The 44,228-nt window shown below is 60.7% G+C and carries 48 protein-coding genes and 2 pseudogenes; 14 read left to right on the forward strand and 36 right to left on the reverse strand.

Going from position 1 to position 44,228, the window contains the following annotated elements; translation table 11 throughout:
• Window positions 1–249: integrase core domain-containing protein (locus I2I05_RS20670; RefSeq protein WP_196284170.1), on the forward strand; the 249-nt coding region annotated here is incomplete at its 5' end.
• Window positions 250–435: 186 nt separating this feature from the next.
• Here the strand turns inward: I2I05_RS20670 and I2I05_RS20675 are convergent.
• Entirely contained in the window at window positions 436–3,096 is a 2,661-nt protein-coding gene (locus I2I05_RS20675; RefSeq protein WP_196284171.1) for an SBBP repeat-containing protein, read from the reverse strand.
• A gap of 427 nt (window positions 3,097–3,523) precedes the next feature.
• Between I2I05_RS20675 and I2I05_RS20680 the strand changes: the two genes are divergently transcribed.
• Window positions 3,524–3,922: a hypothetical protein gene (locus tag I2I05_RS20680; protein WP_196284172.1), complete on the forward strand. Its 399-nt coding sequence runs from the start codon at window positions 3,524–3,526 to the stop codon at window positions 3,920–3,922.
• A gap of 174 nt (window positions 3,923–4,096) precedes the next feature.
• Here I2I05_RS20680 and I2I05_RS20685 read toward each other — a convergent pair whose 3' ends face one another.
• Window positions 4,097–5,191 (reverse strand): sensor histidine kinase, encoded by a 1,095-nt coding sequence (locus tag I2I05_RS20685; protein ID WP_196284173.1) that lies wholly within the window; start codon window positions 5,189–5,191, stop codon window positions 4,097–4,099.
• Window positions 5,192–5,305: 114 nt separating this feature from the next.
• Between I2I05_RS20685 and I2I05_RS20690 the strand changes: the two genes are divergently transcribed.
• The 4 genes from I2I05_RS20690 (at window position 5,306) to I2I05_RS20705 (ending at window position 9,280) form a co-directional block, all read left to right on the forward strand.
• On the forward strand, window positions 5,306–5,572 hold the full coding sequence (locus I2I05_RS20690; protein ID WP_196284174.1) for a DUF92 domain-containing protein: 267 nt from the start codon (window positions 5,306–5,308) through the stop codon (window positions 5,570–5,572).
• Window positions 5,573–5,966: 394 nt separating this feature from the next.
• Window positions 5,967–6,989 carry a restriction endonuclease gene (locus tag I2I05_RS20695; protein ID WP_196284175.1) on the forward strand — a complete coding sequence of 341 codons (1,023 nt, stop codon included), beginning with the start codon at window positions 5,967–5,969 and terminating at the stop codon, window positions 6,987–6,989.
• 48 nt (window positions 6,990–7,037) lie between these two features.
• Window positions 7,038–8,108 carry an NACHT domain-containing protein gene (locus I2I05_RS20700; protein ID WP_262895192.1) on the forward strand — a complete coding sequence of 357 codons (1,071 nt, stop codon included), beginning with the start codon at window positions 7,038–7,040 and terminating at the stop codon, window positions 8,106–8,108.
• 122 nt (window positions 8,109–8,230) lie between these two features.
• A complete protein-coding gene (locus tag I2I05_RS20705; protein WP_196284177.1) occupies window positions 8,231–9,280 on the forward strand; it encodes a hypothetical protein in 1,050 nt (349 codons plus the stop codon).
• Window positions 9,281–9,315: 35 nt separating this feature from the next.
• Here I2I05_RS20705 and I2I05_RS20710 read toward each other — a convergent pair whose 3' ends face one another.
• From I2I05_RS20710 to I2I05_RS20720, 3 genes are all read right to left on the reverse strand, one after another.
• Window positions 9,316–9,846, reverse strand: a complete 531-nt coding sequence (locus I2I05_RS20710) for a hypothetical protein (protein WP_196284178.1) — start codon at window positions 9,844–9,846, stop codon at window positions 9,316–9,318.
• Window positions 9,847–9,856: 10 nt separating this feature from the next.
• Entirely contained in the window at window positions 9,857–11,830 is a 1,974-nt protein-coding gene (locus tag I2I05_RS20715; RefSeq protein ID WP_196284179.1) for an ATP-binding protein, read from the reverse strand.
• Window positions 11,831–11,901: 71 nt separating this feature from the next.
• Window positions 11,902–12,864: a site-specific integrase gene (locus tag I2I05_RS20720; RefSeq protein WP_230688453.1), complete on the reverse strand. Its 963-nt coding sequence runs from the start codon at window positions 12,862–12,864 to the stop codon at window positions 11,902–11,904.
• A gap of 308 nt (window positions 12,865–13,172) precedes the next feature.
• Here I2I05_RS20720 and I2I05_RS20725 point away from each other — a divergent pair, with 308 nt between their 5' ends.
• The gene (locus tag I2I05_RS20725) at window positions 13,173–14,294 is read left to right on the forward strand and encodes a Fic family protein (protein WP_196284180.1); all 1,122 of its coding nucleotides are present in this window, start codon (window positions 13,173–13,175) and stop codon (window positions 14,292–14,294) included.
• A 287-nt stretch (window positions 14,295–14,581) separates the two neighbouring features.
• On the opposite strand, the gene I2I05_RS20730 is transcribed toward I2I05_RS20725, so the two are convergent.
• The 19 genes and pseudogenes from I2I05_RS20730 to I2I05_RS22220 all read right to left on the reverse strand — a co-directional run bounded on the left by I2I05_RS20730 (window position 14,582) and on the right by I2I05_RS22220 (window position 27,237).
• Window positions 14,582–16,177, reverse strand: coding sequence for an amidase (locus I2I05_RS20730; protein ID WP_196284181.1), 1,596 nt, complete (start codon window positions 16,175–16,177; stop codon window positions 14,582–14,584).
• A gap of 85 nt (window positions 16,178–16,262) precedes the next feature.
• Window positions 16,263–17,123, reverse strand: coding sequence for a conjugative transposon protein TraN (traN, locus tag I2I05_RS20735; protein ID WP_196284182.1), 861 nt, complete (start codon window positions 17,121–17,123; stop codon window positions 16,263–16,265).
• A gap of 14 nt (window positions 17,124–17,137) precedes the next feature.
• Window positions 17,138–18,334 carry a conjugative transposon protein TraM gene (gene traM, locus I2I05_RS20740; protein WP_196284183.1) on the reverse strand — a complete coding sequence of 399 codons (1,197 nt, stop codon included), beginning with the start codon at window positions 18,332–18,334 and terminating at the stop codon, window positions 17,138–17,140.
• 12 nt (window positions 18,335–18,346) lie between these two features.
• Entirely contained in the window at window positions 18,347–18,961 is a 615-nt protein-coding gene (traK, locus tag I2I05_RS20745; protein WP_196284184.1) for a conjugative transposon protein TraK, read from the reverse strand.
• A gap of 36 nt (window positions 18,962–18,997) precedes the next feature.
• Window positions 18,998–19,651, reverse strand: coding sequence for a hypothetical protein (locus tag I2I05_RS20750; RefSeq protein ID WP_196284185.1), 654 nt, complete (start codon window positions 19,649–19,651; stop codon window positions 18,998–19,000).
• A 63-nt stretch (window positions 19,652–19,714) separates the two neighbouring features.
• Window positions 19,715–20,110 (reverse strand): hypothetical protein, encoded by a 396-nt coding sequence (locus I2I05_RS20755; RefSeq protein WP_196284186.1) that lies wholly within the window; start codon window positions 20,108–20,110, stop codon window positions 19,715–19,717.
• A 42-nt stretch (window positions 20,111–20,152) separates the two neighbouring features.
• Window positions 20,153–20,599, reverse strand: a complete 447-nt coding sequence (locus tag I2I05_RS20760) for a hypothetical protein (protein ID WP_196284187.1) — start codon at window positions 20,597–20,599, stop codon at window positions 20,153–20,155.
• Window positions 20,600–20,639: 40 nt separating this feature from the next.
• Entirely contained in the window at window positions 20,640–21,125 is a 486-nt protein-coding gene (locus I2I05_RS20765) for a hypothetical protein (protein ID WP_196284188.1), read from the reverse strand.
• Window positions 21,107–21,286 (reverse strand): hypothetical protein, encoded by a 180-nt coding sequence (locus I2I05_RS20770; protein WP_196284189.1) that lies wholly within the window; start codon window positions 21,284–21,286, stop codon window positions 21,107–21,109. The genes I2I05_RS20765 and I2I05_RS20770 overlap by 19 nt, the downstream gene beginning before the upstream one ends.
• Window positions 21,287–21,315: 29 nt before the next feature.
• Window positions 21,316–21,963 (reverse strand): hypothetical protein, encoded by a 648-nt coding sequence (locus tag I2I05_RS20775; protein ID WP_196284190.1) that lies wholly within the window; start codon window positions 21,961–21,963, stop codon window positions 21,316–21,318.
• 30 nt (window positions 21,964–21,993) lie between these two features.
• A complete protein-coding gene (locus I2I05_RS22525) occupies window positions 21,994–22,746 on the reverse strand; it encodes a TraG family conjugative transposon ATPase (protein ID WP_317192389.1) in 753 nt (250 codons plus the stop codon).
• Window positions 22,725–23,429 (reverse strand): annotated as a pseudogene (locus I2I05_RS22530) (TraG family conjugative transposon ATPase). Before I2I05_RS22530 ends, I2I05_RS22525 begins: the two are co-directional and overlap by 22 nt.
• Entirely contained in the window at window positions 23,426–23,797 is a 372-nt protein-coding gene (locus I2I05_RS22535; protein ID WP_230688454.1) for a hypothetical protein, read from the reverse strand. Before I2I05_RS22535 ends, I2I05_RS22530 begins: the two are co-directional and overlap by 4 nt.
• Before the next feature lie 9 nt (window positions 23,798–23,806).
• Window positions 23,807–24,418, reverse strand: coding sequence for a DUF3875 domain-containing protein (locus I2I05_RS22540; RefSeq protein ID WP_230688455.1), 612 nt, complete (start codon window positions 24,416–24,418; stop codon window positions 23,807–23,809).
• 27 nt (window positions 24,419–24,445) lie between these two features.
• Window positions 24,446–24,778 (reverse strand): DUF4133 domain-containing protein, encoded by a 333-nt coding sequence (locus tag I2I05_RS20785; RefSeq protein WP_196284191.1) that lies wholly within the window; start codon window positions 24,776–24,778, stop codon window positions 24,446–24,448.
• 10 nt (window positions 24,779–24,788) lie between these two features.
• Window positions 24,789–25,103, reverse strand: coding sequence for a DUF4134 domain-containing protein (locus tag I2I05_RS20790; RefSeq protein ID WP_196284192.1), 315 nt, complete (start codon window positions 25,101–25,103; stop codon window positions 24,789–24,791).
• A 67-nt stretch (window positions 25,104–25,170) separates the two neighbouring features.
• Window positions 25,171–26,001 carry a hypothetical protein gene (locus I2I05_RS20795; RefSeq protein ID WP_196284193.1) on the reverse strand — a complete coding sequence of 277 codons (831 nt, stop codon included), beginning with the start codon at window positions 25,999–26,001 and terminating at the stop codon, window positions 25,171–25,173.
• Between the two features lie 359 nt (window positions 26,002–26,360).
• On the reverse strand, window positions 26,361–26,795 hold the full coding sequence (locus tag I2I05_RS20800; protein WP_196284194.1) for a hypothetical protein: 435 nt from the start codon (window positions 26,793–26,795) through the stop codon (window positions 26,361–26,363).
• A 313-nt stretch (window positions 26,796–27,108) separates the two neighbouring features.
• Entirely contained in the window at window positions 27,109–27,237 is a 129-nt protein-coding gene (locus tag I2I05_RS22220) for a hypothetical protein (protein ID WP_262895190.1), read from the reverse strand.
• Between I2I05_RS22220 and I2I05_RS22490 the strand changes: the two genes are divergently transcribed.
• From I2I05_RS22490 to I2I05_RS20810, 3 genes are all read left to right on the forward strand, one after another.
• On the forward strand, window positions 27,200–27,436 hold the full coding sequence (locus tag I2I05_RS22490) for a mechanosensitive ion channel domain-containing protein (protein ID WP_394368750.1): 237 nt from the start codon (window positions 27,200–27,202) through the stop codon (window positions 27,434–27,436). The genes I2I05_RS22220 and I2I05_RS22490 overlap by 38 nt on opposite strands.
• Entirely contained in the window at window positions 27,337–27,876 is a 540-nt protein-coding gene (locus I2I05_RS22225; protein WP_317192390.1) for a mechanosensitive ion channel family protein, read from the forward strand. The genes I2I05_RS22490 and I2I05_RS22225 overlap by 100 nt, the downstream gene beginning before the upstream one ends.
• 63 nt (window positions 27,877–27,939) lie before the next feature.
• Window positions 27,940–28,347, forward strand: coding sequence for a hypothetical protein (locus I2I05_RS20810; protein ID WP_196284195.1), 408 nt, complete (start codon window positions 27,940–27,942; stop codon window positions 28,345–28,347).
• A 34-nt stretch (window positions 28,348–28,381) separates the two neighbouring features.
• Here I2I05_RS20810 and I2I05_RS20815 read toward each other — a convergent pair whose 3' ends face one another.
• Window positions 28,382–29,707 carry a DUF2254 domain-containing protein gene (locus tag I2I05_RS20815; RefSeq protein WP_196284196.1) on the reverse strand — a complete coding sequence of 442 codons (1,326 nt, stop codon included), beginning with the start codon at window positions 29,705–29,707 and terminating at the stop codon, window positions 28,382–28,384.
• A gap of 11 nt (window positions 29,708–29,718) precedes the next feature.
• Entirely contained in the window at window positions 29,719–30,987 is a 1,269-nt protein-coding gene (locus tag I2I05_RS20820; protein WP_196284197.1) for a cation:proton antiporter, read from the reverse strand.
• A gap of 147 nt (window positions 30,988–31,134) precedes the next feature.
• On the opposite strand from I2I05_RS20820, the gene I2I05_RS20825 reads away from it, so the two are divergent.
• From I2I05_RS20825 to I2I05_RS20835, 3 genes are all read left to right on the forward strand, one after another.
• Entirely contained in the window at window positions 31,135–32,334 is a 1,200-nt protein-coding gene (locus tag I2I05_RS20825; protein WP_196284198.1) for a cation:proton antiporter domain-containing protein, read from the forward strand.
• A gap of 247 nt (window positions 32,335–32,581) precedes the next feature.
• Entirely contained in the window at window positions 32,582–32,875 is a 294-nt protein-coding gene (locus I2I05_RS20830) for a transposase (protein ID WP_196284199.1), read from the forward strand.
• 21 nt (window positions 32,876–32,896) lie between these two features.
• Entirely contained in the window at window positions 32,897–34,123 is a 1,227-nt protein-coding gene (locus I2I05_RS20835) for a transposase (RefSeq protein ID WP_196284200.1), read from the forward strand.
• A gap of 232 nt (window positions 34,124–34,355) precedes the next feature.
• Here the strand turns inward: I2I05_RS20835 and I2I05_RS22040 are convergent, their stop codons facing one another.
• From I2I05_RS22040 to I2I05_RS20870, 8 genes and pseudogenes are all read right to left on the reverse strand, one after another.
• Complete coding sequence (locus I2I05_RS22040) at window positions 34,356–36,644, reverse strand: sensor histidine kinase (RefSeq protein WP_196284201.1); 2,289 nt, start codon at window positions 36,642–36,644, stop codon at window positions 34,356–34,358.
• 283 nt (window positions 36,645–36,927) lie between these two features.
• Window positions 36,928–38,004: a chemotaxis protein CheB gene (locus tag I2I05_RS20845; protein ID WP_196284202.1), complete on the reverse strand. Its 1,077-nt coding sequence runs from the start codon at window positions 38,002–38,004 to the stop codon at window positions 36,928–36,930.
• Between the two features lie 269 nt (window positions 38,005–38,273).
• A complete protein-coding gene (locus tag I2I05_RS20850; RefSeq protein ID WP_196284203.1) occupies window positions 38,274–39,392 on the reverse strand; it encodes a Fic family protein in 1,119 nt (372 codons plus the stop codon).
• A gap of 55 nt (window positions 39,393–39,447) precedes the next feature.
• On the reverse strand, window positions 39,448–40,062 hold the full coding sequence (locus I2I05_RS20855) for a recombinase family protein (protein ID WP_196284204.1): 615 nt from the start codon (window positions 40,060–40,062) through the stop codon (window positions 39,448–39,450).
• A 153-nt stretch (window positions 40,063–40,215) separates the two neighbouring features.
• Entirely contained in the window at window positions 40,216–40,716 is a 501-nt protein-coding gene (locus tag I2I05_RS22045; RefSeq protein ID WP_230688456.1) for a hypothetical protein, read from the reverse strand.
• Window positions 40,717–40,812: 96 nt separating this feature from the next.
• Window positions 40,813–41,004: pseudogene (locus I2I05_RS22495) on the reverse strand (hypothetical protein); the annotation flags it as partial.
• A 120-nt stretch (window positions 41,005–41,124) separates the two neighbouring features.
• Entirely contained in the window at window positions 41,125–41,817 is a 693-nt protein-coding gene (locus I2I05_RS20865; protein ID WP_196284206.1) for a hypothetical protein, read from the reverse strand.
• 125 nt (window positions 41,818–41,942) lie between these two features.
• Window positions 41,943–42,407, reverse strand: coding sequence for a hypothetical protein (locus I2I05_RS20870; protein WP_196284207.1), 465 nt, complete (start codon window positions 42,405–42,407; stop codon window positions 41,943–41,945).
• Between the two features lie 131 nt (window positions 42,408–42,538).
• Here I2I05_RS20870 and I2I05_RS20875 point away from each other — a divergent pair, with 131 nt between their 5' ends.
• Window positions 42,539–42,922, forward strand: a complete 384-nt coding sequence (locus I2I05_RS20875; protein WP_196284208.1) for a hypothetical protein — start codon at window positions 42,539–42,541, stop codon at window positions 42,920–42,922.
• Between the two features lie 252 nt (window positions 42,923–43,174).
• Here the strand turns inward: I2I05_RS20875 and I2I05_RS20880 are convergent, their stop codons facing one another.
• Window positions 43,175–43,573, reverse strand: a complete 399-nt coding sequence (locus I2I05_RS20880) for an Imm50 family immunity protein (protein WP_196284209.1) — start codon at window positions 43,571–43,573, stop codon at window positions 43,175–43,177.
• Between the two features lie 106 nt (window positions 43,574–43,679).
• Window positions 43,680–44,030 carry a hypothetical protein gene (locus I2I05_RS20885; protein ID WP_196284210.1) on the reverse strand — a complete coding sequence of 117 codons (351 nt, stop codon included), beginning with the start codon at window positions 44,028–44,030 and terminating at the stop codon, window positions 43,680–43,682.
• Window positions 44,031–44,228: the final 198 nt, after the last annotated feature.

Genomic DNA, 44,228 nt, shown 5'->3' on the forward strand with positions numbered 1-44,228 from the left:
GGGGCGCGGCAAAGCATGAGCCGGCGGGGCAACTGCTACGATAATGCGCACGCTGAATCGTTTTGGAGCCGCTTCAAGGCCGAACTGCTCGACGGCGGTAGCTTCCCGGGATTAGCCGAAGCCAAGCTCGAAATCAGCCACCACATCGCCTATTACAACGCCGAACGACGACACTCCGCCCTCGGCTACTACTCGCCCAACCATTTTGAAACCCATATTCAAACAACGTCCCAACTCTGTCCGGCTTAGCTAGACCACCTCACTTCAAACAAAACTGAGCTGCCCTCGTGGCGGCCACCGCCACAAAGTATTGCCGAACCCGAGCCACACCCCAGAAAGCGAGCAAACCGCAATTGCCCTTCATTAAGGTGCGTTCGTTCATTTTAACGGTCGTTCCAACGGTCAGCCTCGTGAAAGCAAGGAAATACGACGCCCTTATTTCTGGATCGAAACGCGCAGCTGCTGCACCTGCGGACCGCTTTGCAGCCGCAGCAGGTAGATGCCCGCGCTGAGCACCTGCGCGTCCACGGGGACTTCGCGCAACTCGCCCGCGGGCAACAAGCCGGTGAAGAGCGCGCGCACCCGGCGCCCCTGCACGTCGAACAAATCGAGTTGCACCGGCTCCGTGCGGTTCGCTACGACCTGCACCCGGAACTGGCCGGTGCTGGGGTTCGGCGACGCCAGCAGCAAGGCGGGCCCCGCGGCAGCGGGGGCAGCGGAGCGCGTGGCAGCCCGTTGGGCCGGGGGGGAGGTGCTCACGTCGAGGGTGACCGTGCCGAGGGCGTAGAGAAGGGGCACGCAGGCTTCCAGCCCGCCGTACTCTACCACGTAACCGGCCGTGGTGCCCCCGCTGTTGCACGCATCCACGTCGTTCCAAAGGCCCGAGTTGCCGTAGAGCTGGCCGTAGTCTTCGCCGGGCCGCCACGGATTGGAATAGTCGTCGGGCTGGCCGGGCAGCCAGTGGGCATAGGCCGCGCCGCTGCCGGTGGTTCCGCCGCGCCCGACCCCCTGGCCCGCCTCCGGGCCCGTCTGCCAGCGCCACTCGCCTTCGGTCCCGGCATCGGACGCCCCAAACCAGTACGGGCCGTGCGCCCGGCCCACCAGGAAGTTTTTTTCGCCTTCCCCCGTGACGGTGGCCAGGTAGCCGGCCAGGCCCTGGTAGCGGCGGGCGGCCGCAGCAGCCTTGGCCGCGGCCCAGCACACGCCCGGGGCGGGAACAAACTCGTAATAATGCCCGGTGCCCGGGAAGGCCAGCACGGGGCCCGCCGCTTGCACCAGGTAGGTGAAGGTGGCCGGACCCACAAAGCCGGGCCAGGCGGTGTAGGTGAAGGTGCCGTCGGCGTTGCGCACCAGCGTGCCCGCGCTAGTCGGGCCCACGTGGGCCACCTGCAGCGGCCGCCCCAACGGGTCGGAATCATTGGCCAGCAGCTGGGCCGGAGCAAACGTGAGCGCGCCCGCGTCCACCCGGAGGCGGTCGGCCGCAGCCACGGGCTGGTGGGCCGTGGGGTTACAGGCCGGCGGCTCCGAAACCGCCGACTGGGAGTATTTGATGGTGGAAAAGTCGACGCCGCTGCTAAAGTCCGCGCCTTGGGAATCCCCGGTCACGTAGACATTGCCCGCCGGGTCCAGGGCCAGGGCGGCGGCGTTGTCGTTCCCGCTGCCAGCCGGCCCGTTGTAGCGGGCCGCCCAGAGCGGCTGGCCCGTGGGCGCGTACTTGACGGTCGCGTAGTCGGCGGCGGTGCCGGGGCCGCCGTCAGAACTTCCGGTCACGTACGCGTTGCCCGCCGCGTCGACCGCCAGGTCCTGGGCGACATCCGTGCCGTCGCCGGGCCCGTTGTAGCGGACCGTCCACAGCTCCTGCCCGTCGGCGGCGTACTTGGCCGTGATAAAGCCGCGGGGGGAGGCGGTCCCGAACGCGTACGAGCCGGTCACGAACACGTTGCCCGCGGCATCTACGGCCGTGGCGCGGGGGTAGGCTTCGCCGCGGGCCGTCCAAAGCGGCTGCCCGCTGGGGGCGTACTTGACCGTGACGTAGCCGGTCGACGCGTCGTCCCCCTCCACAAAGGAATACCCGCTCACGTAGGCGTTGCCCGCCGGGTCCACGGCCAGAACGCGGCCTTCGTCGTAGGCCTCGCCGGGCGAGTTGTAGCGGGCCACCCAGCGTTGCTGGCCCGTGGGCGCGTACTTGACCGTGGCAAACTCGCCGGAACTGGCCGTGCCGTCCCGGTACGAAATCCCCGTGACGTACACGTTGCCCGCCGCGTCCAGGGCCAGGGCCTGGGCGTAATCCCCCTGGTTGTCGGGGCTGTTGTAGCGGGCGTCCCAGAGCAGGTGGCCGGTCGGGGCGTACTTCACCGTGAGGTAATCGTAATCGCCGGCCGGCCGCGGGCCCTGGGCGTCGCCCGTTAGGTACGCATTGCCCGCCGCGTCGACGTGCAGTGCATAGAAGTTCGCGCCGTGGCCGTCCAAGCCGGGGTAGTGCGCGTCCCACAGCTGCTGGCCGGTGGGCGCGTACTTAACCAGCGCATTGCCGCCCGCCCCCAACCCGTTGGCCACCACGTAGGCGTTGCCCGCTGCGTCGACGCCGACGGCGATGCCGTACGGCGAAACCGCCTCGAGCCCGGTGTAGTAGGCCGCCCAGAGTGGCTGGCCGGTGGGCGCGTACTTGACGGTGAGCAGCTGGGCGTTCGGGCTGCCCGACCCCGCCGCCAGGCCCGTGACGAACACATTACCCGCGCCGTCGACGGCCACGTCCCGGGCCAGTTCGTAGCTGGCCGTCCGGGGCGGAACCGGCAGGTTGTAGCGCGCGACCCATTCCGGGGTGACGGGTTCCGCTCCCGCCGTCGCCCGGAGCGGCGCTGCTGCGGCTCGGGCCGTGGAAGACCCTGCCGGCCGCGGTACGAGGGGAGCGGCCGGGGAGGGCCGGGCCGTCTGCTGCCCCTGGTACGGGGCCGGACGGACGTCCCCGTGCCACGGAGTAGCTGGGTTTGCCAAGGGGGGGGACGTGCGGGTAGCAGCACGCGGTTGGGCGTAGGCCGTCCAGGCGAGCAGCAGACTCCCCGCGAGCAGCAGGGCTGGGGTAAGCGGTTGTTTCATGGCCAGGGAGCAGGAAAGTGGCGAAAGAAAGACCCGCCCAGCGGACATACGAGCGAGGAACTTGTGGCGGCAGCACTATCGCCGCGCTAAAAACCAACTGCTGTAAATATAAATAAACATATTTAAACAAAAAATGATTATAAATTGAATGGTGTGCAGTTTTTCCAATCAGCTGTTTTTCGGTTGCTCAGTCCCCGCTATTAAACACCAATGCGCCCTCCGAGCCCGGGAGTAACGGGTCCGTATCAGGCGAACTCCCCCCGGTAGAGGGGTCGACGGCGCAGCAAGTGCGTGGGTGGCCGTGAAGGCGGTGATTTCCTACCCTGTCCTGTAATGGTGGCCCGCACAGCCCTTTTTTGGAGCAACTCGCCCGGCGGTGACCGGGCAGCCCCTATCTTCCGGTACTGTTCGCCTGCCCGCTGTTTCCTTGTCCGCCCTCGCCTTTTACGACCTCGCCTACCACGCCGACCCGCCGCTGCTGCGGGGGCGGCACCTGCGGCCCTTGCGGGCGGAGGAGGTCACCGAAAGCTGCGAGTTGGTGCTGGCCGCGGCCCGGCGGCGGGATTGCGCCGGCTGGTTGCTCGACGGACGCGCCACCCCCTACGGCCAACCGCCCGCCCTGCGCCACTGGCTGCGGGAAGACTACTGGCCGCGGGTCCAGGCCGCCTTGGGGCGCCCCGTGCGCGTGGCCTTTCTCGTCACCCCGGCCGTGCGGCTGGAGCTGGACCGGTTGGGCTACGAGCAGGCAGAAGCCCTGCCGCTGGGGGTGGGGCACGTGGGGTGGTTCCTCGAGGAGGAGGACGCCCTGGCGTGGCTGGCCCCGTAGCGGCGGCCTTTGCCCGGCTGCAGCCGACGCCCGGCCGACAGTCGAGGGCACCCGGGCGCTTAGAAGCAGTCAGGCGCATCCCCTGCGCGTTTCGACTTCATCGGCCAGTAGCACCAAGCCAGGGTTCATGCAACTGGTTCGCGACGTGACCAGAAGCCTTTCGCGTAGGGGTCGTTAAGCCGGTCCTTCCAGGGGCAAGTCCACGCGAAAGGTCGTGCCCTGGCCTTCCCGGCTTTCCACGTGGAGGGTGCCGCCGTGGCCGTGGGAGATGATGTCGTGCGCGAGCGAGAGGCCCAGGCCCGTGCCCTCGCCCGGGGGCTTGGTGGTGAAGAAAGGCTGGAAGATTTTTGCCTTAACGGCCGCGCTCATACCCGGGCCGTTGTCGGCAATGCGGATTTCGACGCCGTCCGGCCCGGCGCGGGTGTGCACCTGCACTTCGGGGCGGTAGCCGGCCTCGCCCGCCTGCTGGCGCTGGCGCACGGCGTAGAAGGCGTTGGTGAGCAGGTTGATAAGTACCCGGCCCAGGTCCTGGGGCACCACCGCCACCAAGGGCAGGGCCGGGTCCAGGGCGGTGGTCAGGTGGGCGCGGAAGTCGCGGTCTTTGGCCCGTAGGCCCTGGTAGGCCAAGCGCAGGCTTTCGGCCACCAGCGCGTTGAGCGGAGTGGGAACGCGCTGGCCGGTGCCGGCGCGCGCGTGCTCGAGCATGCCCGCGATGATGGCCGTGGCCCGCTGCCCGTGCTGGCTGATTTCGCGCAGGTTCTGCTTCAGCCCGGCCAACAGGTCGCCCTCCAGCCCGGCGGCGTGGTCGCCACCGTCGGGGCGGGTGCCGCCCATCTCGTCCACCAGCCCGGTGCTGACCTCGGCAAAGATCTTCATGAAGGTGAGCGGGTTCTGCAGTTCGTGGGCGATGCCGGCCGTGAGCTCGCCCAAAAAGGTTATTTTCTCCTGCTGCACCAACTGGGCCTGGGCAGCCCGCAGGTCGGCCAGCGACTGCTCGAGCTGGGCGGTGCGCTCCCAGAGCAGGCCGTTTTGCGCGCTCATGCTGCGCAGCGCGGTGGTGTTGATCTGGTCGAACACCAGCGCCACCACCAGCAAAATCAGCATGAGCCCGGCCAGGATGTCGAGGTGCCAGAACTGGGCCTTGTCGACCGGCACCCGGTTGGGAAACACGTAGTGCCGCTGCTCCAGCCCCCAAAAGGCGAGGGCCGTGGCCAGGCCCAAGCCGAAGAACAGCAGCCCCGCCCGGCGGCCCAGCAGGAAGGTGCCCATCACGCCGCACAGCGCCAGCCACCAAGTCGTGGCCGCATATTAGCCGCCCTGATACGCCGAGTTGACCACCACGGTGAGGTAGCCAATGAACACGAACGCGTAGCCCAGCGCGACGTGTGGGGCGAGAACGGGGTCGTCAGCCTGGAAGGAACGCTGTTGGGCTTGCTGGGAAGCGCCGTGGTGGCCGCGGCGTATTGTGCGAGCGTGGGCTGGGGCCCGGCCTTCGGGTGGCTGCTGCTGGCCGGTACCGTCGGCAACCTGGCCGACTCGGTCCTCGGCGCCACGCTCGAGCGCCGGGGCTACGTAGGAAATAACGGGGTCAATGCCGCCAACACCCTGGTGGGCGCCCTTGCCGTAGCGGCCGTGACTGCCTGGACTTAGTACCGATAATAGTTCATTGTCGGTACTGAGTTTTTACGGTTTGTTTTGGCCCGCTATCGCTTAGTGTCCTACTCGATGGGCGTGACCTTCTGGCAGCTGCGCAGGCGCAGGCCGCTCCAGCAGAAGGTGAGCTAGACGTGGGTTAGACATTTTTTGATGACCCGCTCAGTGAGCAGCTGGCAGGTTACTTCCATGGGCACGGGCGGCTGTTCGCCCAAGCAACGGTACAAGAGGGCGCGCCGTCCGCAGCTAGGTTATTTAGGCGGAGCTGGTGGGTGATTATAATGTTAGAATGCCAAAATGAAGGACAAAGTTTGAACTGTGTAAAACACGGCCTGAAGATGTTGTATGACTCATTACCTTGCACAGATTCTACCCTTGATAAAAATAACACATGAAATCTGCCATTACCATTCGTTTGCTTAGCACCACTACCAACCATAAAGGGGATTTATTCACTCGCTTGATGGATGATTTGTTCTTTGCGCTCGGCTACGAGGACATTCAACATGACGTTGCCAAGTCAGGGCGTGAGATTGATGTGCAAGGCAAGCACAGAACCGAACCCCGGCTGTTGCGCGCTGAATGCAAGGCTCATAAAAAGACTATGGGAGGAGCAGAGGTTAGCAAGTTTCGTGGCGCACTGCGAGCTGAACAAATTAAAGCTGGCAAAAAAGCAATGATGGACTATTTCATTTCTCTTGGGGGATTTACAGAGAGTGCTGTTGAACAAGAAAATGAACTTGGGGATGAAGGAATCATCTTGGTAAATGCCCCGCAAATAGTTGCACATTTAGAAAGAAGCCATGTATTGGTTAGCAATAAGAATGCGGCAGACCAAGCAGGCCGATGCGTGAGCTATGCAGGGGTTGATAATGATGTTGTAATCGAAAGCATTGAATTGCTTGGGCATGAGATTGGATACCTTAAGGCTGTTTACTACTCCCATAATAAGAAAACGACTCATTTTGCTCTGGTTCACGCTGATGGTACTCCTTTGGCAGCCGATATAGCCCAAGCTGTTATTGATGATGACAAAACAGGCGGTGGTGAACTACATAAACTTCAATATCTGGCACCTGCGCCATTGGAACAAGACCGACGTGTGGCAAGAACTTCTGCTCTTGAACATTATCGTCGTTGGATTGGGGAAGAATGTGGCTTTATCCAACTTGATGGGTTACCCATTGATGAAAAGCTAAGCCAAAAGAAATTGACCTTAGAAAAGCTCTTTGTCCCCTTAAGAGCTATCATTCCGCGTGAAATAGATTCTGCTGGTTCAGAAAACGACAAACAGCAACATAATCTATTTCACGAGGGAGTTATAATCCCAATTGGGCAGCTCTTGAGCAGTAGAAGACACGTAGCACTCTTAGCCGCGCCTGGTGGTGGTAAGAGTACACTTATGAAGCGGTAAGCTACTGCATATGCCTTCAGTGAACGGCGCGCCGATATCGATGACAAACTGCCCGATGAAGACTGGCTACCGCTCTTTTTGCGTTGTAGAACGCTTGGTGACCGTACTGCTGACCCTGTTCTGAAACTTTTGGAAGAAATTGCAGTGCAGACAAGTATGCCAGCGCAAGAAGCAGATGCGTTCCGAGGAGTAGTACATGAAAGACTACGCAGTGGCAAAGTGTTACTACTCATAGACGGCTTGGATGAAATACCTGATGAAGGAGGGCGCAAAAGCTTTGCGAACAACCTGCGAACATTCTTGGCCCTGTTTCCGCAAATAGCAATGGTGGTTACATCAAGGGAGGCAGGATTCCGGGTTGTCGCTGGCGTAATTGCCAGTACTTGTCAGCAGGCAAAACTTGCCCCTCTACAAGTGGCTGACATAAGATATCTGTGCGAACAGTGGCATGTAGAGGTTGTGAGGGACTCACCTCAGGTGCGCGAAGAGGCCCAAAAACTAGCTAATGATATCTGCAACAACCACAACATTTTTACTCTAGCTCAAAACCCATTACTACTGACCACGCTTTTGGTGGTAAAACGCAGCATCGGTGAATTGCCTACAAACAGGGCTGCCTTATATGCAGAAGCAGTTAAGCTACTAGTTAAAACTTGGAATATCGAGGGTTTTAATGCCTTAAATGAAAAGGAGGCATTAGCGCAGCTATCATATGTAGCGTGCGCCATGATGGAAAAAAACATTAAGCAAATTCCGCATGCTGAACTTCTAAATCTTTTACAGGAATCTCGCGAAGTATTAGCAGCGGAGCTACAGTACATCCGAATGTCGCCGGAGGAATTCGTCGAACAGGTAGAGTACCGTAGTAGCTTACTTATGCTTTCAGGCCGTAAAATGGTGGAAGGGGAGTTACAGCCACTATACGAATTCCGGCATCTAACTTTTCAGGAATATCTCGCGGCTCGGGGATATGTGAAAAAACAGCATCCGCGAAGGACTCAACGCCTCTCCCTCTTAGAGTTATTAGAGCCTAAGTTTGGCGACCATACGTGGCGTGAAGTAATTCCACTGGCTGCCGTTTTAGCCGAGCTTGATGCAGAGCCTCTTTTGAAAGGTTGACATCCGCTTCTGCAGAAGGAATACCAAATGAGGAAATCGGCCTACTTGAATCTCCCTCAAGGAGCTGTGTTAATAATCTGATTCAGTGCATACTTGATGAGGTAACAATCTCTCCTGTAGTTATGACTGCCGCTCTAACCCAGCTTGGACAACTTGGTTTGGAAATTACTATAAGCGATGATTGGCTGCTGCTTTTGCGTGGCAGGTCTGGAAAATTATTTCAGGAAATTGTTGAGCAGGGGTTCATTAGCGGAGAAGATGGTTGGGAAGATTATAGTGAGGTATTACAAAAAATAGCCATTTTAGACATTACAGGTGTTGATCCTGATGTGTTTATGTATGATGAGGAGGAGTATAATGATGAAGCCGATGAGGAATATGTAGAGGATGAAAATGATAGTCCAGTTGCTTTTCAATTCGAAATCGATACTGATTACGTGCAACTTATCATTGCCGCATTGGAAGAAAAGAATGGAATGCAACGAATAAAAGCGGCGCTATCTCTCATGTCTCTAATGTACAATCTTACAGCCCCGGCTTTTATTGAAGAATTTGTTGATAAAGAGCCAGTGTTTGCTGTACTCACTTCCCAATCACCCAAGATTCGTGCTTTATTGGAAGAAATGATTTTGTCAGGTCATGAACCCACTATGTATGCAGGGGCTTGGGCGATGGCATGGGGCGCGGGTGGACTACAGCTATTCGGTCTAACTCCTACTCCTGTTCAGGTGCTTATCAACATGTTTCACGCTTGGCGTTCAGCGAAATCTACTGAAACAGCTCGATTGGTGGCTTGGGCATTGCAAGAACAGCCTTTGTTGGAACGAGATGCATTAACCCGTAAAGGGATGGATGGAAAGGATTATACTGAATTCCTCCTAAGCAAAATGCCTGATGTTAGTCCCCGTTCCATTGATACTAATTCAAAATCGGTGCTAATGATGGCATGGTATCTTGGTTCCCCTTGGAATGATGAAGAGTTAGCAGATTTAATAGGTCAAGTGTATGAATCGAGTGAACGCAGAGCATCCGATATGGGAGTTGTTCGGAATACAGAGTTGAAGCGTTCGGCTGAATTACTACTTGAGCTTGGCGAGCCAGGAAAACGAGTTTTAGCTGAACGGGCTAAGAGATTAGCAAAACCTGTAAAAGTGGCGAAGCGAATAGCCTAAAAAAGCCCCTTGCTTGAGAGCAAGGGGCTTTTTTCTTAGCTAATAGGTGTTGCGGTAAGTTTAATGCTCAGCCCTGAGTTGGACCCTGCCGGCATCCCCGGCCCACGTTGGCTTCCGTCTAGACTATTCCTGATGATAAGAAGCACGCGCTTTGGGTCTTCCAATTTGCCTTCTATCAACTCGGAATCCTTACGGTGAACCTCTGAATCCTTGGCCCTGTATACCTGCACCATGTGCCCATCTTGAATGGCGCGGTGGCAGACACCCCGCATGTAGAACGCATTGAACTCGCCCTCCGCAAATGTGATAGCCGCATTTTCGGGTATTTTGCGCGTTACGGCTCCGCGTTTTTCATGAGTGTTAAAGCAACCGTGCTGCTGGAGCGCAACAGCTAGGGTTGCTCCGGTGCCACTGGTGACGGCATCCCGCAGCAATTGCGGGTACAGCTTGGTGCCCGTATCATTGAACCGCTTACTGAAGTTGAGCTGACTGGCCTTTATAGCCTGGTCCACTTCGATGAGCATATACTTGCGAGTATTTTCGTCGAGGTCTTTAAAATCAAACATTACTCTGGCGTTAGAACGCTTTGGGAAAATCCTTGGGTAAGTACTGCTGGTACTTATTCCTAAGCAGGCTCATACATTCTTCATTGTCAGTAAGATTGATGTTGAGTTTCTGCTGTATATACTCATATTTGGTTCTGGCCACGCCAATGATATCAGACCAGCGAAGTACATGGACGTCAATATTATCACCAGAATAAACGTGGCCATAGTCTCGGTCTTTAGGAGCCATAATCATTTCTAAATCCGACTTGACATCACGTACTAAGAGAATGAAATGCCATGAATGGTGGGCCTTCGAAAATCGTGGGTCAGCATTAACTGAACGGGCATAATCCATAATCTGCCCGTATTCAACCATGCCTCCGTCAACCGTAGGACGTTTGAGCTCAACAACTAGATTCGAAAAATAGCCGTGTTTCCCGCCATTGAATTGACGCCACAAGCAAACGTCGGGAATACGAGTAAGGCCGGAATTATCACCGCTTTCAACAACGTCTTCAAAATCCGTGCGGCCAAGCTTTTCCAAGTGGGCTAGAAGCAGGTTTTTTAGATTGATATCGTCGGCTCCATAAGTGTAGTCGTCACCAAAAATCCAGGTTTCCTGAACGACAATCTTGTGAAGGTTTCTCCTCTCAAGAACGTTTTTGCTCACCTCTTTATCATAAATGAGGTGTTCTAATGCACGAAGAAACTTTAGCCGGTTGGTCACCTCCTTCATCGTGTCGATGACATTGGAAAGCGGAGTTTCGTCTAGCAGTTCTGCCAGTTCCTGGCGTCTTGCTTCTGGCAACTCAATCACTTCTGTCAGTATTCTTCGGAGTGAAGTGGTATCATTCTCAAGTGCCTCCTTTATAAGAGAAAGAGTCAGTTGTTTGCCTTTCTTGTCTTGGTCATTAAAGGAGGGCAAAAACTCATTTACTTGGAGCGCTACGATATCGAATACCTGCCGGGAGGCGCGTTCGACTTCGGTCGTTGCTTCTTCCTTGTAAGGGTAGATATGTTCGCTTTTGAGGTTATCAATAAACTCCTGGGCTCTCTGATGCAGACGCTCACGGGCGTACCGCCGGCCATAGTTCTTAGCGGCGGTTATGGCATCATGAAGTGTTGGGTCAAGTTCACCCATATCGAGACGGTTCTCCAATTGGAGGCGGTCAATATATGGGGAGCTGATAACTATACAGATTGGGAGGCCGGGGCGAATACCTGCTGGTATATCGCGGTAGGTCACCCCGTTACGATTACATAGGTAGATTTTGCGATGGCAATCAAAATTCCACTCTACAACCTGAATGTTAAAGTTATAATCCCGGTTGCCAGCGTCCTGAAAGTATTTGTCCTCAGATTCTGTGTTTCGGATAAGGCCTCGGAAATTGAGGTCGTCGTTGCCTACCACGATTTTAAAATCTGGGTAGGTCATGCTGTAAATGGCGAATTTCTCGGTTATCTCATCAAGCGAAGTCTTTGTGAATAACTTTGAGACTACGTTCTGATTGAGGGCCTTAATGACTACTCGGAAGCCCGTTGCCTGTGAGCCATTGTCTAAAATAACGGCATCATGAACTATCGGGCGGTCTATGATTTCGCGATGCAAGTCAATAGCGAACGTCCGGGCCAGTCCGTCATCACCTAAATAAGTGCTTTGGAAAGATACATGGCTACCTAAAGCGAGGGCTTTATAGCGTCCTCTTCCTTCTTTGCCATGATAAGAGCGTTGACCAGGGCTAACAGGAGAGTTTCGCTTTTGGGAACCCCCAATGGATTCGAACACACTTAGTGCCTCGCGACGAGACAGGCCATGTCCGTTATCCTCAATAATTAGAGTGTCCCAAGCACCCAGTTGCGATTTTTCTGTCAGGATATGGATGTGAGTCGCATCTGCATCGAGTGCATTCCAAATCAGTTCAGACAAAGCGTTCACGCCATTGGCCCTAGTTAAGGAGTCAAGGTGGTCTCGCTGTACTTTAGTGAGTAGCTGGGTGGACATTGTTTGGTAATTTAATTCTGACGGTTATATGCCGCCCTCAGCAGGCTGAGCATTTACTCCTTGGCCTCCAGCTATAGCCCAAGTTTCTGGGCAGCGTTGTGCTGACGCACGTTGTCAAGGCGGGTGTAGCGTCTAATCATTTCACTTGTCTTGTGCTTGGTCTGGTTCATCACCTCTGAATCATCAGCCCCGGCTAGCTTCGCTACAGTTACAAATGAAGCACGTAAAGAGTGAGCAGAGTACTTGGGGCCCAAATACCGCTGCACAATCAAGTTTAGGTGCTTGTCCGTCAACCGCCGTTCGGTCAAACGCTCGCCCTTACGAAAGGACACAAACACGGGCCCTGTAGTACGGTCCAGCCGCTTTATCCAAGCTTCCAAGGTGCGAATTGGACACAGCTTAAAATCCGGGGAATAGAAAATGGCTTTCTCCTCAGCCGCGCTGTACTGGTTGGTTTTGCTCTTGGCCAAATTCACAATCAATCCTTCTTCCGAAAAGGAAAGGTCTTCAATATTCAGCGCCGCTAATTCCGAACGACGAAAAGCCCCGGTAAATCCTAGTAGTAAAATAACCCGGTCCCGCAGACCCGCCAGCGTTTTGCCATCGATGCTTTTCACGGTCCGCTTAAAGTTCGCCAGTGTAAATGCCGGGGCCTGTTTTTGCCGCACGCCCTTAACCCGGGCTATGCCTTCCATCAGCACCTTAAACTTCTTGTCGTCCGTGGGCGAGTCCAGCCCGCGCAGCACATGGGCCTTGGCCACGGCGGCACAGTGCCGCTGAATGGTCGCTACTTTCTTATCTGTCTCGGCCAAGTGGGTCACGAATCCCGCTAGCGTCTCGACTGATGCTGGCAGCGGTTCCAGTCCGTGCTCGGCGCACCAAAGCCCAAAGCGTTTCCAATCCCCGGCATACGCTTTCACCGTGTTGGCCGCGCCGCTCAGTCCGGCCTCGACGTAGCGCGAGGTATGCTCAGCCAGCTGCGCCAGAGCGGCCGACGTGTTACCAGGAATCGAGAGTTCGGACGACTTTTCCATGCGACCTATATATAAAGGAGTAAAACGCGCCTTTGACTGCCAAATATAACCAGAATGTTTAAGGGGCGATAAGAGAAGGTTATCGGACCTTAAATTTATAATGGTGGGTAACTCCCCCTTCCTATTGTTTGATGAGGCCTGGAGCCAGGCAAACATTAAATAAGGCCTTGTTTTACTGTTTGGTACAGCCTGTCGGGTGGTTCGTGAGGTCTAAAGCCTGGTAGACATTAAATGATGTATCTTGTTGATGTCTACTCGTGGCGTGGTAGGTTTGTGCAATCAATCACCTGACTGCCTCCCGAACTCAGATGAGCTATCCCGTAAACCCGGATCGTAACAAGCCCTGGAATGGCCTGCCGGAATTACCATTGGAGCCGGAACTAGTGGAGACCGTCGAAATCCTGAGCCAGCTGGTGAAGGCCCGGGCTGCGCTGGGGCGGCTACAGGGCCGCAGCGCGGTGATTCCCAATCAAGGCCTGCTCATTAACAGCATCAGCCTACAGGAAGCCAAGGCCTCGAGCGCCATTGAGAACATCTTCACGACCGACGACGAACTCTATAAAGCCTACAGCGAACAAGTCCTGGATGCGGGCGCAGGTGCCCCCAAAGAAGTGCTGCGCTACCGCGAGGCCCTCTGGCACGGGCATGAATATCTCCAGGGCCGGCCGGCCTTTGACCTGGAATATTTTCCGCAGATGTACCGGCAAATCACGCAGGCCACTGACGGTATTCGTCCGCCTGCTGCGCAGATCTACATCAAGCAAGGCGGCTCCGGGCCTAATGCTGGCAAGGCAGTCTACACCCCTCCCCGCGGGGCTGGCATCCTGGAGGCGAAGCTGGCCAACCTGCTCGACTTCATGAACGACGACGAGCGCTACCCCCTGGACCCGGTGTTGAAGATGGCCATTGGCCATTTTCAATTCGAAGCCATTCACCCCTTTCGCGACGGTAACGGGCGCAGCGGCCGGGTGTTCAACATCCACTACCTCGCCCACAAGGGGCTGCTAGATTACCCCATTCTGTTCCTGAGTCGCTACATCATGGACCACAAGGCGGACTACTACGCCTTGCTGGCGGGAGTGTCGCAGCGGGGAGACTGGAAGTCGTGGTTGCTGTACATGCTGCGAGCCGTGGAAAGCACCGCCAACTTGACCTATGACAAAATCAACGACCTGATGGCCGCCAAAGACGCCATTCTGCAGGCGGTAATCAGCGATACGCAGATAGAGCGGCCCGAGCAGCTGGTCAATAGCCTCTTTATCCAGCCTTTTACCAAGGTGAAGCACCTGACCGATGCGCGGTTGTACGTCGAGAACACGGCCCGCAAGTACCTGAACCAGTTGGTGGACATGCGGATTCTGGGCAAGAAAGTTATTGCCGGGCATCACTACTACCTGAACCTGGAGCTCCACCGCATCCTAAGCGAATAGTTCGGGTGCACAAAGGCCAGTGACAAGGCGGCGATGCATGTTGCCCAAACGCAACAAATAGGACATATTTGGTCACATTTGATGCGTCTGCACAACATAAGGTAGTAGGCCCTCTCGGAGATGTTATCCTGTGCAAGCCGGGAAGCAGCGCTCCCCCTGGCCCCTGGCCGTCAACTACCTTTACAAAACGCAGCGCCTTTATTTAGGCACACACTCGTAAAGGGCTGTGCGCGAACAGGAAACAAACAGCAGCATAAAGGGACGCAGGTGGTGGGGTATTCCGTTGCTTACTTAACCGGACCCTTCGCGGGCAGGGCGGGAAAACGGGCGGGCGCCTGGCGGTGGTGCGTGGCCTGCTCATACGCATAGGTGTATTTTATCAGCGTAGCCTCATCAAAGGAGCGGCCCAGAAACTGCAGGCCCGCCGGCAGCTGCTCGTAGGTGAAGCCCATGGGCACGGTGAAGGCCGGCTGCCCGGTGTGCGGGGCAATCAACTGGCTGTTATCGCCCTGATAGCCCTTGAAATCACCGATTCTGGCGGGTGGGTTGTTCCAGGTGGGGTACACAAGAGCGCCCACCTGATATTGGTCCATGACGGCCGTCACCGCCTGCCGGAAGGCGATGCGACGGGGGGCGGTATACGCCTCGCCGCAGCCCGCCTGGCTGTCCCTGGGGCGGACCCCGTGCGCGAGCTCGTCCTGCAGGTTTTCTTTGATGTAAGGCGAATACGTGCCCGAGGCCAGCACCTGGTCGATGTTTTGCACGGGTGAGCGCGGACCCAGGGCGGCCAGGTACTGGTTGATGTCGTGCTTGAATACCGAGCACCACTGATCAGCACTTACCTGGTCAAAGGCCGGGATTTCCACGTCCACCACCGTCGCGCCCGCCCGGCGTAAATCAGCGACGGCCCGCTCGAACAGTGCCTTCACCTGGGGGTCGGGGCTGCGCTCACTCAGCGTGCGCAGCACGCCGATGCGGGCACCCTGCAGGCCCTTCGGATCCAGAGAGGCTTGGTAGCCCTGAGTTGGCCGCTTGCCCGCCCCGTAAGTGGTGAGCGCATCAGCGGGGTCCGGCCCGGTGGCCATCACCTCGAGCAGCCGGGTGGCGTCGGCCACCGAGCGGGCCATGGGACCCCCGGTGTCGTTACGCAGGTACAGCGGTGCAATGCCCGCCCGGCTCAGCAACCCCAGGGTGGGCCGGAAGCCGACCAGGGCCGTGTGCGACGAGGGCCCCCGGATGGAGTTGCCGGTGTCCGTGCCCAGGCCTGCCGTGCCAAAGCTCGCGGCTACCGCAGCTGCCGTTCCCCCGCTCGAACCCGCCGGCACGTGCGCCAGATTGTAGGGGTTGCGGGTCTCCCCCGCCAGGGAGCTGATGCTCACCATGGGACTGAACGCCCACTCGGCCATGTTAGACTTGGCCAGCACGATGGCCCCGGCGGCTTTGAGGGCGTTGACCACGGTAGCGTCCGTGTCGGGCGCAAAGCCTTTGAGGGCCCGCGAGCCGGCCGCCGTCTGCAAGCCGGCCGTGTTGAAGTTATCCTTCACGATCAGGGCTGTGCAGTGCAGGGGCCGCAGCTGGCCGGTGCGGCGGTATTCCGCGTCGAGCTGCCGGGCCGTTTCCACCGCACTCGGGTTCAACACGACGATGGCATTGAGCTTGGTGAGCTGGTCGTAGGCAGCGATGCGGGCCTGGTAGGCGAGCACGAGCTGCTCGCAGGTGCAGCTGCCCTCCCGCAGGGCCTGCTGCACCTCGGCGATGGAAGCTTCCGTGACTTCAAAAGGAGGGCGCGCGGCATGGTGCTCCCTTGTTGACTGACTGCCGCAACCGGTAGCCAGGAACGCGCAGAAGAGGGCAAGAAGCAGGGAAGTAGCTCTGGTAAGCATGTCTGGGCGTGAGGAAGAAAAGCCGGGGCAGCTAAGCGTGCCGGGAAGAGGCCGAAAAATAGGGCTTTTCTAACGCGTTTCCCGGTTATAAGGAACGTGCTTTCAGCAGGTCAGCATTTGAGAGTATCAGCTTAAGATGGCGACCCCCGCCTTTTTCGTACACTTCGATAATGAGCTGCTTCTGCTCCGGGATGGTGAACTTCTTGAAGATGTACACCTGCTCGAGCTTGCCCCGGGACTCAATCTTCCTGGCCGCACCCTGGTAGACATAAATGGGGGTGATCTCCAATGCCTGCTCGGCCGTGCGCTTGGCTACCTGCTTATCCTGGATGTAGAACTTCACGAAGTCCACGTCATAGGTCACATTGGACTTATTGGCCAGGTGGAGCGGGAAAAACAACGTTTCCTGCTTGTAGCCCACGCTGCCGGCGCGCACGCTCAGCTGATTAGCGCTCTCACTGGCTGAAGTGCCACCGGCTGACAGGACCTCTCGGGAATAAGCATCCAGGTTGCCCTGCGGGATAGGCGAGTTCGATAGTATGGCTGCTCCCTGAGGCGATGAGGTGGACCCCGCCGCACCCAGGTCGAGGCTGAGCACCTTCGGGTCGTGCTGGTAGTTTACTACGAAGGAATAAAGCTTGCCGTCCGAGGTGAGCACCGTCATGTTCGACTCCGGAAAACCAGCCGAGGCCGCTTTCACGCGCACGATGTTCTCCGCACCGGTGGCTTTGGCCGCAATCAAACCCGAGCTTCCCAGGTCGACATAAGTGACCGGGAAAGGAAACACGAGGTGGGTGGTTTTCTGGTCGCTGATGTAAAGCGGGTAGGTCGGCAGCTTGTTGGCTTCCGAGTACTGCAGCATCCGGGCAGCCGAGGTTTGAGCCTGCGTGGGCGCGCCGCCCAATGACAGAACGAGGGCGCCGGTGGCAAAGAGGGTGATTTTCATAAAGGGGGGTGGGGTTATTCCTTGTCTACTTTGAGCATCACCTGGTAGCCGGCCTTGAGGCGAACCTTGACCAGACGGAGTTTTTTCTGGCCGAGGCCCTTGACCGCGCTTACTGCCACGCCCGCGGCGGCCAGGGCCGGGTCTGCGCTCAGGGTCATCATATCGGCCGCACCCAGCCCTTCCGCGCCCGCCTGTTTCGCAGCGTCGCGGGTGATGGCGCCCGGAATGTGCAGGCCTTCCAGCCCATCCACGTCGTACACTTCCAGAGCGGCGGGAAAGACGCTGTTGCCGGATTTGAGCGTTTCGATGGCGATGCTAAGACGCTCGCCTGCCAGGCTGCACTTACCGTAGATGAAGGTATTAGCCGGCAACTGATGGCCGTTGATGACGGCTGACTCCGTGAGCCGCATTTTCACCAGCGAGCCACTGACTACTTCCTGCGACTCGTGGATGACTGCTGGCAGGGTGTTAGCATCTCCACCCGTCCCGGTTTCCGAGTCAAATCCCTGAAACGACGCCGTCCGCCGACGTCTCGGACCACTAGAGCCCAGGCGGGATACGACGGCGTCCTCATCAATGGCGCGGAGCCTGGTCGAGGTCTTTTTCTTCTTGGGAGCTGCTGCCACAGTCCGCGGTGCCGCGCTGCTGGCACTGCTGGACTGAGCCAGCAGCGCCGCCATCTGTGCCTGAGCCTGGGCCTCTGACAGCTCCCGCTCGTGCTGAGAGCGCATGAGCTGCATCTGCTCTTCGGGAGTAAGGGTCCCCGGCTGAGGTGCCGGCTGCGCAGTAGTATTAGCAACTCCCCCGTTTAGTTGCGCCTGCTGCGCGGCAATCAGCTGCTGCTGCGCTGCCGCCACTGACCGGTCCACCGAGCCGTTCGGGCCGGGCTTGCCATCGGCACCCACAGCATAAGAGAGTCCATTTCCGGTGGCCGTATCCACGCGGGCGTCCACCAAGCCCCGGTTGCGCAGGGTATCTACGGGACTGGCATAGGCTTCCAGCTTACTAGCAGTGATAGAAGCCTGCTCGGCCTTGGGCAGGTTGGTGTTGAAGCCGGACTCGGTGTTTTGCGCCTGGGCCGGCGTGCCCGTGCCGCCCCCGCTCAGGTAGAACATCACGGCCAGGAAGGGCACCCCCACCACGGGCAGGAAGGTGGCCATCTGGCGGGTCCGATAAAATTGCGCGTCGCGCGCGGTGGTTGCGGTTGCCATAACGGGTCGTAATTAGCGGGGGAGCGTCGTCAGGTCCTCGTTCCGGAGCACCCGCCAGTTCTCCATCAGAAAACCGTGGGGGTTGTTTTCCGAGCGCGTCACGTCCCGCAGGGAACACTCGGAAAGGAAGTTGCGGGTGGTGACCGAGGTGGCCCGGATCACCTGCTGGTGGCCGTAGCACCGGGCGACCAAGGGCCGGGAGTCGGTGATGACCACGCTGTCCACGCTCATCTCCAGGCTGATGTTGGCGGCAATCAGGTCGTTGTAAAACCCTTTCTCCTTGAAGTTCTCATACTGCCGTTTGGCCGAGTTGTCGGCCAGATACAAAGCCTTGTCCACGTTGCTGGCGATGGCTTTCTGGTCGGGGTCGAGCGCGAAAAACAGCTCGTGGAAGCGGGTAACGTGGCTGCGGGCCTCCACCGGCCGGTTGGCCCGCGCATCCCGGGAGCCGGCGGTGAGCAGCTGCCCCCCCTCCAGCACGTAGATGCGTTGCGCAGCGGCGTTCGTGGTTTGAAAAGCGAAGTAGGCGATGGTGCCGGCCAGCAGCAGCACGGCCAGGATAAAGACCAGCGCCAGGGTTTTGACCTGCTGAAAGGCCGAATCTATGGATTTCAGGGATGCGAACATGAGCGTCGGAATGGGTGAGAGAAGAGGACGAGCCGTCTAGCCCCGCAGGCGGTTGAAGCGCTCCCGCACGGCCGTGCCGGCCCGGTAACCCAGCGACTCCCCGCGGGTCATGCTGCCCGTGCCAGCCGTGCCGGCCAGGCCCTGGCCTGCTCCGACCGCGGTGCCCAGGGCATCCGCCCCGGTCCGCAGTCCGGCCCCACCCAGCGCGCCGGCGACCCCGGCCGTGCTGACAGTTGAAGTAGTGATAAACCGCGTGGCGGCCCGCCCGATGTCGGAGCCTTCAATGAGCATATCCGCCGCTTTGGGCACGAACAAGTAGCCTGCGATGGCTAGCACCAGCAAGCACAGGTAGCCGATGTCCGCCGACTCCACGCTGCCGCCGGCCTGCAGCTGCGCAATGTTGCTGTGGAGCATGGTCACCTGCACGTGCGCGAGCACCGCGGCGTAGATGTTAGCCACCGGCACCCACAGGGAGATGGTGAGGAAGTAGCCAAACCATTTCATGAGCCCACCCCCGAAGCCCGGGATGATGGCAATGCCGAAGGCCAGTGGTCCGGCCACGCTGAGCAGCACCAGCAGGAAAGTAGAGATAAGGCTGATGGCCAGCTTCGCGGCCAGGGCGCCCAGTTCCAGGATGGATTTCGTCCATTCGCGGAAGTTCTGGCCCACCGAGTACTGCACCTGGTTCATCGCCAAGCTGGCTTTCTGGCCTATATCCAGAGCTCCCAGCTTACCCAATTCTCGCTCGTACTCCTAATTGATGACCATGTCCGACTTGGCCTTGGCAACCGCAGCGAGTCGGTCCCGCTCGGTTGTCAACCGATTCACTTCCGTCAGTTGCCCTAGGCGAATGGCATCGGTGCCGTGGGCCACGACCATGGTGATGCCGCGCAGTCCCGCACACAGGGGCACGAAGAATAGAATGGCTAGGCCGATAGCAAACGGACGCAGCAAGGGAAACAGGTCGATGGGCTCCGCGCGGGCGATGTTGACCCATACCCGGCTACTGATGAACAACAGGGCTCCGATGCCGCCAATGGCGCGGCCCAGGTTGATAAACTGCGCGGTAAACGTGAGCATCTCCGTGTATATGCCTTCGAGCTTTTGCTCATAAAGGGCCATGTTGAGGTCAATGGAAGTTGGGTCCATGGAGAAGGCTATTGGTAGATAAGGGAATCGGCTGGCGCGAGGCTATTGAGGCAGGTAGTGCTCGTTGTGAATGCCGGCTAACTGTTTCTCACCCCGCGACAATAGGCTAGCCTGTTTTTCGCCGAACTCCCCTACCAGAGTTATCTGGGTTGGCTCTTGTGCTTTGCCCTCGTCGAGTTGGTCCAGTGCAGTTAGGTTGGCCTGGCTCTGCTCGATGAGGAAGTTAAAATGTTCGGTGGACTTCTTCGTCCGCGCCGGACTTAGCTTCTCAAACCCTTTCAGCGTGCTGAGCTGCGCGACGTACTCCTTTTGCATAACCAGCAACTGCTCGTGCTGCTGGCGGATGGTGGCCACCCGTGGGTCGGGGTTGCTATCGGTTGCTGCGGTTGCAGTTGCTGGGAGAGTGGTCGTGGCCGCGTCGGTAGTTGATTCTGAGTTACAGCCAGCCAACAAGAGCCCGGAGGCTACCAGAATGAGGTAATGTTTCATAGTCGGAAGGAAAAGGGAGTGAATAATGAGCACGCCGCCCCTACCGGGCGGACATGAAGGCGCGCATGGATTCGCGGTCCTGGGCTTGCTGGGCCTGCTGCTGCGCAATGGCCCGGCACTTGCTGCTGAAGTAGTTCATCCGGTTGTGCTGCTCGCCGATGCGGTCGGCGATGTTGTCGATGAACTCGATGCGCTCCGGGTCGGTCATCTTGGCCCGGCCCGCGCTGAGCACGCCGGCCAGCTCGCCCAGCAGGGCGATGTTTTCCTGCAGCAGGCCCTGGTAGACCCGCGAAGCTTCGCCCAGCTGCGCGGGTGACAGGTTCTTGGTGCGCAGCTCCGGGATGACGGCCGAGAACTGACTTATCATCGCGCTTTGGTGCGCGTAGATTTCGCGCACCCGCCGGTAGTTGCGCACCCCCGCGCTGATTTGCAGCAGGCTGCTGTACCACTGGTCGTGGAGCTGCTGGGTCTTGTCAATGACGCCCTTTATCTGACCGCTCACCGTTTTCAGGTCGCCGGCCAGCACCTTGCCTGCCCCAGCAGCGTCGTGGAGATGCCCTGGTGCACGACCTGCTTGCGGGACTGGTCTTCGGCAATGGGCGCCGAGATAACCGCTGGCAGTTGCACCAGGGCCGGGCGGGCCAGAACAGATAAGGCGGTAGCAAGTAAGGAGGTCCACGCTTTCATGGCAACAGTTGGTAGAAGTGGAAAGGTGACTAACGGGCGCCCATCAGGGCGTTGAGCGCTTGGGTGTCCTGCGCTCGTTGCTCCGCCAAGTGCATCTGCACGAGGTTGCGTTGGGTGTAGTAGTTGATGAGGCCCAGTTGGTCGCTGATTTTCACATCAAGCTTATCGATGAAGCGCATCCGCTCCGCGTCGGTCATCTGGAGCATGGCCGGGCTGACGATGGCTTGCAGGTCCGAGAGCGTGTTGGCACTTTCGGTCAGCATCCGGGTGTAAGTGGCCGTCATGCCCGACAGCTGTTCCGGCCGGATGTAGGGGGACTGCCGCAGGGTTTCGATGGCCGTCGAATAGGTCTGGATGATGCGTCCCTGCTTCTCGAACACGGACTGCACGCGCCGGTAGGTGCGTACGGCGGCGCTGACCTGCAACAGGCCGTCGTACCAGGTCTTGGCCAGCTGCAGGTTCTTTTCCGAAAAGACTTTGGTGAGCTCCTGCTCTTTCACGCCGGCTTTGACCAGCACGTTGGCCGCCGAGGAAAGGCCCTTCATGGTGTTTTGCAGGCCGGTTTGCACCCCCGATTGCACTTCCAGGACGGGAGCCGTCACCACGAGCTGCGCGGCTGCCTTGGATACGCTGAAGCAGAATATGGCTAAGCCTAACAGAGGGATTCTGGTTTTCATGATGTTGACCTTTAGTTAAAATCAGCCGCCCTACCCTTCCCGCAGCTCGTTGGCGAAAAGCTTGATGGCCGTGGGCATGTCGCCGGTCTGCCGGAACTTCTCGAACAGCCGCACTTTCTCGGTTTCCTCGGTGGTGTAGGTCACGTATTCTTCCTTGGAAACCTCGATGGCGTACACCGTGGACACGACCCCGCCCAGGCTGATGAATACTTCTGTATAGCGGCCCCGGGCGGCCTTGTTGTCGCGGTTGATGCTCAGCACCAGGTCCTTTTCCTTGGGCGTGAGCGAGAGCAGCGCTTGTATCTCATCGAAGCGGTTGCTGAACTTGCGCTGGTCGAGCAGAATCTTGCAGTCCGAGTTGTTGATGATGGCGTCCTTGACAATTTCGTTGCCGATGATGTCGTCAATCTCCTGAGTGACGACGATGGCCTCGCCGAAGAACTTGCGCACCGTCTTGAAGAGATACTTGATGTAGGCGGCCATACCGGGCGTAGTCAGCGCCTTCCAGGCCTCCTCAATCAGTATCATCTTGCGCACCCCCTTGAGCTTGCGCATCTTGGAGACGAAGGTTTCCATGATGATGAGCGTGACCACCGGAAACAGGATGGGGTGGTCCTTGATGTTGTCGAGCTCGAAGACGATAAAAGGGGACTGCACCAAATCCAACTCCTTTTCCGAATTGAGCAGGTAGTCGTACTCCCCGCCCCGGTAGTAGGGCCCGAGCACGTAGAGGAAATTGTCGAGGTCGAAGTCCTTCTCCCTCACCTTTTCCTCCTCCAGCACCCGCCGATACGGGCCTTTAGCCGATACGGGCCTTTAACAAACTCGTAGAACGTGTTGAAAATAGGCTGGATATGCGCGTTGGCTTCGAGCATTACATAGTACAGGCTCACGGCCGTGGAGAGCGACACGTACTCCGACTGGCTCACTGCTTCGTCGTCCTTTTTCCAAAGCGCCTGCAGCAGCGTTTTGATGGATTCCTTCTTTTCCACGTCGAGCTTGCCCGAAATCAGGAAGGGGTTGAAGGCAATCGGGTCGTCTTCCTCGTAGGTGAAATACACCCCGCCCACCAGTTCGCAGAGCCCTTTTTAGGAGTTGCCGGTGTCCACGAGCAGCACGTGGGCGCCCTGCTCGTAGTACTGGCGCACCATGTGGTTCGTAAAAAACGACTTGCCCGAGCCCGAGGGGCCGAGCACGAACTTGTTGCGGTTGAAGATGATTTGCCGCTTCATGGGCTCGTCGGAGAGGTCCACCAGCACGGGCTTGCCGGTGAGCCGGTCGGAGAGCTTGACGCCCTTGGTGGCCCCGGTGCTGCGGTAGTTGGTTTCGCAGGCCCAGAAGCAGACGGCCTGCTCGATGAAGGTGTAAAAGATCTCTTCGCTCGGGAAGTCGCCGGCGTTGCCCGGGATGCCGCCCCAGTAGAGGGCGGCAATGTCGACCGTGTTCTGCCGGGGCTTGCAGTTCATGGCGTTGAAGGCGGCCGGCGCTTGTGGGCAATCAGCTCGTTGAGAAAGGCGTTGTAGTACTCGAAGTTGATGGCGTTCTGCCGCGAGTAGAGCGAGAGGGAGTTGAGCCGGTCCTTCTTCTGCTCGAAGGTTTTGACCGTCTTCTGGCTGTTGTCCAGGAACACGTACTGGTTCAGGATGTGGTTGGTGCCCAGCAGCAAACCCAGCGGGGCGGCGAAGCTGATGGGAAAGTCGGAGTGCTCGGTGCTGTAGGGCTCGTAGCGGATGTCCGTTTCCACCGCGGTAGGCAAGTCGTCGAGGTTGGCCACCGAGAACATCTGGCAGAACTCCGCGCCTACTTTCAGGCCGTTGGTCAAGTCCAGGTCCACCTGCCGGGCCTAGTCGGAAAGGTCCAGGGCGAGGTACTTTTCCAGCAGGCCCGCCGCGAGCTCGGTGCCGGCCAGCTCATCGGACGTAAGCCGGTGGGATTTGATGTAGGGCGCGTTGGTGGGCCCCACCCCTTCCAGGGTGCGCACGAACTGCCCCACGTTGTCGAAAAAGCTCTCCAGCACCTTGGCGTCGAGCATTTCCCGGGGCACGATGTGACGCCGGGCCAGCAGCCCCGCCGTGCTGCCCCAGTCCGGGCGCTCGGAGGAGCACTTGGTAATGAACAGATAGCAGAAGTGGTTGAGGAAGGGCCGCTCGTTGAAATGACGCTCGTAGGCCGAGGAAAGCAGCGTGCGCTCGGCCTCAAAGCCCGGCGCGTACCCGTCCTCCACGTACCAGTCCTGCTTGTGCACCACGCAGTGGTCGGGCAGCAGGCGCACGGCTTTCACAAAAGCCGACTGCAGCTGGGCGTAGTCTTCCCGCGAAAGGGTAAAAATTTCGGGCAGCTCCAGCCGGAAAGCCACGGTCACGTCGGCATTCTTCGAGATGAGGCAATCCTTTTCCACCTTGTAGATGGGCTGCTTGGATTCCAGGGAAGCGGAGGGCAGAACCTTGTTGCTCATGGGCAGGGCAGGCACCCGGGCCGGCTACTACGCACGGCCGGACGGGTCCTCGTTAAGGCGTTGGAATAAGCGGCTGTGCCGGTTGGTGAGGTACTGGGGCGACGAGCGCCGGGCGGCAGCCTTCATCAGCCCGTGCTCGCCGTAGCGGCGGTTCAGGGCAAAGACCCCGGCCCACATGCCGCCCCCGGCGGCGAGGGTGAGCAGCGTGGTGACCAGCAGCGGCACGCCCGCCAGGTAGCAGGTCACGAACAGGGCAAACACCGAGGCAATGCCCGCTACCAGAAAGTAGATGTTGCTGCCCACCAGCCCCTTGAATTCGACGGGCTTGTTAATGCCCCGGTTCAGGTCGTAGATAGGCATGGCCGGCGGCTTAGAGGAAGAACGAGCGGACCACCGTGGCCACGATGACCAGGAATATCATGGAGCCAAACCACGACACCGCCGTTTTCTGGGTATCCTGGTCGCCGGAGTTCCACTTGCCGTAGACCTTGATGGCGCCGACCAGGCCAAGCACCGCGCCGATGGCGTACATGAGCTTGGTGAACGGGTCAAAGTAGCTGGTAACCTGCGTGGTGGCATCCTGAATGCCGGCCGTGCCGTTGCCAGCGCCCTGGGCGTAGACCAGCGGCGAGGCGAGCAGGAGCGTGAGCAAAACCAGGAAAGTGAAAAGAGGCTTCTTGTTCATAGCAAGCGGAAAGGAATTAGCGGAAAAGGGAAGCAGTCTAATGGATAAGGCAAGGCGACGTTGAGGACTACACCTCGTCGGCTGCGAACAGGGCCGCCAGCTCGGCGTTGTAGTGGTCCAGGTGCTGGGCCATTTGCTCGACCAGGCAAGAGCCCTGCAACGCGGCGGGCATGGGTGGGTCCTGCCCGGCCTGCAGCAGGGCGATGTATTCGCTGACCGACTCGGCGGCGACTAACTGCGCCGAGGGCTCGGCGGTGATGATGTCGAGCAGCGAGGCCACCGGCTCGTCGAACGTGGCCAGCGGCTCGTAGCCGCCCAGCAGTGGTGCCGCCGAGATGGACTCTGGTTCCGGGGAGATAACCGTCGGCGGCCATTCTTCTTCAATCGATTGCTGAGGCGCTGGCCCCTGAACCAGCCTTGCCAGCCGCTCATCTACTTGGTCGGCCGCCTCGGTCCGGGTTTCGTCCCGCACCTGGGCTTCGGGCTGAGCAGAATGTATAGCCTCCAGCTGCGCTGCCTCGTCGGTCCTCTCGTCATGGCCGGTCGCCGTGGCGGTGGAAGCGGGCAGGTCCCCTGCTACTACTGGCTTGGCCGCCGTGGGCAGGTTTTCCGCCGCGCCGTCCGTCGGGCTTTCGTTTTCAGCGGCGGAATCAGCGGCGGCGGCTTTTCCCCGGGTCGGTGCTGCCGGAGCGAAGGCAGAGGTGGGACGGACGAGGGCCGGGGGCGCCGCCCCGCCCACAGCCACTCCGGCCAGCTTGGGCTGAGTACCGCTCCCACCCTTGGTGAGCCGGGCCACAAGTTCATCGCGGTATAAGAGCAAACCAACCACCAGGTAGTAAAGCAGGACCAGTGCCCCGATAAACAGGCCAAACTGGCTCCAGGAGTAAGCGCTGAGCATAGAACGGGAAACAAGCGTGGCACCCCGGGTCGGTCGACCCGGGCGTGGACTTGCCAAACCGGGATTTGACGCTGCAAACCTATCGGGCCCCCCAACCCGATTGGTAGAAAGTTGACGAACGGTTGATATTGGGAGGTGAGGTGCACCCGTTCTACACGAGTGGTATCCTTAAAAAGCCTGCATTCGGCTACCAAGAAAACACGCGCTGATTTCAGCTTCCTGGTGAATCAATAGCTTATAAACCTCCTTGTTTCCGACCATGTCAAGCAGAATATAGCATTATTTAAATCACCGTTTGGCTAAACTCTAGCAGTCGCGGTTTACCGCTCAATAGATGCCCCACGAAGCCAGGCAAGGCATTAGGGTATCATGAGCCGCACTCGCCGGCAGGTGTCGGCGCGCAACTCAAAAACGACGACGGGTACGTCACGGTACGTCAGCTTGGCCCGCTCGAAGGCACTCTCCTGTTGAGCTGGAAGCCCCAGGGGCGGTGTGCTACACCCTGCGGCATAAAAATACCGCACCTCGGTGGGACTCCCCAGGGTAGTTATCACTTGCGGAGGGCCTAGGAAGCGCCGTAGAAACGAAACCGGTTTGCCGCGGAAAAAGGGTGCTTGTTCTCGCAACGACTCGTAGTGCTGGGCCCGGTAGCCCAAGCACCCGGTGCTGTCGCGCCGCCACTGAACGGCATTGAACGTGGGGTCTGGATAGGGCCGCGCAACGGGGTGGGAACGCTCGCACCCAGCACTGGCCAGCGCGAGGGACACCCATAGAAAGCGGCAGTGGCGTGGCATGTTTGGTGGCGTTTCTTATCCCAAGCAGGTTGCAGGTGATTGGAAGGGTTAGAGCAAATGAACGCTCCTTTCCCTAAACCATGCATGCAGCCCTGCGCCCAGCGGCAAAGTGCCCTCTGCAACACTGGTTGAGTTTACGAAACTCGTCTACGATTCAACGTTTACGAAACGCGCCGAGGGGATGAGTTTCGTAAACTCAACCAGTGTTGGTCGGGTTTGTGCTGCTGGCCCGCGGCGTGCGCGCCCTGGTGCGACGCGTGATGCGCAACAAGAAGGACAACCACAACCTATCGGCGCTGCTGAGCCGGCTGGCCTACGTGGCCACGCTCATTTTGGGAGTGCTGGTGACGGTGACCATCGTGTTGCCGGGCTTTACGCCGGCGAGCTTGGTCAGTGCGCTGGGCGTGGGCGGTATTGCTATCGGCTTCGCGTTAAAGGGCATCTCCCAGAACTTTATGGCCGGCATCCTGCTGCTCTTCACCGAGCCTTTCCGGATTGGCGACCAGATACCAGATATAAGTACAAGGATTTTGAGGGCACGGTGGAGGACATCCAGACCCGGGCCACAGCCATCAAAACCTACGACGGGCGCCGCGTCATCATCCCCAACGCCGAGCTGTTCACCAACGCCATCACCGTGAACACGGCCTACGACAAGCGCCGCCTGCAGTACGACGTGGGCATCGGCTACGGCGACGACATCGCCCGGGCCCGGGAGCTGATGCTCGAAGCCATGCGCGAAGTGGAGGGCGTGATACAGGCCCCTGCCCCCGAGGCGCTGGTGATGGACTTGGCCGAAAGCTCGGTCAACATCCGGGCGCGCTGGTGGGTGGACCCGCCCCGGCAGGCCGACGTGCTGGATGCGCAGGACAAGGTGCTCGAAGCCATCAAAAACAAGCTCTCGGCCAACGGCATCAACCTGCCCTTCCCTACCCGCCAGATTCTGTGGCTTGACCAAACCAAAGCTACCGACGGGAACCGCAAGCAACAGCGCGAAGGCTGGTCCGCCGGCCAAGGCGACGTGCCCCGGGCAGAAGTACCCGTCCCCCCTGCCGCGGAACAGCCGGAACATGCCGAATAGCCGGGTTTGCGGCGAAGCAGCGCCTTTACACGTAAGGGAGCTTTTTCGTCTTCTTTTATTCGCGTGCTTCCGACTCGTTTTTACTTTTCCAATGCCGTCGGCTCAGTCGATTTTGTGCCCCACGCCTACGTGTACCTGCACTGGTCGGGGGCCCCGCTGAGTAGTGGGGAGTTTCGGGCCCTGTACGTGCATGCCCGCAACCTCCTGCAGCGGCACGAACTGAAAGCCATTTTGGCCGACCATCAAGCCATGCCGTCGGCCCCCGACCCCGCTGACCAGCAGTGGTTGCTCACGCAGTGGCTGCCCGAAACGGTCGCCGCTACTTCCCTGGCGCGCTACGCGGCGCTGCCCACTGCAGACCCGACCCGGCGCCTGCACACCGAAACCGTGCTAGAGGGCCTGCGCCAGCGCCTGCAGGTAGCCGTCTTCAGCGACCTGGACCAAGCCGGGGCCTGGCTGCAAGAGGCCTAGTAGTCCCGCGCCGTAGCGGGGATTTGCTCAGTTGCTAGTCGTCCAAGCGCGGAAGCAGCTGCTCCAGCCGCTCGCGCACTTGCTCGCGCTCGTAGTCCGTGGCCAGGGTGCGCCGGGCGGCTTCGGCAATCAGGTCGGCTTGCTGGCGCAGGACCCGGCGGCGTTCCGGGGCGGGGGTGCGTTGCCCGATGGTGGCCAGGGCCGTGAGCAGACGCAGGTACACGGCCGCGTTGCCGTCGGCGCTGCCGCGTATCTGGTCAAAGGCGGTGGCCACGTATCCGGCAAACGTGGGACGCACGGCGATGACGCGGACCCGGTCCTGGTCGGCCCGCAAATTCTGCTCGAAGCGGCGGTCGGCCAACTGCGCGAGCAAGGCGCCCAGGTGGTCGATGCCGATGATGGCGGTAGTCGTGTCGTTGATGCCCGGCGAGAGGGCCTTGAGGGCGATGTCCACAATCTGGCGCAGGCCAAAGCCGGCGTCCTGCTCGATGGTGCGCTGGCTGCCCAGGCTGAAGCAGTCGGTCAGTTGCTTGGTCAGTTCCTCGGGCAGCGCGACGGGTGCTTGCTCGTACCGCGCCACGCTGACCAGGGCCGCGCCGCGGGCCACGAAGCCGCCGATGCCGCGCTCCAGGCGCACCACCCCCGCCAGCTGGCGGGCCAGGGCGAGCAGCGCTTCTTCGTCCAGGTTTTGCACGTAGCCCGTGGTCCGGGCCGGCACCGGCTGCCAGCGCAACTCGCCGGCCTGGCGCAGCAGGTCCTGCGCCTGCTGCGGACCGGCTTCCTCGCCCAGTTCTTCCGGAAACAGGCGCCCGATGGCCTTGTGGGTTTCCTCGGTGGCGTGGCGGATAATGGTAGACGCCTGAATGGCCGTGGCCATGTGGTGGATGAAGAATATCAGCACCCCGATGCTGACCAGGGCCAGCACCAGCCCCACGAACACGGCGAGGGACGGAATGAAGCCCCCTTCGTCGCCGCCGCGGATGGTGCGCAGCACTATCAGGCAGTACACAAAAATGCTGACGAAGAAGCCCAGGACCAGCTGGTTGGCCCGGTCGGCCATGAAGTTGCGCAGCACCCGCGAGGTGTACTGGCTCGACACCTGCGCCAGCGTGCTCAGCGTGAGGGAAAAGATGAGGGCGGCCACCGTGACCATGGAGCCGGCAATGGCCGTGAGCATGCCCCGGGCGCCGTCGGACCCGGCCCCAAACAGCAGCGGGTAGTCCGGCACCCAGTCGTGGCTCATGCCATCGTCCAGGAACACCAGGGCAAACGCCAGCCCGATGGCGGCGGCTACCATCAGGCTGGGCACGAACCACAGGCTGGCGTTGACGTTCTGCCACAGGGCGCGGAGTCGGTTCATGCTGCGTGGGGTCAATGGCCGGCTTGGTCGGGGGCCTCGCCGGTGCTCAGGCCTAGCGTCTTCACCAGTGGCCCGATGCTCAGGCCCTGCACGATGATGCTGAAAATAACCACCACGTAGGTGATGCCCACAATCAAGTCGCGGGGCATGGACTCGGGCAAGGACAAGGCCAGGGCCACGGAGATGCCGCCCCGCAGCCCGCCCCAGGTGAGCACCCGCAGGGTTTGCCGGTCGAAAGGATAAAAGCGCTTTAGCAGCACCAGCGGCAAACCCACCGACATCCAGCGGGCCACGAGCACCACCACGATGGCCACCAGTCCCACCAGCAGCGTGTTGCGGCTGATGTCGAGCACCATCATCTCCAGGCCGATGAGCACGAACAGAATGGCGTTGAGGATTTCGTCGAGCAACTCCCAGAACTTGTCGAGGTACTCCCGCGTCACGTCCGACATGCCCAGCTGCCGGCCTTTGTCGCCCACAATCAGGCCCGCCACCACCATGGCCAGCGGCCCCGAGGTGTGCAGACGCGTGGCCAGGGCCGTACCGCCCATCACCAGGGCCAGGGTAATCATGACTTCGACCTGGTAGTGGTCGATGCTGCGCAGGGCCCAATACCCGGCATACCCCAGGGCCGCACCCAGAGCAATGCCCCCCACGGCTTCCACCAAAAACAGCTGGCCAATCACGGTGGGCGTGGACTGCCCGGCCCCGAACTGGGCAATCTGGAACAAGCTCACGAACACCACCACGGCAATGCCGTCGTTGAACAGGGACTCGCCCACGATGCGGATTTCCAGGCGCTTGTCAATGTTTGCCGCTTTGAGAATGCCCAGCACGGCAATGGGGTCGGTGGGCGAAATCAGCGCCCCAAACAGCAGACAGTAAATGAAGTCGGTGGGCCGGCCAAACAACGGCAGCAGGTAATAGAACGCCGTGCCCACTAGGGCCGTGGACAGCAGCGTGCCGGCCGTGGCCATAGCGCCCACGGCCACGCCTTCCTTGCCCAGGGCCCGCACGTCGACGTGCAGGGCCCCGGCAAACAGCAGAAAGCTCAGCATCACCTGCATGAGTACGGCGTGGAAGTCGAGGCCCCGCACCAGCTGGCCGGCCGCCACCACCCAGGGCACCCCGAGCTTGCCCAAGCCGATGGCCAATAGCGACGAGACCAGGGCCAGCACCATGAGCCCGATGGCGCTGGGCAGCTTCAGAAAGCGGTGGTTGACGTAGCCGAAAACGGCCGCAATGACGATGAGTAGGGCCAGGGTGTTGTATACTTCCATTACCAAAGGTGTACGAGCCGAGGGCTATAGAGGCCGAAGCAGCGGGCTTTGTGCAGACCATAGCCTTTCCCTTTTGCAGAATCGTCGAGCCAGGAGCTGAGCAGTGCCGAGCTGGCCGGTAGTGGCCTACCTGCGTATGCGGGTACTATGGGTCCTTATATCATTCTCATTTTTCTGAGCGTGGCCGTCATCGTGTCGTACCTGTTCGACATTGCCGCCCGCGCCACCAAGATTCCGTCGGTGCTCATGCTGCTGCTCACCGGCATTGCCCTCAAGCAAGCGGCCGATTACAGCGGCTTCGTGGTGCGGATACCCCTGGTGACGCTGCAGCTGCTGGGCATCGTGGGCCTGATTCTGATAGTGCTAGAAGAGTCGCTCCACCTCAAGATTCAGCCCGGCAAGGGGCCCTTGATCCGGCGGGCGTTTGCCGCGGCCGCCCTGATGCTGGTGAGCCAGGCCTACGCCATTGCCTGGCTGCTGCAGTGGTACCTGGGAACGGGTGTGAGTTTCCAGACCTGTCTGCTGAATGCCGTGCCGCTGGCCGTGGTCAGCTCGGCGGTGGCCATTCCGAGCGTGGCCACGCTGGGCGGGGAAAAACAGGAGTTCATCGTGTACGAAAGCACGTTTTCCGACATTCTGGGCATCATGTTCTTCAACTTCGTGGCGCAGGACAACTTCGCGCAGGGCATGTCCGCCCTCACTTTTAGCCGGGACCTGGTGGCCGTCCTGGTGGTGTCGGCGCTGGCCACGGCCATCCTGGCGTTCTTGCTGAACCGCATCCGCCACCACGTCAAGTTCATTCTGATTCTGGCGTTTTTGGTGCTGATATACGCCCTGGCCAAGAAGCTGCACCTCTCCTCGCTGCTGGTGGTGCTCGTGTTCGGGGTCATCGTGCGCAACGCCGAGCTGTTCCTGCGCGGCCCGCTGCGGCGCTGGTTCAACCCGGGGCGCCTGCAGGACGAGCTGCACCAGCTGCAGAGCATCACGGGCGAGGGCGCGTTTCTGATTCGCACGTTTTTCTTTCTGCTGTTCGGCTTCTCGATTTCGCTCGTGGGCATCCTCCAGGGCCCCTTGCTGCTGCAGGGGGTGGGTATTGTGGCCGTGCTCACGCTGATTCGCTACGTCTACCTGCGCTACATCGCCCGCACAAGCTTGGTGCCGGAAGTATTCATCGCGCCCAAGGGACTAATTACCGTGCTGTTGTTCTACAGTATTCCGCCCCAGCACCTCATCGGCGAAGTCAGCGAAAACATCCTGTTTGTCGTGATTCTGCTCACCGGCATCCTCATGCTGATTGGCTTGCAGTTGACGGGCAATGAAGAGCAGCCAGCTATTGGAGAGTACTGATATTACCCAGCGCACTGGGCCGGCAATCCCGTACTTGCGCCTCTAAATGGAGTAATGGCCGCAAAGTTGGGCTGATACGGGAGACCTCTGCGTTCCTCAGTAAACGGCTGCCTGACTGGTCCTGCAGCAGGGCATCGATGCCTTGGTTTTGACAGTTTAGCCCCGCCCGTAGCACGTCCACTAGAAAGTGGCGGAGGTTTACGAAAACGGTCGTGGCTGTTGCAGAACCCGGGTTCGTAGAGGGAAGATGCAAGGCAAGAAGCTGTTTCTCGACCAAGAAGTGGTCCGCTTTCGGCTTTCCGAGCGGGTGCCGTCCCATAATCTGTACCGGCGGCTGGCCGAGCTGGTGGACTGGTCGTTTCTCTACGACGCGACCGGGGGCCTGTACAGCCACACCGGGCAGCCCTCGTTGGACCCGGTCGTGTTCTTCAAGCTGGTGCTCGTGGGCCGGCTGGAAAACCTGGTCAGCGACCGGCGGCTCATCGAGCACTGCGCCCTGCGCTTGGACATTCTCTACTTCCTGGGCTACGAAGTGGACTAGGAATTGCCTTGGCACTCGACCGTGAGCCGCACCCGTCAATTTTTCCCGGCTGCCGTCTTCGAGCGCCTGTTCGACCACGTCTTTGCCCAGTGCGTGGCCCGGGGCCTGGTCGCCGGCGACACGCAGGCCGTCGACTTGGCCCCGGTCAAGGCCAACGCGGCGCTGGAAGCCGTGCGCGAAAAACGGCCCGCCGGGGCCACCGGCCCCCACCTGGCCGGCTGCGACGCGCCCGCCCTGCCCGCTGCGGCGGTGCTGACGGCCCCGGCCCACCAGCTGCGCCAGCTGGCCACGGGGCAGCGCCGGCGGCAGGGCGCCCAGACCGGCGCGCTGGGCGCGCGGCACGAACAGGCGCGTTTGCTGAGCAATAAAACGCACTACAGCCCCACCGACCCCGACGCGCGCATCTCCGTCAAGCCCGGCAAAGCGCGGGCCCTGAACTACCTCTGCAGCCTGGCCGTCGACACGGCTCACGGCGTCATCCACCACGTGCAAGCCGACTTCGCCGACCAGCGCGACAGCCAGCACCTGCCCCGCCTGCTCACCGGCCTGCAGCGCCGGCTGCGTGCCCAGGAACTGCGCCTGCGCGAGCTGCTGGCCGATGCTGGCTACGCCAACGGCCCGAACTACGCCCGCCTCGAAGCCGCGCACCTCACGGCCTGGATTCCCGTATTTGGTCAATACAAAGCCGACCTCGAGGGCTTCGCCTACGACCGGGCCACCGATGCCTTTACCTGCCCCGAAGGCCAGCAGCTGCCCTTTCAGAAGTACGATACGAATCCGGACGGGGGCTGGCACAAAATCTACTGGGGCCCGTGCCGCACGTGCCAGCAGTGCCCGCGCAAACCGCTCTGTGCTCCGCGGGCCAAGCGCAAGCAACTCACCCGCACCCTCTACGACGCCGCGTACCGCCGGGCCTGGGAGCGGCAGCACACCCGGCGGGGGCAACGGAAACGCCGGGTCCGCCAGGGCACGGTCGAGCCCGTGTTTGGGAATCTCATTCACCACTACGGCCTGCGTCGGATGAACGTGCGCGGCCACGCCGGGGCCCACAAAACCATGCTGCTCACGGCCGTCGCCTACAACCTCAAAAAGCTGCTCCACCACCGCCCCCAGCGGCAGATAAGCCTGGCGGTGGCCCTGCCCCAGCCGTTGCGGGCCGCCGTTTGGCGCGGGGCGCGTCATAACGGCCGGACCTGGACGCCAACGCTTGTTCTTTTCCAGGAACAGTTAGGAAAGAACGCCACCTAGACCGAGTTCTGCAACAGCCACGGTCGTGGCTGTTGCAGAACTCGGTCTAGGTGGCGTCCGAAATCAGTGGTGATAGCGTCTTTCGGGAGCACATACGCTTCATAAACGGCCAATTGTGGCTCGTTTGGTGCAATCGCCTGGGGCCGTCAGTTCGGTCACGAGTTCTGCAACAGCCACGACCGTTTTCTTAAACGAAGCGACCATTTGGTCAAGCAACTCCGATGACCCGCGTCTACTGTTGGCCCAAGTAGACGCGAAAGGTGGCCCCCTCGCCCACGCGGCTGTCCACTTCGATGCGGCCGCCGGTGGCGTGTACTAGGCGGTTGACGAGGTAGAGGCCCACGCCGGTGCCCTCGACGTGGTCGTGGAAGCGGCGGAACAGTTGGAACAGCGCGGGGCCGTGGGCCGCGGCATCGAAGCCCAGGCCGTTGTCCTTCACCCACAACACCGGCTGGCCGGCGTCGAGCCAGAGCGAGACGTGGACCCGGCACGGACGGGTGGGGTCGGCGTACTTAAACGCGTTGCTGAGCAGGTTGAGCACGACGGTGCGCAGGCTGGCGCGCGGGTACGACACCACGGGCCGCGCCGCGAAGTCGACGGTGACGCGGGCACGGGCCGCGCGCAGCTGGGGTTCGAGCACCTGGAGCACGTCGGCCACCACTTCTTCCAGGTCCAAGGGCTCGGGCGGGGCCAGCGCCGCCTCCTGCATCTGCCCCAAGGCCGACAGGTCGTCGAGGGTGGCGGTGAGCTGGCGCAGGGTTTCCTCAATCAGGGGAATCAGCACGCCTTCTTCGGCCGGGTCGGTGAAGGTGACGCCGCGCCGCAACTCTTCGATGAGGCCGGCCAGGTTGAGCACGGGCAGCTTGAGGTCGTGGCTGGCCGCGTACACGAAGCTGTCGAGGTCGGCATTGGTGCGCGTCAGGTGGTGGTTGCTCTCGCACAGGGCCGCATTGGCCAGTTCGGTATCGACGTGGGCCACCCGCAGGGTGGCGTAGGCGGTGGCCAGCTCTTGCCCGAGCTGTTCGAGCACCTGCCGGGCCCGCACCTGCTCGCTCACGTCGGTGGCCACCACCGTAATGCCCGTAACAAGGCCCTCGGCGTCGGGCAAGGGCTGGTACACGAAGTTCCAGTACACGGTGTCGCGCTGCCCGTCCCGGTCGAGCGTGGAAGGCAGCTCCGTGGCCACGTACGGAACGCCCGTGGCCAGCACGCCGTCGAGCAATTCCTCGAAGCCCTGACCGGCCGCCTCCGGCAGGGCCTCAAAGAGCGGCTTGCCGAGTACCTGCTCGGCTTTGCGCCCCCAAATGGCGCACACGGCGGGGTTGGCCAGCTCGATGACGTAGCGCGGGCCCCGGAAAATGGCCACGGCCACCTGCTCGCGCACCCGCACCTGCTCGCTCACGTCAAAGGCGCACACGGCCACGCCCACCACGGCGCCCTGTTCGCGGAAGGCCTGGTAGGTAAAATCGAAGAATCGGGTGCGCGGGCCGTGCGGGCCCGCGTCGACCAAGGGCATTTCCTGGCCGTGGTGGGGCTGCCCGGTGGCGTAGACTTGTGTGAGCAGCGCAAGGAAGCCCTGCGCTTCGGTCTCCGGCAAGGCTTCGGCCAGCGGGCGGTCCAGCAGCGCGCGGCCGGGGTAAAGGGCCTGGTAGCTGTGGTTGACGTACTCCAGACGCAACTCGGGGCCGCGCAGCAAGCACACGGCGGCGGGCGTCTGGTCGAAGACGGCGGCGATGGTGGCGCGCTGCTGCTCGGTGGCGCGCAGGGCGGCTTGCAACTGGCCGGTGCGCTCCCCCACGCGGGTTTCCAGCTGCCGGTTGAGGTGGCGCAGGGCCTTCTGGCTGCGGTGCAGCTCGGCGGCGTGGGCCCGGATGTGAGCGTTGGCGGCTTTCAGGTCCGCGTTGGCCCGGGCCAGGTGCTGGTTGCTCTCCGTGAGTTGGCCGACGGTGGCGTCCAACTCCGCGTTGGTCACGGACAGCTCCTCGTTGCTGGTGGCCAGCGCTTCGTTGGCGACCGCCAGCTGCTGGGCGGTCACGGCGGGCTGGCTCCCGCGGGCTTCGGCCTGCAAGCGGGCCCGCACGTGGGCGCTCACGTTGTAGGCGAACAGCAGCAGGCCCGTGACCTCCCCCGTCAGCCGGTCGCGCTGGGACTGTGCAATGAAGGTGAAATGCACCGGCCCGCGCGGGTCGGGGCGGGTGGCGTCGTGGAAAAGCACCTCCCCGGGGCCGTGGCATACGGTGCCGGTGGCGTACACCCCGTCAAGCAAAGCAAAAAAAGGCTGGTCCCGTAGTTCCGGCAGCGCATCGCGCAGGGACAGGCCCGCCAAGGTCCGGTCGCCGAACAGCTGCCGGAACAGGGGGTTGCTCACCGTGACGACGTGCGTCGGCCCGGACAGGCTGGCCAAACAGGCCGGCGCGTCCTGCACCAGCGCCTGGAGCCGCTGGCGGTGCACGGCCGCGTCGGCGGAAGGCTGGGACAGGCCAGGGAAGAAAGGCTCGGGAATTGGCACGGAATCAGGCACGAAGCGGCGGGCAAATGGAATTCTCAGGAAGGTACGCGTTTGGCCAGCGGAAACCGCTCGGTTGGTGCGGGCACCAGCACCCGGGCAGCACAGGCAGTGGCCGGCACCCGGCTCCCGGCCAAACGCGCGGTTACCCGGGTTCCAGCGCCTGCAGCGGTGTAAGCACCGGGCGGATGGTTGGATGGCCGGGCCCGAACGGGGCGAGCAGCAGCCGTTTGCAGGGCGGGGGCGCCCGCCGGCTGCTCCGTTTCTGGCCCGGCCCCTCCGCTGGGTCACCGTTCATTTAAGCCGCCGGAGGCGGCAGCTTCTTTTTCTGAAACTGCAAGTCCCCGCTGAGGGCTTCCTGTTGGAGGATGGAGTGGTGCACGATGCGGGCCTGCTGGCCGCTTTCGGCGGCTTTGCGGAAAAAGAGCGCGGCCACCTCGGGCTGCCGGGCGTTGGCGAAGTGCTGGCCGAGGTGGTCGAGCAGCATTTTGGTTTCTTCCAGCCCCCGCATGGACTGGTAGAGCAGGCTTTCGACGGAGGCAGTGACTTCGCTGAGCAAGGAACTCACCGTGTAGGCGTGGCCGGTGTGGCAGCGGTAGCGAATCAGTTTGCCCTCAATGAGTTGGGTGAGGGCGCCGTGGCAATCCGGGCAGGTGAAGGGCGTCAGCAAGCCTTTGTCGATGATGCCCAGCTCGAAGCCGCCGCCCTGCTTGGCAATGGTCAGCTCAATCTGGAGCAAATCGAGCTGGGCGGCGGGCAGGCGCGGCTTTGCCGGCGCCCGCTCCGTGGTGAGGCGCACCAACAGGCCGCCGAGCTCGGCGAGGGGCACGAGGTGGTCGGGTGCCACGAATTCGAGCGCGTTGGAGGGCATGGCCGGTTGCTCGGCGTCGCGGGGGTCCTGCACGATGGTCAGCCCGCCCATGCGCTGCACGCTCCACAGGCCGGAGGTGCCGTCGTCGAGGTAGCCGGTGAGCACCACGCCGATGACGCGGGGCCCGAAGGTGTAGGCCGCCGAGCGGAACAGGGCGTCGATGGAGGGCCGGAAGCGGTTTTCTTTCGGGCCCCGCGCCACCAGCACCTGGTTGCCCTCGAGCAGCAGGTGGTGGTCGGGCGGGGCCACGTAAATCACGCCCGGCGCCACGGTTTCGCCGTGCTGCGGGTGCCGGGCTGGCAGGGCCGACACCGAGCTGAGCAGTTGGGGCAGGATGCTGGGCGAATCGGGCGCCACGTGCTGCACAATGAAGACGGGAGCGGGAAAGTCGGCCGGGAGGGTTCTGACCAGCGCCAGCAGGGCCGTGACGCCTCCGGAAGAGGCGCCGATGACGACAATGTCGCGGAGGTGACGCTTCGTCGTTGTGCTAGTAAGGGCGGCCATTGCGGATGTTACTGGGGAAAGTGAACCAGGCATGGGGAATACGCACAATGAGACCTTATGACTGAGTAACGCGTCGTCGCCGAAACACTCTTTTCACTAAACGAGCTTTCCAGATACACTACTCATGCGATGCCTGTGAGCCTATTGTGAGCCCATTGATTTGCCGCCAAATGCGTATTTAGATGCCCATATGCGGCTTTTGAAGGTCCCCGCACGGTTGCTGTGAGCCCATTGCGAGCCCTTTTCCGGTTGGCTAGGCAGCCGGGGACTTACCGGGCTTCTGGTTCGGGCGCCACGCGGTAGCTGGTGCTGCGCCCGCCGGCGCCTTCGTGCACCAGCACGCCTTTGGCCAGCAGGTCGGCGATGTCGCGGCCGGCCGTGTCCTGGGAGCAGTGGGCCATGCGCGCCCACTTCCCCGTGGTGAACTTGCCCTCGAAGCCGTCGAGCAGGCGGGTGAGCAACTGCCGCTGCCGGTTGGTGAACGCGGTCTGCCGGTGGCGCTCCCAGAAGCGGGCCTTGGCCAGCACCTGGCCCAGCGTCTGCTCGGCCGCCTGCAGCGCCCGGCCCAGGCAGCCCAGAAACCAGTCCAGCCAGGGCGTCACGTCCAGGGGGCCGCGCTGGCTGGTTTCGAGCAGGTCGTAATAGGCCTGGCGCTCGGCTTGAATCTGCGCCGACATGCTGTAGCAGCGCTGGCCCGTGCCGTCGGCGCGGGCCAGCTGCAAGTCGGCAATGGCCCGGGCGATGCGCCCGTTGCCGTCGTCGAAGGGGTGAATCGTCACGAACCAGAAATGGGCCAGGCCGGCTTTGAGCACGGGGTCCAGGCCCTGGTCGGCGTTGAACCAGGCCAGGAACTGCTCCATCTGCGCGTCGAGCTCCCCGGCGCCGGGCGCGTCGTAATGCACGCGCTCGCGGCCCAGGGGCCCGGACACCACCTGCATGGGGCCCGTGCGCCACGCCCCCACCTGCAAGGGGTACAGCCCGCTGTAGCCGGTGGGAAACAAGGCCGCGTGCCAGCCGAACAGGCGCGCGGCCGTTAGCGGCGCCGCGGCCTGCTGGGTGGCGTCGAGCAGCACGGCCACCACGCCCTCCACCCGGCGGTCCGCCGGGGGCAGCGCGGCCTGCTCCAGCCCCAGGCGCCACGCGATGGAGGAGCGCACCGAGGCCGGGGGCAGCAACTCGCCCTCAATTTCGCTGGACTTGAGCACGTCGAGCGTGAGCGTGCGCAGCGTGGCTTCGGCCCGCAGGTCCACGCCCAAGGCCTCCAACCGGCCCAGCAGGCGCCCTTGTTGGTGGCGCACCGTGCCCAGCAGCGCTTCCAGGGCCGCCGGGTCCCACGTGAAGGCCGGCCAGTCCGGGCGTTGATGGATATAAGGCGCTATTCTCCGCATAATCTGCGGTGAATATACCTGCTATTCGCCGCATGCCCCGGCCCCGGCGCTTTTTTCACGTTGCGGGGATGGCCACGGGACTGGGCAAGGGCTGGGCGTGCAGGGCCACGCCGCGGTGGTGCAGGTACTTGTAGAACGTGGCCTTGCAGATGCGTAAGCTGCGGGCCATGTCGTCGACGCTCAGCTCGCGGGCCTTGTAGAGCAGCTCGGCCGCGCGGGCCGTGCGCTGGCTTTCCTCGGACAACCCCGGTTTGCGCCCCCCGACGCGGCCCCGGGCGCGGGCGGCGGCCAGCCCGGCCAGGGTGCGCTCGCGGATAAGTTCGCGCTCGAACTCGGCCAGGGAGGCAAACAGGTTAAGCACCAGTCGGCCTTGCGCCGACGACGTGTTGATGGCGTCGGTCAGCGAGATCAACCCAATGTCGCGGCGCTGCAGGTCGGCCACCAGGTCGAGCAGGTGCTTCAAGGAGCGGCCCAGCCGGTCGAGCTTGTAGATGTAGACCGTATCGCCCGGACGCACCTGCAAGAGGAGCTTGTCGAGTTCGACCCGGGCGGCCAGCGCGCCGGAGGCTTTCTCCTGGTAGATGAGCTCGCAGCCGGCCTGGGTCAGGGCATCGAGTTGGAGTTCCAAGTTTTGATCGCGGGTGGAAACGCGGGCGTAGCCAATCTTCATGCGGAGGAGTTTACGAAACTCATCTCCTAACCGAGTTTCGTAAACTTTGATTGGTAGACGAGTTTTTTAAACTCGGCATAGGCATGGAATGGCTATTCCACGCGCTGGCGCAACTTGCGGGGTGTTTCGTTTAGCAGTTCAGGGAAAGGAGCGTTATTTTTTGCCACGATTTGGCGTTACCCAAAATGATTTGCTAATCGGGATGGTCTCAATTGTCCAGATGGTATCGCTTCCCTTGCGGGCCCAGTGGTTGTAGAGTTGAACCGTCACGGTATGCCGGCCCGGCATGGGGCGGCGGACGATGTACCGGGTGCGGGAATACGTGCCTTTGGTGCTGTCCACCCCGGTCCGTGGGCGTAGCACTTTTACGTTCACCACGTTGGAACGCCGGGCCCCCAGCACCGCCTCAAACGTATAATCTTGGCCTTCCGGCACCGTGTCGCGGTCTGCCAGAAAAAAGGGACGCGCATACGCTGCATCTATGTTCCCATCCGGACGCCAGAAGTGGAAGTCTACCCGGCGCCCCTTGCCGTCGTAGATAATCATTTGGTCGAGTTCGCCGTTGGGATGGTAGGAGCGCGACGTGTCCCGGTAAACGTTTCCGTACCGGGTCGACGAGTGCTTGAGTTGCCCGGTCGCGTAATAATGCTTCACAGGGCCGGATGTTTCGCCGTTTTTACAGAACTCGCTGGACTCCAAATGCCCGTCGGGGGAGAACCTTTTTATCAACCCCTCAATCCGGCCATTGCGATAAGGCAGAATTGCTCTGACCGCGCCATTTTGATAGAAGTACTTTGCCTCGCCATCCATTACCCCTTGCCCATTAAGGGGCGCCCGGTATTCAATTTCCCCGGTTGGAAAGTATCCTACTTTTTGGCGTGTACCACAAGCGGAAAGCAACCAGGCCGTTAGGCTAAATAGAAGCAAGGGGCGTACTCTCATCGATTGCGCTTACCGTTCCTGGATTGTGTTAAGTCCATCATGGCGCTGAGCAAAGTAAACCAACCCCAAAGGCAGTTCAGTCAAACGGTCCGAATCGCAAAACGAGCGATTTGCTGCCTTTTATAGCGATTTGTCAATCACCGAATAGGAATCCAAGTCAAGGCGTACCACCCGGTTGTTCTCCAAGGAATAATAATAGATGATGCCATTCACCGCGTAATCCACGCGAACGATGCGAATGGTTCGGAGTTTCTCCGTGGGCACCGTGACGTAGTACGCCCGCAGGAGCTCGGACAAGGTCGTGCCGATGTGCACGCCGTTGACCAAGACGATTTCCGGGTCCACCACGTGCCCGGAAACGACGGTGGCTCCCCATTCGGAATCGTCGTAAAACTTGACTGCGCTGTTGCGGAAGCGAAGCACCGTGTAGGGCAGGGTGTCCCCTTGGTAGTAAGACACGCCCGGGTGCACGGCCAAGAGGGGGTAACGCGTGGTCAGGGCCGCGGCCGTGGCGCCCTCGCCCAACGGATATTCTACCGCCCTGTCCGGCGTGACTGCCAGCAGGGTATCGGCTTTGAGATAGGCTTCGTACGCACTTTTACCCGGGGGGTGGGTGGCGAACTCGAACGTGTCGACGCGCTGGGCCGACGGACTTGTGGAAGATTCCCGTGGGTGTGGGGGCCGCGGCGCATCCCTCACCGGCGCCGGTTGCTCGGGCACGCCGGCTTGGTCGGGGCGGGCCCCGTCGGGTTGGCAGCTGGCCAGGGCGCCGATTCCCAGGAGCAGCAAGGTGGGCAAAGGGCGGGGGAACAAGGGCAGAAAGGGCTAGCAAGCAGGGAATGGGCACAAATCTAAGCGCGTGCGGGTCGCAGGGGCACCACCGATGGCAAATGGTGCAGCGGAAGTTCACCAAATCGGTAGTATGAGCAAGAGATGGTTTACTCGGCTCCGTAATCGTTGTTGAGGCAGCGCAGGCTTTTCACCGGCACCTCGACCAGGTGGCCCTGCGCATTCACGCCCCACGCCCGCAGCGGAAAGGGCAGATAGCGTTTCGGAGCGGCCGGCACGCCCTGATACAAGACGAAATACAGCTGGGGCTTGCCGGTGGCGGCCGCGCAATAGGTGATGTCGACTTCGCGCCGTGGTGCGGCGGTGGTCACGCGCACCGTGTCGACGATCGCAAAGCGGGCCCGCTCCGTGCGGGCGGTGAGGCGCTGTTCGAAGGCCAGCACCAGCTGGCCGTTGCGGCACTGCTGCTGCGTCTTGGCGTAGCAGGCGAGGGCGTTGCCGCTTTGCTCCAGCAGCGCGGAACGGCAAGCGAAATACCCCGGCAGCACGAGGCGCGGCGGGCGGCGGGCACCGAAACTGAGGAAGCAGAAGGGCAGCAGCAAGAGCACGCGCATGGGCCGGGGGCAAGGGGAAGCGCAAGGTAGGGAGCTTAAGGGTAGAGCCGTCAAACGCTCTTCCTAATGTTCAGCCAAACGGTGGCAAGGTAAACGCACTCCGTTTATTCAATGGAGCGTTACTTGGCATTATGAATATCATTGCCCTAGTAAGCGTAGCATTATTACCTATTTATAATACAGGTGGCGAGCCGAGTTTTCAGGTTGAGAGAAGCCGTAACTCCTTCTTTGTGAAAGTTGATAATCAAGAAAGACGTGCGTTTTTCATTATCAAACTCGAAGCGCAGATTGAGAATGAATGGGGGGAAGTGGACCGCGATATAACAAGGGCTTTCACGAGCGTCCCTGCGATTATACCCGTAAAGCCAGCACAATCATTAAGGTTTGTTTACCCCACCAGTGGTTCAAAAGCACGCAACTTCGTGCGAAATACCCACTACAGGTTCGCCTTCCATTATGGGTATAAAATCGACAAGATTGACAAGGTGAAGTATTCCACGGTATTTAAATACTAACATAATGCACTTTAGGACTACGCTACGCAAGGCTCTTGCATCCTATTTAGTGCTAGAATAGGCAATTGTGTTGGCGGGTGTCTGCCGTCGACGCGACTAGTTCAGCGAAAGGGTCGTACCGGTAGGCAGAACCGTTTGGTAGCCGCTTATAAGCGCTTCTAAACGTTTACCCGAACGCCTCTTGGTGCGCGGCACCGGTCAGGTAAACGGTCCAAAGCTAAACGCGCTTTGTTCCGTTGAAGGAGGGTCCTACTAACTATACCCGTTTAAATAGGCGTTTATAGAGGAAACATCAACGTATCGCGCATCGATTCGCAGTAACGCCGTGCCTTCTCCTTCAAACGTGACCCGGTACAGGGCACCAATCCGCTCAGACACAATATCCACTAAACGGAATTCGCCCAGCGTCGTGAGCGTGAGTGCAGTCACCTCTGTAAACTGAAACCCCAGGATGCAAGTGTTAAACCCCGCTGTCTGCCATTTAGCGGGGGGCTTGGCAGGAAAATTTGCTGGTTCTACCCCCACGCCCAAGGATGGGTAGGGGGCGTTATCGAAGTTAACCTTTCGTAGGGTGCCGCCGGGCCAAACCAGTTCCTCCGTTCCGTAAATACTGGTCACCATCTTGGAGGTATGTAGTAGCGTTTGCAACATAGACGTGCCTTTCGAATTTCAGAGGTGACAAAGATGAAATCACTGAGGTTTGCCGAATGTATTAGAAATTCAGTTTAGGAAAAGGGTACGAAAGCGAAACGTGCGTTTACTCTGATGAGGTAAAGAGGGTATCCGCCTTGACCGGCACCCACTGGTTCTGCTTTTTGAGGGCGTACCCTTCAATCCGCAGGCGGCCTAGGCTGCCGGACATCGAGAAGGAATAGGGAAGGGTGTCCTTCTCCAGGTCGTGGTTGTTGTAGCTGTATTCAAAATTCTCCGCGCCCTCCCCAATCCGCGCCACAACCCGCGGGTTTTCGGCCAGGTGCTCTTCCATGTCCACCAAAAAGGGCGGGGTGTCTTTCCGCATCCAGTACAGCCCGAACTTGGACAGCCCAAAGCACAAGAGCCAGAAGCCGCCACCATACAACAGCACTTTTTTAAGGAGGGGGGAGAGCATGTAGCCGGAAAACAAGTAATGCGAGAGAAAGCAAGCGCACAGGGCGCAGTCAAATTTACTCCCGCTTACGCCACGCAGTTCACTGAAACGGTGGTACCGTAAACGCGCTCCGTTCAAAAACAGGAGCCTATACGCCGTCGAAAATATCCATCAGGTTCATGACCTGCTCTGCCAAAGCGGGGTTGCGGCTCATTTTGA

Origin of the sequence: Hymenobacter jeongseonensis (assembly GCF_015694725.1) — a bacterium.
In the GTDB taxonomy this organism is placed as follows: Bacteria; Bacteroidota; Bacteroidia; order Cytophagales; family Hymenobacteraceae; genus Hymenobacter; species Hymenobacter jeongseonensis.

Coding starts and splice junctions, on each gene's coding strand:
- I2I05_RS20675 (WP_196284171.1), bottom strand. CDS start 3,096: ATGAAACAACCGCTTACCCCAGCCCTGCTGCTCGCGGGGAGTCTGCTG.
- I2I05_RS20685 (WP_196284173.1), bottom strand. CDS start 5,191: ATGGGCACCTTCCTGCTGGGCCGCCGGGCGGGGCTGCTGTTCTTCGGC.
- I2I05_RS20695 (WP_196284175.1), top strand. CDS start 5,967: ATGAAATCTGCCATTACCATTCGTTTGCTTAGCACCACTACCAACCAT.
- I2I05_RS20705 (WP_196284177.1), top strand. CDS start 8,231: ATGACTGCCGCTCTAACCCAGCTTGGACAACTTGGTTTGGAAATTACT.
- I2I05_RS20710 (WP_196284178.1), bottom strand. CDS start 9,846: ATGTTTGATTTTAAAGACCTCGACGAAAATACTCGCAAGTATATGCTC.
- I2I05_RS20715 (WP_196284179.1), bottom strand. CDS start 11,830: ATGTCCACCCAGCTACTCACTAAAGTACAGCGAGACCACCTTGACTCC.
- I2I05_RS20720 (WP_230688453.1), bottom strand. CDS start 12,864: ATGGAAAAGTCGTCCGAACTCTCGATTCCTGGTAACACGTCGGCCGCT.
- I2I05_RS20725 (WP_196284180.1), top strand. CDS start 13,173: ATGAGCTATCCCGTAAACCCGGATCGTAACAAGCCCTGGAATGGCCTG.
- I2I05_RS20730 (WP_196284181.1), bottom strand. CDS start 16,177: ATGCTTACCAGAGCTACTTCCCTGCTTCTTGCCCTCTTCTGCGCGTTC.
- traN (WP_196284182.1), bottom strand. CDS start 17,123: ATGAAAATCACCCTCTTTGCCACCGGCGCCCTCGTTCTGTCATTGGGC.
- traM (WP_196284183.1), bottom strand. CDS start 18,334: ATGGCAACCGCAACCACCGCGCGCGACGCGCAATTTTATCGGACCCGC.
- traK (WP_196284184.1), bottom strand. CDS start 18,961: ATGTTCGCATCCCTGAAATCCATAGATTCGGCCTTTCAGCAGGTCAAA.
- I2I05_RS20750 (WP_196284185.1), bottom strand. CDS start 19,651: ATGAACCAGGTGCAGTACTCGGTGGGCCAGAACTTCCGCGAATGGACG.
- I2I05_RS20755 (WP_196284186.1), bottom strand. CDS start 20,110: ATGGACCCAACTTCCATTGACCTCAACATGGCCCTTTATGAGCAAAAG.
- I2I05_RS20760 (WP_196284187.1), bottom strand. CDS start 20,599: ATGAAACATTACCTCATTCTGGTAGCCTCCGGGCTCTTGTTGGCTGGC.
- I2I05_RS20770 (WP_196284189.1), bottom strand. CDS start 21,286: ATGAAAGCGTGGACCTCCTTACTTGCTACCGCCTTATCTGTTCTGGCC.
- I2I05_RS20775 (WP_196284190.1), bottom strand. CDS start 21,963: ATGAAAACCAGAATCCCTCTGTTAGGCTTAGCCATATTCTGCTTCAGC.
- I2I05_RS22540 (WP_230688455.1), bottom strand. CDS start 24,418: ATGAGCAACAAGGTTCTGCCCTCCGCTTCCCTGGAATCCAAGCAGCCC.
- I2I05_RS20785 (WP_196284191.1), bottom strand. CDS start 24,778: ATGCCTATCTACGACCTGAACCGGGGCATTAACAAGCCCGTCGAATTC.
- I2I05_RS20790 (WP_196284192.1), bottom strand. CDS start 25,103: ATGAACAAGAAGCCTCTTTTCACTTTCCTGGTTTTGCTCACGCTCCTG.
- I2I05_RS20795 (WP_196284193.1), bottom strand. CDS start 26,001: ATGCTCAGCGCTTACTCCTGGAGCCAGTTTGGCCTGTTTATCGGGGCA.
- I2I05_RS20800 (WP_196284194.1), bottom strand. CDS start 26,795: ATGCCACGCCACTGCCGCTTTCTATGGGTGTCCCTCGCGCTGGCCAGT.
- I2I05_RS22220 (WP_262895190.1), bottom strand. CDS start 27,237: ATGCCCTTTAACGCGAAGCCGATAGCAATACCGCCCACGCCCAGCGCA.
- I2I05_RS20815 (WP_196284196.1), bottom strand. CDS start 29,707: ATGAACCGACTCCGCGCCCTGTGGCAGAACGTCAACGCCAGCCTGTGG.
- I2I05_RS20820 (WP_196284197.1), bottom strand. CDS start 30,987: ATGGAAGTATACAACACCCTGGCCCTACTCATCGTCATTGCGGCCGTT.
- I2I05_RS20825 (WP_196284198.1), top strand. CDS start 31,135: ATGGGTCCTTATATCATTCTCATTTTTCTGAGCGTGGCCGTCATCGTG.
- I2I05_RS20830 (WP_196284199.1), top strand. CDS start 32,582: ATGCAAGGCAAGAAGCTGTTTCTCGACCAAGAAGTGGTCCGCTTTCGG.
- I2I05_RS20845 (WP_196284202.1), bottom strand. CDS start 38,004: ATGGCCGCCCTTACTAGCACAACGACGAAGCGTCACCTCCGCGACATT.
- I2I05_RS20850 (WP_196284203.1), bottom strand. CDS start 39,392: ATGCGGAGAATAGCGCCTTATATCCATCAACGCCCGGACTGGCCGGCC.
- I2I05_RS20855 (WP_196284204.1), bottom strand. CDS start 40,062: ATGAAGATTGGCTACGCCCGCGTTTCCACCCGCGATCAAAACTTGGAA.
- I2I05_RS20870 (WP_196284207.1), bottom strand. CDS start 42,407: ATGCGCGTGCTCTTGCTGCTGCCCTTCTGCTTCCTCAGTTTCGGTGCC.
- I2I05_RS20875 (WP_196284208.1), top strand. CDS start 42,539: ATGAATATCATTGCCCTAGTAAGCGTAGCATTATTACCTATTTATAAT.
- I2I05_RS20880 (WP_196284209.1), bottom strand. CDS start 43,573: ATGTTGCAAACGCTACTACATACCTCCAAGATGGTGACCAGTATTTAC.
- I2I05_RS20885 (WP_196284210.1), bottom strand. CDS start 44,030: ATGCTCTCCCCCCTCCTTAAAAAAGTGCTGTTGTATGGTGGCGGCTTC.